The sequence below is a fragment of the Citrobacter sp. Igbk 16 genome, assembly GCF_028069755.1.
Classification (GTDB): Bacteria; Pseudomonadota; Gammaproteobacteria; order Enterobacterales; family Enterobacteriaceae; genus Citrobacter.
Window position 1 is genome coordinate 1 of the sequence record NZ_JANEWJ010000023.1, and the last position, 57671, is coordinate 57671.

Annotated in this window: 45 protein-coding genes and 1 pseudogene (1 of these 46 running past the window's edge); 15 read left to right on the forward strand and 31 right to left on the reverse strand. The window is 54.1% G+C overall.

From position 1 onward, the window contains the following. Together NNO03_RS15425 and ehaB are read right to left on the reverse strand one after the other, a co-directional pair. Window positions 1-103, reverse strand: a pseudogene (locus NNO03_RS15425) (transcriptional regulator); the annotation flags it as partial. Between the two features lie 87 nt (window positions 104-190). Beyond that, window positions 191-3112 carry an autotransporter adhesin EhaB gene (gene ehaB, locus NNO03_RS15430; protein WP_271449910.1) on the reverse strand — a complete coding sequence of 974 codons (2922 nt, stop codon included), beginning with the start codon at window positions 3110-3112 and terminating at the stop codon, window positions 191-193. A 498-nt stretch (window positions 3113-3610) separates the two neighbouring features. Here ehaB and hemB point away from each other — a divergent pair, with 498 nt between their 5' ends. Together hemB and NNO03_RS15440 are read left to right on the forward strand one after the other, a co-directional pair. Continuing rightward, window positions 3611-4585 (forward strand): porphobilinogen synthase, encoded by a 975-nt coding sequence (gene hemB / locus NNO03_RS15435; protein ID WP_137384668.1) that lies wholly within the window; start codon window positions 3611-3613, stop codon window positions 4583-4585. Window positions 4586-4697: 112 nt separating this feature from the next. Then, a complete protein-coding gene (locus tag NNO03_RS15440; protein ID WP_271449911.1) occupies window positions 4698-6413 on the forward strand; it encodes a lysophospholipid acyltransferase family protein in 1716 nt (571 codons plus the stop codon). Between the two features lie 58 nt (window positions 6414-6471). Here NNO03_RS15440 and tauD read toward each other — a convergent pair whose 3' ends face one another. Genes tauD through tauA form a run of 4 tightly spaced genes read right to left on the reverse strand, consistent with a single transcriptional unit; the run spans window position 6472 to window position 9886 of the window. Continuing rightward, a complete protein-coding gene (gene tauD, locus NNO03_RS15445) occupies window positions 6472-7323 on the reverse strand; it encodes a taurine dioxygenase (RefSeq protein ID WP_271449912.1) in 852 nt (283 codons plus the stop codon). After that, window positions 7320-8147, reverse strand: coding sequence for a taurine ABC transporter permease TauC (gene tauC, locus NNO03_RS15450; protein WP_271449913.1), 828 nt, complete (start codon window positions 8145-8147; stop codon window positions 7320-7322). The genes tauD and tauC overlap by 4 nt, the downstream gene beginning before the upstream one ends. Further along, complete coding sequence (gene tauB / locus NNO03_RS15455) at window positions 8144-8911, reverse strand: taurine ABC transporter ATP-binding subunit (RefSeq protein ID WP_271449914.1); 768 nt, start codon at window positions 8909-8911, stop codon at window positions 8144-8146. Before tauB ends, tauC begins: the two co-directional genes overlap by 4 nt. A 12-nt stretch (window positions 8912-8923) precedes the next feature. Continuing rightward, window positions 8924-9886, reverse strand: a complete 963-nt coding sequence (gene tauA, locus NNO03_RS15460; protein ID WP_271449915.1) for a taurine ABC transporter substrate-binding protein — start codon at window positions 9884-9886, stop codon at window positions 8924-8926. A 338-nt stretch (window positions 9887-10224) separates the two neighbouring features. Between tauA and NNO03_RS15465 the strand changes: the two genes are divergently transcribed. The 6 genes from NNO03_RS15465 to fbpC all read left to right on the forward strand — a co-directional run bounded on the left by NNO03_RS15465 (window position 10225) and on the right by fbpC (window position 18086). Continuing rightward, on the forward strand, window positions 10225-10854 hold the full coding sequence (locus tag NNO03_RS15465; RefSeq protein WP_271449953.1) for a response regulator transcription factor: 630 nt from the start codon (window positions 10225-10227) through the stop codon (window positions 10852-10854). Further along, window positions 10854-12395, forward strand: coding sequence for an MASE1 domain-containing protein (locus NNO03_RS15470; protein ID WP_271449916.1), 1542 nt, complete (start codon window positions 10854-10856; stop codon window positions 12393-12395). Before NNO03_RS15465 ends, NNO03_RS15470 begins: the two co-directional genes overlap by 1 nt. A gap of 85 nt (window positions 12396-12480) precedes the next feature. Beyond that, the gene (gene uhpC, locus NNO03_RS15475) at window positions 12481-13785 is read left to right on the forward strand and encodes an MFS transporter family glucose-6-phosphate receptor UhpC (RefSeq protein ID WP_271441119.1); all 1305 of its coding nucleotides are present in this window, start codon (window positions 12481-12483) and stop codon (window positions 13783-13785) included. Next, entirely contained in the window at window positions 13782-14813 is a 1032-nt protein-coding gene (locus tag NNO03_RS15480) for an ABC transporter substrate-binding protein (protein ID WP_271449917.1), read from the forward strand. The genes uhpC and NNO03_RS15480 overlap by 4 nt, the downstream gene beginning before the upstream one ends. A 136-nt stretch (window positions 14814-14949) precedes the next feature. Continuing rightward, window positions 14950-17028, forward strand: coding sequence for an iron ABC transporter permease (locus tag NNO03_RS15485; protein WP_271449918.1), 2079 nt, complete (start codon window positions 14950-14952; stop codon window positions 17026-17028). Window positions 17029-17039: 11 nt separating this feature from the next. Next, window positions 17040-18086, forward strand: coding sequence for a ferric ABC transporter ATP-binding protein (gene fbpC, locus NNO03_RS15490; protein WP_271441122.1), 1047 nt, complete (start codon window positions 17040-17042; stop codon window positions 18084-18086). Between the two features lie 89 nt (window positions 18087-18175). On the opposite strand, the gene mmuM is transcribed toward fbpC, so the two are convergent. The 9 genes from mmuM to NNO03_RS15535 form a co-directional block, all read right to left on the reverse strand. Beyond that, entirely contained in the window at window positions 18176-19108 is a 933-nt protein-coding gene (gene mmuM, locus NNO03_RS15495) for a homocysteine S-methyltransferase (RefSeq protein WP_271442659.1), read from the reverse strand. Further along, window positions 19095-20498, reverse strand: coding sequence for an S-methylmethionine permease (mmuP, locus tag NNO03_RS15500; RefSeq protein ID WP_271442662.1), 1404 nt, complete (start codon window positions 20496-20498; stop codon window positions 19095-19097). Before mmuP ends, mmuM begins: the two co-directional genes overlap by 14 nt. Window positions 20499-20771: 273 nt before the next feature. Further along, a complete protein-coding gene (gene mhpT, locus NNO03_RS15505) occupies window positions 20772-21986 on the reverse strand; it encodes a 3-(3-hydroxy-phenyl)propionate transporter MhpT (protein ID WP_271449919.1) in 1215 nt (404 codons plus the stop codon). A gap of 68 nt (window positions 21987-22054) precedes the next feature. Further along, window positions 22055-23068, reverse strand: coding sequence for a 4-hydroxy-2-oxovalerate aldolase (mhpE, locus tag NNO03_RS15510; RefSeq protein WP_271449920.1), 1014 nt, complete (start codon window positions 23066-23068; stop codon window positions 22055-22057). Beyond that, on the reverse strand, window positions 23065-24015 hold the full coding sequence (gene mhpF / locus NNO03_RS15515) for an acetaldehyde dehydrogenase (protein WP_271449921.1): 951 nt from the start codon (window positions 24013-24015) through the stop codon (window positions 23065-23067). Before mhpF ends, mhpE begins: the two co-directional genes overlap by 4 nt. After that, window positions 24012-24821, reverse strand: a complete 810-nt coding sequence (mhpD, locus tag NNO03_RS15520; protein WP_271449922.1) for a 2-keto-4-pentenoate hydratase — start codon at window positions 24819-24821, stop codon at window positions 24012-24014. The genes mhpF and mhpD overlap by 4 nt, the downstream gene beginning before the upstream one ends. A 9-nt stretch (window positions 24822-24830) precedes the next feature. Next, window positions 24831-25697: a 2-hydroxy-6-oxonona-2,4-dienedioate hydrolase gene (gene mhpC / locus NNO03_RS15525; RefSeq protein ID WP_271449954.1), complete on the reverse strand. Its 867-nt coding sequence runs from the start codon at window positions 25695-25697 to the stop codon at window positions 24831-24833. A 17-nt stretch (window positions 25698-25714) separates the two neighbouring features. Further along, on the reverse strand, window positions 25715-26659 hold the full coding sequence (gene mhpB / locus NNO03_RS15530) for a 2,3-dihydroxyphenylpropionate/2,3-dihydroxicinnamic acid 1,2-dioxygenase (protein ID WP_271449923.1): 945 nt from the start codon (window positions 26657-26659) through the stop codon (window positions 25715-25717). A gap of 1 nt (window position 26660) precedes the next feature. Continuing rightward, on the reverse strand, window positions 26661-28325 hold the full coding sequence (locus NNO03_RS15535) for a bifunctional 3-(3-hydroxy-phenyl)propionate/3-hydroxycinnamic acid hydroxylase (protein ID WP_271449924.1): 1665 nt from the start codon (window positions 28323-28325) through the stop codon (window positions 26661-26663). 191 nt (window positions 28326-28516) lie between these two features. On the opposite strand from NNO03_RS15535, the gene NNO03_RS15540 reads away from it, so the two are divergent. The 3 genes from NNO03_RS15540 (at window position 28517) to catA (ending at window position 30602) form a co-directional block, all read left to right on the forward strand. Then, on the forward strand, window positions 28517-29329 hold the full coding sequence (locus tag NNO03_RS15540) for a DNA-binding transcriptional regulator (RefSeq protein ID WP_271449925.1): 813 nt from the start codon (window positions 28517-28519) through the stop codon (window positions 29327-29329). Window positions 29330-29464: 135 nt separating this feature from the next. Then, window positions 29465-29776, forward strand: a complete 312-nt coding sequence (locus NNO03_RS15545; protein WP_271442651.1) for a putative quinol monooxygenase — start codon at window positions 29465-29467, stop codon at window positions 29774-29776. A gap of 148 nt (window positions 29777-29924) precedes the next feature. Next, window positions 29925-30602 (forward strand): type A chloramphenicol O-acetyltransferase, encoded by a 678-nt coding sequence (gene catA, locus NNO03_RS15550; protein WP_271449926.1) that lies wholly within the window; start codon window positions 29925-29927, stop codon window positions 30600-30602. Between the two features lie 125 nt (window positions 30603-30727). Here catA and NNO03_RS15555 read toward each other — a convergent pair whose 3' ends face one another. The 14 genes from NNO03_RS15555 to NNO03_RS15620 form a co-directional block, all read right to left on the reverse strand. After that, entirely contained in the window at window positions 30728-31180 is a 453-nt protein-coding gene (locus NNO03_RS15555) for an acyltransferase (RefSeq protein ID WP_271442649.1), read from the reverse strand. Between the two features lie 237 nt (window positions 31181-31417). Continuing rightward, the gene (locus NNO03_RS15560) at window positions 31418-32134 is read right to left on the reverse strand and encodes a YebC/PmpR family DNA-binding transcriptional regulator (protein ID WP_271441860.1); all 717 of its coding nucleotides are present in this window, start codon (window positions 32132-32134) and stop codon (window positions 31418-31420) included. A gap of 431 nt (window positions 32135-32565) precedes the next feature. Then, on the reverse strand, window positions 32566-33042 hold the full coding sequence (locus tag NNO03_RS15565; RefSeq protein ID WP_048212495.1) for a cold-shock protein: 477 nt from the start codon (window positions 33040-33042) through the stop codon (window positions 32566-32568). Window positions 33043-33128: 86 nt separating this feature from the next. Then, on the reverse strand, window positions 33129-33374 hold the full coding sequence (locus NNO03_RS15570; protein ID WP_271449927.1) for a YmjA family protein: 246 nt from the start codon (window positions 33372-33374) through the stop codon (window positions 33129-33131). Window positions 33375-33800: 426 nt separating this feature from the next. Further along, a complete protein-coding gene (locus NNO03_RS15575) occupies window positions 33801-33983 on the reverse strand; it encodes a hypothetical protein (protein ID WP_271449928.1) in 183 nt (60 codons plus the stop codon). Then, window positions 33967-34197, reverse strand: coding sequence for a VENN motif pre-toxin domain-containing protein (locus tag NNO03_RS15580; RefSeq protein ID WP_271449929.1), 231 nt, complete (start codon window positions 34195-34197; stop codon window positions 33967-33969). Before NNO03_RS15580 ends, NNO03_RS15575 begins: the two co-directional genes overlap by 17 nt. 301 nt (window positions 34198-34498) lie before the next feature. Beyond that, entirely contained in the window at window positions 34499-35068 is a 570-nt protein-coding gene (locus NNO03_RS15585) for an adhesin (RefSeq protein WP_271449930.1), read from the reverse strand. Beyond that, window positions 35017-35295 carry a VENN motif pre-toxin domain-containing protein gene (locus NNO03_RS15590; RefSeq protein ID WP_333908920.1) on the reverse strand — a complete coding sequence of 93 codons (279 nt, stop codon included), beginning with the start codon at window positions 35293-35295 and terminating at the stop codon, window positions 35017-35019. The genes NNO03_RS15585 and NNO03_RS15590 overlap by 52 nt, the downstream gene beginning before the upstream one ends. A gap of 237 nt (window positions 35296-35532) precedes the next feature. Then, window positions 35533-35772 (reverse strand): hypothetical protein, encoded by a 240-nt coding sequence (locus tag NNO03_RS15595; RefSeq protein ID WP_271449931.1) that lies wholly within the window; start codon window positions 35770-35772, stop codon window positions 35533-35535. Then, window positions 35762-36421, reverse strand: coding sequence for a hypothetical protein (locus NNO03_RS15600; RefSeq protein ID WP_271449932.1), 660 nt, complete (start codon window positions 36419-36421; stop codon window positions 35762-35764). Before NNO03_RS15600 ends, NNO03_RS15595 begins: the two co-directional genes overlap by 11 nt. 27 nt (window positions 36422-36448) lie before the next feature. After that, entirely contained in the window at window positions 36449-36691 is a 243-nt protein-coding gene (locus tag NNO03_RS15605; RefSeq protein ID WP_271449933.1) for a hypothetical protein, read from the reverse strand. Continuing rightward, on the reverse strand, window positions 36684-37304 hold the full coding sequence (locus NNO03_RS15610) for a hypothetical protein (protein ID WP_271449934.1): 621 nt from the start codon (window positions 37302-37304) through the stop codon (window positions 36684-36686). Before NNO03_RS15610 ends, NNO03_RS15605 begins: the two co-directional genes overlap by 8 nt. A 303-nt stretch (window positions 37305-37607) precedes the next feature. Continuing rightward, on the reverse strand, window positions 37608-47540 hold the full coding sequence (locus tag NNO03_RS15615; protein ID WP_271449956.1) for a hemagglutinin repeat-containing protein: 9933 nt from the start codon (window positions 47538-47540) through the stop codon (window positions 37608-37610). Window positions 47541-47552: 12 nt separating this feature from the next. Further along, window positions 47553-49211 (reverse strand): ShlB/FhaC/HecB family hemolysin secretion/activation protein, encoded by a 1659-nt coding sequence (locus NNO03_RS15620; protein WP_271449957.1) that lies wholly within the window; start codon window positions 49209-49211, stop codon window positions 47553-47555. Window positions 49212-49515: 304 nt separating this feature from the next. Here NNO03_RS15620 and NNO03_RS15625 point away from each other — a divergent pair, with 304 nt between their 5' ends. Together NNO03_RS15625 and NNO03_RS15630 are read left to right on the forward strand one after the other, a co-directional pair. Next, entirely contained in the window at window positions 49516-50292 is a 777-nt protein-coding gene (locus NNO03_RS15625; protein ID WP_271449935.1) for an MBL fold metallo-hydrolase, read from the forward strand. Window positions 50293-50310: 18 nt separating this feature from the next. After that, complete coding sequence (locus NNO03_RS15630; RefSeq protein WP_271449936.1) at window positions 50311-51261, forward strand: GlxA family transcriptional regulator; 951 nt, start codon at window positions 50311-50313, stop codon at window positions 51259-51261. On the opposite strand, the gene NNO03_RS15635 is transcribed toward NNO03_RS15630, so the two are convergent. Continuing rightward, window positions 51258-51908, reverse strand: a complete 651-nt coding sequence (locus NNO03_RS15635; RefSeq protein ID WP_271449937.1) for a class I SAM-dependent methyltransferase — start codon at window positions 51906-51908, stop codon at window positions 51258-51260. The genes NNO03_RS15630 and NNO03_RS15635 overlap by 4 nt on opposite strands. 125 nt (window positions 51909-52033) lie before the next feature. On the opposite strand from NNO03_RS15635, the gene NNO03_RS15640 reads away from it, so the two are divergent. Both NNO03_RS15640 and NNO03_RS15645 read left to right on the forward strand, forming a co-directional pair. Next, a complete protein-coding gene (locus NNO03_RS15640) occupies window positions 52034-53128 on the forward strand; it encodes a LacI family DNA-binding transcriptional regulator (protein ID WP_271441883.1) in 1095 nt (364 codons plus the stop codon). Window positions 53129-53234: 106 nt separating this feature from the next. Continuing rightward, on the forward strand, window positions 53235-56312 hold the full coding sequence (locus NNO03_RS15645) for a beta-galactosidase (RefSeq protein WP_271449938.1): 3078 nt from the start codon (window positions 53235-53237) through the stop codon (window positions 56310-56312). 100 nt (window positions 56313-56412) lie between these two features. Here NNO03_RS15645 and prpE read toward each other — a convergent pair whose 3' ends face one another. Further along, window positions 56413-57671, reverse strand: partial view of a propionate--CoA ligase gene (gene prpE / locus NNO03_RS15650; RefSeq protein WP_137384462.1) — the 3' portion only. It continues 628 nt past the right edge of the window; 1259 of the gene's 1887 nt are visible here — the last part of the coding sequence; its start codon lies beyond the right edge, outside the window — the gene reads right to left on this strand; the stop codon is at window positions 56413-56415.

Consider the following 57671-nt stretch of genomic DNA (forward strand, 5'->3'; position numbering starts at 1 on the left):
ATATAACTTGTTTTTTATTATCACATTCGAAATGTTCACCATACTTAGATAAACACTTATCCAACTTCCCAAACTCCACAAGCGGCTTATTTGTAGATAACATTTTCGCATTCCTTGCAATAAATGCCCGTCAAATCCGTGACGGGCATTATTACGAATAAATTACCTTATTTTATCTGCAATATAGTTCTTACCAGGTATATTTAACACCTACGTTTGCAGACCAGTCTTGATCAACATCGCCACCACCGAGGTAGTTAGCATCGGTGTACGCGCTGAAGTTTTTGGTAAAGCTGAACTGAGTACCCAGTCCAACACGTACCGCAGAACCTTCTACACCGTTGTCGATAGAGTCACCGTTTACGTCAGAATCGTTGTTAGAGTCGTCGTAAACGTAGGCCAGTTTGAAGTACGGAGTCAGCGCCTGGTCGTCGCTGTAGACGAAGGTATAGCCTGCATCTACACCCAGTTCGTAGCGCATGCTGTCATAAGACTGGCCGTCAACTTTCATGTCGTTGCTCAGCTTATAGTCATCACCAGACTGGAACAGACCGGATATGCTGCCGTAAGGCGTTACGTAACCTGCGTCACCCAGCTTCAGGTCATACCCCAGTTTCAAGCCAAAGCCCCAGGCATCAGAAGAGGTGCTGCCATCAACATACTGACCGTTGCTCATGTTGGCAGACAAATCGTTGTTGAAGTGAGAGTAGCTTAAGTTACCATCAACAAAGATGTTGTTGGCAAAGCGAGCAGAAGAGTAAATGTAGGCAGTCTGGCTGTCCTGATCCACCTGACCGGTACGGTCGCTCATATCACCTTTCGCGAAGCCTGCTGCAGCACCGACAATCCACTTAGCGTTGTTACCATCAATTTTGGAATCAACACCGACCATAATGCCGTTAACATCCTGATCGTAGTTAATGGTGCCGTTATCCGCATCGAAGCTACCACCGAAGTAGCTTACCCATGCACCACCGTTATCAACCAGACCATGACGTGCGTTAGTCAGACGAGTACCAACGGTATCTTGTTCCAGGTTCCAGATATTGGTGTTCGCAGACGGGATGCTCAGCGCCATGTTCGCGTAGTCTGTCAGTTCCATCTGCTGCAGAACAACGGTGTTACCTTGCTGCTGCGCCTGATAGGTGTAAGCACCCAGGTCAGCTTTGTTGGCTGCAGAGAAGGTCGCAGTGCTGTTCGTGTCGTTAACGTAGATCAGCTCGTTACCTTTGTAATCAGCAACAGAACCTGCGCCAGTAGCGTTATCGATGCGAACTTTATAGTTACCGGTTGCCGCCGCAACGTGGTCACCATAGTTATCAACTTCAGACTGATCGCCTGAGGTATCGGAATCGCCGTTACCGTTGATAGTCAGATGACCATCAGAGTTCATCGCGATCACGCCATAACCGTAGTTAGACTGAGATTTATCGTTAGTGCGATCGTTAGTCAGGTCAGCATTCAGCACATAGTCAGTACTGTTGATGTCGAAAACACCCGCGTTAACATGATTATAAGCGTCGGTGTAGCTGGTCAAATTCAGGGTATCAACCTGCAGCGCATTACCGGTACTGTTGCCCACATCCAGAACGCCGTTGTTAGTGACGTTAATGGTGTTTGCATAGAGCGCTGCATTACCCACGCTCCAGCCAGCAGATACGTCATCAGCAATCGTTACAGTACTGTTGTCGATAGACAGAGTATCCGTTGCAACATGACCATCTTCATTGATGTTCAGTGCAGAACCACCAGTCAAGCCAATAGTGTCGGAGATCAGGGTAGAATCACCAACATTGACAACCGAACCACTGTTAATGCTCAGAGTATCAATCAACGACGTTTTGGTGGTATCCCACTGTGAAGCACCGTTCAGCGTGACATTGAACAGACCGCTCTGATAAACCTCATTACCTACCACATGACCATTTTCGTCATAAGAGGTCGTGTCGTTATCGATGCCGTAGGTTGAATCCGGCCACAGGCTGTTAGCGGTGATGTCTATCAGACTAGCTGTAGCTTCAGTACCCGCAGCATAGCTGTCATAAACACCGTCACCATCGGAGTCAACCTGGTGCACGGACATTGCCGCCCCCACCCACTTACTGCCATTGTTCAGGGTCAAATCCAGGCGGTCAGTACCATCCCAGCCGTTGGTATCCAGGTCTGCATCGGTATCACGGTAAGTATCAGCACCGTTCGGGAAGAAGTTTTCATCGAAATTGCTGGAGAACAGCACGTCGCCCATCAGCGTGGAATTGTTCAACGTGGCCGTCGTCTGCATCGCGTTATCCGCATTTGGGTTTGCAATAGCCGCTAATGCAATATCGTCAGCGGTATAAGAGCCGCTGTAGTCGCTTGCATTGCTGGTATTACCAAACCAGCCGGAGGTTCCTTCATCAGACCATGAACCAGAGGTTACAGTAGAATCGCTGACAGAGAGGGTGTTGTTAAACACTTCACCGCTGTTTACGCCGGTGCTAACGGTATTATCGTCAATATCTGCCCAATCATAACCCTGAGTCAGGGTTATGCCAGCGACATGAGAGTTAGCGGAGATAGACAGATCAACTTCTTGATCCAGCGTGATAGCCGTACCCAGATTATAAACATCGACTACGTGCGTGTCAGCTGCGTCATTATATGTACCGTTGTAGGTATAATGTTCGTAGTTGTCATCAATCGTTGAATTAATAACGTTCATCGCCAGGCGATCGTAGTAATAGTCGGTAGCCGTACGATTAGTACAATCCGTGGCCATACATTCGGATGTCACCATACCATGAATGGTACTGTTTTTAATCGTCAGGCTGTTGTTATTGCTGTTAGTAGGCAGTCCATCATCCAGGTAATAAGTCGAAATAACGCCGTTGACTGTGGCGTTATTGATTACCGGATAAATATCACCATTATAAATACTATCAGTGCCGTAATTATTCCAACCAACATACCCATCATAATAAACGCCATCAGCATATGAGACATCATTATAATGAGTGAACGTTGTGTACGTATTTCCAGAAATATCAGTTGAAGCATTTGCCTGAGAAGTAATTGCCAAAGTGCAGGCTAATGCTAATTGTGAGACTACCAGCTTCTTTTTCCAAGTGTGCATTTGTCATCCCTCCTCAGGGACGTAATATTGTTGATCCATCAATTATCAATGCAAATAAAAACATTTTATGTTTCACAGAAGCGATTATGCGGTTTCACAAAGGAAAGGTTCAATTACTCTTTAACTTAAGTCCGATTACAGACAATAGATAAGATCACCCACTAAATAATGGAAAAATGAAAAAACCATTTATTTTAAATGGTTACGTAGAAAACAAAGGATAAAACCATACATTATTTTTATGATTAAATGAAAAATACAGAATTAAAAAATATATTTAAAAGCGAGCTAAGTTACTAATCTAAACATTAAACAAATTGCCTCACAACACAATTAATCATAATAAAAATAGTAGATATCACGAAAAATACACACGATAAATAATATAAAGCACACATAGCACCGCCATAACCCCGACATAAAGCCAATTTTCGTAACCCCCCCGCCATCAGGTTCGGGTATACTACGGCCTTCGATTTCACAAACATCAGGCATACCATGACAGACCTAATCCAACGCCCTCGCCGCCTGCGCAAATCCCCTGCGCTGCGCGCTATGTTTGAAGAGACAACACTGAGCTTAAATGACCTGGTGTTGCCGATCTTTGTTGAAGAAGAACTCGACGATTACAAAGCCATCGAGGCCATGCCAGGCGTGATGCGCATTCCGGAAAAACATCTGGCACGCGAGATTGAACGCATTGCCAACGCCGGAATTCGTTCGGTGATGACCTTCGGTATTTCCCACCACACCGATGACACTGGCAGCGACGCCTGGAAAGAAGACGGTCTGGTGGCGCGCATGTCGCGTATCTGTAAGCAGACCGTACCGGAAATGATCGTCATGTCCGACACCTGTTTCTGTGAATACACCTCTCACGGTCACTGCGGCGTATTATGCGAGCACGGCGTTGATAACGATTTAACCCTGGCCAATCTTGGCAAGCAGGCGGTGGTTGCCGCCGCAGCGGGTGCTGACTTCATCGCGCCTTCCGCCGCGATGGACGGCCAGGTGCAGGCGATTCGCCAGGCGCTGGACGCCGCAGGCTTCACCGATACCGCGATCATGTCCTATTCCACCAAGTTTGCCTCTTCGTTCTACGGCCCGTTCCGTGAAGCCGCCGGCACTGCGCTGAAGGGCGATCGTAAAACCTATCAGATGAACCCGATGAACCGCCGCGAGGCAATCCGTGAATCATTGCTGGATGAAGCTCAGGGTGCAGACTGCCTGATGGTCAAACCGGCGGGTGCCTATCTGGATATCCTGCGCGATATCCGCGAGCGCACCGAGCTGCCGATTGGCGCTTATCAGGTCAGCGGTGAGTACGCGATGATCAAATTCGCGGCCATGGCCGGTGCTATAGATGAAGAGAAAGTGGTGCTGGAAAGCTTAGGCTCGATCAAACGCGCTGGCGCAGATCTGATTTTCAGCTACTTCGCACGCGATCTGGCTGAGAAAAAAATCCTGCGTTAATTCCTTTCAACGCCCCGCAATGCGGGGCGTTTTATCATAAAACGTCACCAAACCGCCATCTAACCGACACATCGCCCTTCTACTGTCACAAAAGGACAGAGGAGGAGCCGCTATGTTTAGTCTCGACAATGTCATCGACGACCTGTGGCCAGAAGCGAGGCCCGCCCCGTGGCAAAAAAAAGTACTGAGAAAACTGTTACATGAAGAGGAATTCCAACAGTTTGCCGCTCGTCACCGCCATCTGAAAGGGTTAGATACCGTCGAACAGGTGCTGGAGCATCTCAACATTCACTGTCAAATTCCGGTCCGTAGTCTGGAACAAATTCCCGAACAAGGGCCGCTGGTTATCATCGCCAACCACCCTACCGGCACACTCGACGGTCTGGCCCTGCTGTACGCCGTCTCTCGCGTTCGCCGCGATGTTAAAGTCGTCACCAACCGCATGCTCACCCATCTCGAACCGCTCAGTTCGCTGTTTATTCCGGTGGATAATATCAATGGCCGCACCGCTAAAGCGGCGCTACAGCTGATGGACCGACAGTTGCAAAACGGCGGTGTGCTGATCTTCTTCCCGGCCGGTGAGGTTTCGCGCATAACCCGGCGCGGCATTCACGATAAAAAATGGCACTCCGGCTTTATTAAGCTCGCCGCCAAATACCGCGCACCGCTCTTGCCTGCATGGATTGAGGCACGCAACAGTACGCTGTTTTATGCCAGCACTCTGGTGTCGCAAAACCTGCCGATGCTGTTGTTAATGCAGCAGATGTTCCGCCGCCGTAACAGCAACCTGCCGGTGACCATTGGCGAGCAAATTGCGTGGCCGACATGGTGTACGCCGCAAACCACACCACGAGAAATGACAGACAAGTGCTACCGGCACGTTCAGCTACTGGGGAAAGGACAGCCGGGCGTCTTCAAAACTGAAAGCGCGATCGCTCGCCCGGAACCTCGTGCCCTGCTCAAGCGCGAGCTACACCAGGCCGAGTGCCTGGGACGTACAGCAGACGGTAAGGTTATCTATCTCTGGCAACGTAACGGTCAGGAAGAGGTTCCGTTGCTCCGTGAGCTGGGTCGTCTGCGGGAAATCGCCTTCCGTGCGGTAGGTGAAGGCAGCGGCAAACGCCGCGACATCGACAGTTATGACGATGACTATCTGCATCTGATCCTGTGGGATGAAGATGATCTGGAGATCGTCGGCGCCTACCGCTTTACGCCGACCGCACTGCAGATGGAAAAGCGCGGGCTGGACGGAATTTACAGCTATAGCCTGTTTCATTACGACGAACGGATGGACGATATCCTCCAGCACGGCATTGAGCTGGGGCGCAGCTTTATTCAGCCACGCTACTGGGGACGCCGCGGGCTGGACTATCTGTGGTCCGGTATCGGCGCGTATCTGGCGCGCCATCCACACTATCGCTACCTGTTTGGCCCGGTCTCTATTTCTGGTGGGCTACCGCCTTCGGCCCGCGATCTGCTGGTTGCCTTTTATCGCCTGTGGTTTCCGGCAACACATCCGCTGGCGGAGTCGCGTCGACCGTACCCGGCCTCGTTACCCGACGCACTGGCGCAGTTTGGCGGGGAAGATTACAGCGAAGACCTGACGCGACTGAAATCGCTGCTCGGCAACCTTGGTTGTGGTATTCCACCACTCTACAAGCAATATTCCGAAGTGTGTGAGCCAGGTGGCGTACAGTTTATCGACTTTGGCAGCGACCCGGACTTTAACAACTGCGTGGATGGTTTGGTACTGGTGGATTTAACGTATCTGAAGGCAAATCGCTACCAGCGGTATATCGGACCGCATTTGGTTTCGCAGCCAGAATAAGACGTTTGTGTCGCCATTCGGCACGGTGTCGCAGCGTGCCGAATGGTGTAATTCTCTGTCACGACGCACGATAGAACGGCTTATCCCCTAAAATCGTGGCCCGATGCATAATGCGCCGCTGCGGCAGATAATCCGCATTGGCGTAATGCTGCGTTACGCGGTTATCCCAAATTGCCACATCGTCAGGCTGCCAGCGCCAGCGCACCTGAAACTCTGGTTTAGTGACATGCGCAAACAGAAACCCGAGTAGCGCTTCGCTCTCTTTCTCCGTGACATCCACAATCCGCGTAGTAAATCCCTCGTTCACAAACAGCGCCTGTTTACCGCTTACCGGATGCGTTCTCACCACCGGATGCAGCAACGGGGGATGTTTGGCGACCGCTTCCAGCCAGCGCTGGTGCTCTTCTTCCGTCTTACGGTATTTATACTCCTGGAACGATTTGCGGAAATCATGCTCCGCCCGTAGGCCGCTCAGCAACTGACGAAACGGCTCAGAGAGCGCCTCATAAGCGGCAATTCCACTGGTCCACAGCGTATCACCTCCGGTCGAAGGCAGCGTTTTTGCTGCCAGAATTGCCCCGGCTGGCGGTGTGTCGATAAAGGTCACATCGGTGTGCCAGTTATCGTTATCTGGCGGATTATCGTTGTGAGTATCCAGCACGATAATCTCCTCCACGTCTTCGGCATGCGGGTAGACCGGATGAATATGCAGATCGCCAAAACGTAGCGCCAGCGCTCTCTGCTGCTGCGGCGTAATCACCTGCTCACGCAGGAACACCACCTGATGGCGCAGCACCGCATGATAAAGCTGCTCAAACTGGTTATCGCTTAGCGGACGCGTCAGGTCCGCACCGGAAATTTGTGCGCCAATATACGGCCCCAGCGGGGTAATGCTCAGACGTTCACTCATTGTACTTCTCCATGCCAGGGCGTCAGACGACGCTGAACCGCGCGCAGACCCAGTTCTAAAATAAAGGCGATAACGGCAATGACCGCGATCCCCGCCAGCACCACATCCGTTGCCAGAAATTCACCGGCGGACTGGACCATAAAACCCAAACCTCGCGTGGCAGCAATCAACTCTGCGGCCACCAGCGTTGACCAGCCGACACCCAGTCCGATGCGCAGCCCGGTCAGAATTTCAGGCAATGCACCGGGTAAGATAACAAACCACAACACTTGCACACGGCTGGCCCCCAATGATTGTGCGGCGCGTACTCTTACCTGCTGCGCGCTGCGGACACCAGCCAACGCCGACATCGCAACAGGCGCGAAAATCGCCAGGTAGATCAATAAGATCTTGGAGGTTTCACCAATACCAAACCAGATCACCATCAGCGGTAAATAGGCCAGCGGCGGAACCGGACGGTACAATTCAATGATCGGATCGAGAATGCCGCGAATTGTCGGGCTCAGGCCCATCGCGATCCCGACCGGAACGCCCAGCAGTACGGCGGCCAGCAGGGCGATGACAATTCGCGCCAGGCTCGCTGCCAAATGTTGCCACAGCGTGGCATCCATAAATCCTTGTGGCCCAGCGATGGTGATCAACTTTTGCAGTACCTGACCGGGCGCTGGCAAAAACAGTGGACTGATTAATTGCAGCGCTGCCACCGTCCACCACACCGCCAGAATGACGACCAGCGTACTAAGGCTTAACGTTATCTGACGTGAAAACGGCCAGCGCCAGTTCAGCGTGCGCTGTCGCGGCTTATCATTAATAACTACGCTCATGAGAACGCCTCCCGTTGCGCAAAGACGCGGCTTAACACGTACTCGCGCATGGCAATAAACTGCGGATCGGACTTTATACTGCGGCTCGCTTCCCCGGCCACAAAGCGCCGGGCAAAGTTAAGCGGCAGACGCTCCATCACCCGACCAGGGCCGGATGAGAGCAGCACCAGGTCGGTGGCCATAAATACCGCTTCTTCAATATCATGCGTAATTAGCAACACCTGTTTGCCGGTCTCATGCCAGAGTTTCAGCAGCAGGGTTTGCATCTGCTCGCGGGTAAACGCGTCGAGCGCACCAAACGGTTCATCGAGCAGCAGGAGCTGTGGATTAGCCGCCAGCGCCCGGGCCATGCCAACACGTTGACGCTGGCCACCAGAAAGCTGCCAGATAAAACGTTTTCCGGCACCGTCCAGCCCTACTTTCTGCAACATCTCCTGGGCGATACGCTGACGCTGCACTTTCTCTACCCCTGCCAGTTGCAGACCAAAGGCCACATTATCCTGCACGTTACGCCAGGGCAGCAGACCTTCATTCTGGAATACCACCCCGCGTTCCGCACCCGGACCTTCCACCTTCTGACCTGACAGCGTAATGCTGCCGTGCTGATACGGCACGAACCCGGCAATCAGATTCAGCAGCGTGGTTTTGCCGCAGCCGGAAGACCCGAGCACCACCAGCAGTTCACCGCTATCAAGCGTCAGGTTGATATCGTCCAGCACCGGTTTTCCACCGTAGCTGGCTGCGAGATGAGAGATTTGCAGCATCAGCGCCTCCTTTTATTGCACGAAGCGATCGGTAACGTACTGGCTGTAATCCGTCGCGACAGCAGGCACTTTGCCCTGCTCTTTGAGGAACTGCGCAGTATCGACAATCGCTTTGTTTACCGGTCCGGTAAACTCGGCGGTTTGCTGTTGCACAGTCAGGTAGGTATTCCCTTTCACCAGCCCCGGCACATCTGCCTCCGGCACGCCGCTTAAGCGCGACAGCTTGCTGATATTCTCCGGCTGTTTCAGCCATTCATCGGGGTTAGCAATATAGGGTTGCTGCGCATCAATCGCGCTTTTGGCAAAGGCTCTCACCACCTCGGGATGTTTCTCGGCAAAATCTTTGCGCACCACCCACACGTCCAGCGTCGGCGCACCCCACTCACCAACCTTTTCAGAATCAGTTAATACCTTGCCCTCTTTTTCCAGCGCATTGACGGCCGGTGCCCAGACGTAAGCACCATCAATGTCGCCACGCTGCCAGGCGGCAATAATTGCCGGTGGCTGCAGGTTCACAATCTCCACCTGACCGGGTTTGATACCCCAGTGTTTCAGTGCAGCCAGCAGGCTGTAATGGGTGGTGGAAATAAACGGCACGGCAATGCGTTTGCCGATCAAATCCTCCGGCTTACTGATATTTTTCTTCACTATCAGCGCTTCAGAGCTACCCAGTTTTGACGCCAGCAGGAAAACTTCAATAGGTACCTGCTGACTGGCAGCTACGGCCAGCGGGCTGGAGCCGAGATTGCCAATCTGCACATCGCCGGAAGCCAGTGCACGCACGATGCTCGCCCCGCTGTCGAATTTGCGCCAATCAACGGTGGCTCCGCTCTCTTTAGCAAAGGTGTTATCCGCCTGCGCCACTTTGGCCGGTTCGGCGGAAGTCTGATAGGCGACAGTGACGTTTACCGCCTGAGCCTGAAATGCGATGAATGCCAGTGCGGTAAGAAGTGTGTTACGCGATGAAATAACCATGATTGTCTGCTCCCCTGTCTTGTTATGGAGGCAGTATTTCGTTGCGGCACAATTTGATAAAGGAATTAAAAATTCTGGCTAAGAACAAAGCGTTTTTAGAAAAAAAGCGGCAATAGTTAGCTATTTCGCTCATTACAGAACGTAGGCCGGATAAGGCCCTCACGCCACCATCCGGCAATCAATGCCTGATGCGCTGCGCTTATCAGGCCTACACTCGCTACAACACCCGGCAAATTATTGCGATTTTGTTACATTCGTTACATAACTGCGCCTGGATGATTGCCAGCGTGGCGCTGGCAGGCATCATAGATATCCTTGTCAGGCAAGAGAGCAATATCATGATTCATGTTGTGCTGGTGGATGACCATGTGGTGGTGCGTTCCGGCTTTGCGCAATTACTCGGTCTTGAAGAGGATCTCGCCGTTATCGGCCAGTACAGCAGTGCGGCAGAGGCCTGGCCGGCATTACTGCGCGAGGACGTCAATGTCGCGGTCATGGATATCGCCATGCCGGATGAAAATGGTCTGAGTCTGCTAAAACGGCTGCGGGCGCAAAAACCCGGCTTTCGCGCCATTATTCTCAGTATTTATGACGCGCCGACGTTTGTACAAAGCGCGCTGGATGCCGGGGCCAGCGGTTATCTGACCAAACGCTGTGGACCGGAAGAGCTAGTACAGGCGGTGCGCTCAGTCGGTATGGGAGGCCATTACCTGTGCGCCGACGCGCTGCGGGCGTTACGCGGTGGTGAGCAACCTGCACAGGTGCTGGAGGTATTAACCCCACGCGAACGCGAAGTGTTTGATCTGCTGGTCAAAGGTGACAGCGTGAAAGAGATCGCCTTTAAGCTCGACCTCAGTCATAAAACGGTCCACGTCCACCGTGCGAATGTACTGGGCAAGCTGCAATGTCAAAGCACCATCGATCTGGTGCATTTTGCTCTCGACCACCAGTTGCTGACGGGGCATTAATGTCTCGCTCTGCTCGCCACTGGGTTATCTCTCTGTTTATTCTGCTGGCCTGGGGTTCGGGCTGGCTAATGCTGTGGACGTTAGGTTTTTACCTGACCCATAACGGTCAGCAGGCGGCATTATTTCTGCCGCACGGCGTGTATCTCGCGCTCTTGATCCTGCTGTCCCGCCGCTACTGGCCCGCGCTGGTATTGCCGCCAGTGTTGATCCTGTTCTGGCTGCACAACGAACAGTTACTCAATGGTTATCTTCTGCTGGCCGCACCGCTGATAAGCCTGATACCGGCCAGTATCGGTCAGTCATACTGGCACCGCTTCCCGCTCTACTGGCAGCGGCTCACCTTGTTGCTGGCTGCCGTGACGGTCACGTCGCTGCTCAATACCACGCTGCTGTCTCCCTTTATTCAAAGCCCGGCGATGTTGATTGGGCTGGCATCGTTTACCGGTGGCGTGCTGCTCACCCCGTTTGTTTATCTGATCTACGAATTTCTGCGCCAGCAACACCGCTATCATTTACTCGGTCTGGATACGACCAATCCGCCGCTGCGCACTTCACTTATCATCTGGTGCAGCCTGTTCTTTATTATTGGTATTGGCACGCAGATGGTGCTCTCGCCAGACATCGAACGCCTGCTGCTGATTGTTGTGTTCCTGCCCAACGTGGTGATGGCATGGAAATTCGGCTGGCAGGGCGGCGTTTTGTCCGGACTGCTCGGCAGTATGATGATCACCATCGCCCGCCAGATAGGCGTGGGGTTTAGCAACCTCGTCGAACTGGAGATTTTCCTCGCCACCCAGGCGCTGCTGGGCATAGGGCTGGGAATCGCCATCAGCCGCCAGCAGCATCTGGCGCAAAACCTGCACCATTATCGCCAGCGTCTGGAAAGCGAACTGGCGGCCCGCCGCGCGTTGACTGAACAACTGATCCGCACGGAAGAAAACACGCGCAAAAGCCTGGCGCGGGAACTGCATGATGAAATTGGCCAGAACATTACCGCCATTCAAATTCAGTCTCAGTTGGTTAAACGTTCGCAGGGTCCTGAGCAAGCGCTCGACGCGGCGAACCAGATCAACGATCTTGCCCGGCGTATCCACCACTCGACCCGCCAATTACTGCGCCAGCTACGCCCGCCCGCGCTTGACGAGCTGTCTTTTAAAGATGCGCTACACCATCTGGTCAATGAATTTGCCTTTGCCGAACGGGGTATTCACTGCCGGTTTGATTACCGACTGGCAAATACGCCTGAAAATGAAACGGTGCGCTTTACGCTGTACCGTCTGTTGCAGGAGTTACTCAATAATGTCTGTAAACATGCCGATGCCAGCGAGGTGTCGATTGCGCTGCGCCAACGGGATCGCTGCCTGTTGCTGGAAGTCACGGACAACGGCGTGGGCATTCTTCCTGAAAAAATTCCCGGCTTTGGTATCCAGGGGATGCGTGAACGGGTCAGCGCGCTCGGCGGCGAGCTGACCCTCGAGTCTCACCACGGCACGCGGGTAATTGTTAACCTGCCCACAAATTTGCAACAAACCGCCCCTTAACCAGGAAAAAGTCTTAGTCACTCCGGACTTTCTCTCATCCCCTTTTGCTTTCGCTTACCTATAGTCAGCACAAACGGAGACAGCTATGCATGCACGCTCAGCCAGCGAAACAGACCAACGCTATCGGGCACTACGTCCCCGGCTGCTGATGTGTATGGTGGTGGGATACGCCGCGTTTTACCTGACGCGCAAAAGCGTTAACTACGTGCTCCCGGCACTGCAAACGGATCTGGGACTGGATAAAAGTGATATCGGTCTGTTGGGATCGCTGTTTTACCTGACCTATGGTTTGTCGAAGTTTACCGCGGGACTCTGGCACGACAGCCACGGGCAGCGCGCATTTATGGGAATAGGCCTGTTCGCTACCGGCATCCTGAACGTGGTGTTCGCGTTTGGTGAATCGCTAACGCTGCTGCTGGCGGTCTGGACGCTCAACGGATTTTTTCAGGGCTGGGGCTGGCCGCCCTGCGCCCGCCTGCTGACCCATTGGTATTCGCGTAACGAACGCGGCTTCTGGTGGGGCTGCTGGAATATGTCAATCAACATCGGTGGGGCCATCATCCCACTGATTAGCGCCTTTGCCGCCCATTGGTGGGGATGGCAGGCAGCGATGCTGGCACCAGGGATCATCAGCATGGCATTAGGTATCTGGCTGACGCTGCAACTGAAAGGCACGCCCCGCGAAGAGGGACTCCCTACCGTTGGAGAATGGCGGCATGACCCGCTGGAACGTCGTCAGGAGCAGCAAAGCCCACCGATGGGGTTGTGGCAAATGTTACGCACCACCATGCTGAAGAATCCGATGATCTGGCTGCTGGGGGTGTCGTATGTGCTGGTGTATTTGATCCGCATCGCGCTCAACGACTGGGGCAACATTTGGCTGACGGAAAGCCACGGCGTGAATCTGCTCAGCGCTAATGCCACGGTGATGCTGTTTGAGGTCGGCGGCTTGCTCGGTGCGCTGTTTGCCGGCTGGGGATCGGATTTGCTGTTCAGCGGCCAGCGTGCGCCGATGATTTTGCTGTTCACGCTGGGGCTGATGGTTTCCGTCGCCGCGTTGTGGCTGGCGCCGGTTCACCACTACGCGCTGCTGGCTGTCTGTTTCTTTACCGTGGGCTTTTTCGTTTTTGGCCCACAGATGTTGATTGGTCTGGCGGCCGTCGAATGCGGACACAAGGCGGCAGCAGGTTCAATCACCGGTTTTCTCGGGCTCTTCGCCTATCTGGGGGCCGCGTTAGCGGGTTGGCCGCTGTCGTTGGTCATAGAACATTACGGCTGGTCGGGGATGTTCAGTTTGCTCTCGGTTGCCGCTGTCTTTATGGGTTTATTGCTGATGCCGCTGCTCATCGCGGGTATCGCCCCTTCTCTCAGTCAAAGGATAAAACAATGAAACTGACGCTTACCTCTACCCTGATTGCCTCTACTCTGACGCTGGCTGCCTTCAGCAGTGCGGCACAAGCACAAGGTCGTCTGGTGGTCTATTGCAGCGCCACGAACGAGATGTGTGAAACCGAAACCAAAGCCTTCGGCGACAAATATGACGTGAAGACGTCGTTCATTCGCAACGGCTCCGGCAGTACGCTGGCGAAAGTCGATGCCGAGAAGAAAAACCCACAGGCGGATGTGTGGTACGGCGGTACGCTGGACCCGCAGTCTCAGGCGGGCGAAATGGGTCTGCTGCAACCGTATAAATCACCAAACCTCACACAAATCATGGAGAAATTCCGCGATCCGGCAAAAGTAAAAGGCAACCTCTCCTCCGCGGTTTATGTCGGTATCCTGGGCTTTGGCGTCAATACTCAGCGTCTGAAAGAGAAAAACCTGCCGGTGCCAAAATGCTGGAAGGATCTGACCAAACCGGAATACAAAGGCGAAATCCAAATTGCCGACCCGCAAAGCTCCGGTACCGCCTACACCGCACTGGCGACCTTTGCCCAACTGTGGGGTGAAGATCAGGCCTTTGACTACCTGAAACAGCTCAACGCCAACGTCTCTCAATACACTAAATCAGGCATTGCCCCAGCGCGTAACGCCGCCCGTGGCGAAACGGCGATTGGCATTGGCTTCCTGCACGACTACTCGCTGGAAAAAGAACAAGGTGCCCCGCTGGAGCTCATCTCCCCATGCGAAGGTACCGGCTATGAAATTGGCGGTGTCAGCATTCTGAAAGGTGCGCGTAACCTCGACAACGCCAAACTGTTCGTTGACTGGGTACTGTCAAAAGAGGCTCAGGAGCTGGCGTGGAAGAAAGGCAAGTCCTATCAGATCCTGACCAACACCACCGCCGAGACCTCGCCAAACTCGCTGAAACTCGACGATCTGAAGCTTATCAATTACGACATGGATAAGTACGGTTCCACTGACGTGCGTAAAGCGTTGATCAATAAGTGGGTTAGCGAAGTGAAGATGGGTAAATAAAACATGATGACCTTCTTCGGATAAGGTTACGTAGGCCGGATAAGGCAACGCCGCATCCGGCAACGATTGTCACCCTGAATGCCGGATGGCGCATACGCTTATCCGGCCTACATCAGGATTGAACACCGGAAACGCTATGTCACAGACACTTGCACTCCATCCCGTGAAAAAACGGGATGCGATATTCCTTTGGGTTTTGCTCGGCTGGCTGGCATTTGCCTTGCTGCCAAGCTGGAGCCTGGACTATGGCCTGCTGGAGTCCACGCGCGACGAAATTCTCGACGCCTACAGTTGGTCACATTTCAACATTAGCTGGCTATGGTATCTGCTGCCGAGCCTGCTGCTGGTGCGTCCGTTTAATGAAGCCCGACGCGAACAGCGCAGCCGCCATTATCTTGACGCGGGCTGGGCATTCTTCTGCATGGCCTTTATCGTTGCCAGCGCCACCCTTGAAGGGCGCGGCTTAGGTTATGCCACCATCGTACTGTTTGTCGCCCTGGGCGCAATCATGACCCTGGCGCTTACCCGTCTGGAATGGCTAGGTGGTGACCGTTTCGTCATCGGTTCGCTCACCGCGATTGTCGCGCTGATCGGTATTTTTATCGTCTGGCCGAGCATCGCCATTTTCATTCCGATGTTCACCAACGACGCCGGGGAGTTTGCCCCGCTGGCGTTTATGAATGTGCTGTCCCAGGCGCATATTATTCAGGTGATCCTCAACTCGATTATGTTGTCGATTGCCGTTGGTATTGGCTGTACCTTCTTCGGTCTGGTGCTGGCGATCTACACCACCCGCATCGCCAAACGCAGCGCCATTATCGGACGTATTTTCTCGATTCTGCCGATCGTCACCCCGCCGTTTGTCGTTGGCCTGGGTGTCACCCTGATGATGGGACGCTCCGGCTACATCACCGAATTTATGGTCGAGTGGTTTGGCTTAACCAACACCAACTGGCTGTACGGCTTTACTGGCATTTGGCTGGCGCAGGTACTGGCCTTTACCCCGATGGCGTTTATGATCCTCGACGGCGCGATCAAAACCATTCATCCCTCGCTGGAAGAGGCGTCATACACCCTGCGTGCCAGCCGCTGGCAGACCTTTAACGGTGTATTTGTCCCGCTGCTGAAACCGGCGCTGGCGAACGCCTTTTTGATCGTGGTGGTGCAGTCGCTGGCCGACTTCAGTAACCCACTGGTGCTCGGCGGCAACTTCGACGTGCTGGCAACGCAAATTTACTTCTATATCACCGGCTCACAGCTCGACTACCAGGCCGCCAGTACGCTGGGCGCTTTCCTGCTGCTGTTCTCACTGCTGGTATTCTGCGTGCAGTACATGTGGATCGGTAAACGCTCGTACGTCACCGTTTCTGGTAAATCCTATCGTGGCGACGTGCAGCCGCTACCTGTCACGCTGGTGTGGAGCGTGGTTGCCCTGCTGGCGGTGTGGATTGCCTTTAACGCCCTGCTGTACGGCAGTATTTTCTACGGCAGCTTCACCGTCAACTGGGGCGTGGACTACACCCTGACGCTGGCGAACTTTACCAAATTGTTCGGCCAGGGAATGAGCGACGGTGCATGGCCTTCACTGCTCGATACCCTACTCTACGCCGGGATTGCCGCACCGATCACCGCCATCTTCGGTCTGCTTATCGCATGGATTGTGGTGCGTCAGCAGTTCAAAGGTAAGAAGACCATCGAGTTCACCACCATGCTGTGCTTTGCCGTACCGGGTACCGTCGCGGGTGTGTCCTATATTCTGGCCTTTAACAGCGCCCCGGTATACCTCACCGGTACCGCAGCCATCGTCATTATCTCGATGGTGATGCGTAACGTACCGGTCGGTATTCGTGCGGGTATCGCGGGCTTAGGCCAGATCGATAAATCACTGGATGAAGCCTCACTCAGCCTGCGTGCCGGTTCGCTGCGTACTATTACGCATATCCTGCTGCCGCTGCTGCGCCCGGCAATCCTCTCGGCGCTTATCTACAGCTTTGTCCGTGCTATTACCACCGTCAGCGCCATTGTGTTCCTCGTCACACCGGATACCCGTGTGGCAACGGCTTACATACTGAACCGCGTAGAAGACGGCGAATACGGCGTGGCAATTGCCTACGGTTCAATTCTGATCGTGGTGATGCTGGCGATTATTTTTATCTTTGACTGGCTGATCGGTGAATCACGTACTTCCCGTTCAAAAGCCAAAAACCAGGCGTAATGGAGCGCACTATGACTCAGAAAAATTTCGTTGAACTGCGCAACGTCACCAAACGATTTGGCAGCAACACGGTTATCGACAATATCAACCTCACCATCCCGCAGGGGCAAATGGTGACGCTGCTCGGCCCGTCCGGTTGTGGCAAAACCACCATTTTGCGCCTGGTTGCCGGACTGGAAAAACCGAGCGAAGGGCAGATTTTTATTGATGGCGAAGACGTCACCCACCGCTCTATTCAGCAGCGCGATATCTGTATGGTATTTCAGTCCTACGCCCTGTTTCCGCATATGTCGCTGGGGGAAAACGTCGGCTATGGTCTGAAAATGCTTGGCGTATCGCGCTCAGAGGTGAAGGCTCGCGTCAAAGAAGCGCTGGCGATGGTCGATCTGGAGGGTTTCGAAGACCGCTATGTCGATCAAATCTCCGGGGGGCAGCAGCAGCGCGTGGCACTGGCGCGCGCGCTGATCCTCAAACCAAAGGTACTGCTGTTTGATGAGCCGCTAAGTAACCTTGATGCCAACCTGCGCCGCAGCATGCGCGATAAGATCCGCGAGCTGCAAAAACAGTTTGATATCACCTCGCTGTACGTCACCCACGATCAGAGCGAAGCCTTTGCGGTGTCCGATACCGTACTGGTCATGAACAAGGGGCACATCATGCAGATTGGCTCACCGCAGGATCTCTATCGCCAGCCGGCCTCACGCTTTATGGCGAGCTTTATGGGCGATGCCAACCTGTTTCCGGCGACCTTCAGCGACAAATACGTGGATATCCACGGCTATCATCTGCCGCGCCCGCTGCACTTTGGCACGCAGGGGGAAGGCATGGTCGGCGTGCGCCCGGAGGCCATCACGCTTAGCGATCGCGGCGAAGAGAGTCAGCGCTGCGTGATCAGCCACGTGGCCTATATGGGGCCGCAGTATGAGGTCACGGTGGAGTGGCACGGGCAGGAGATTCTATTGCAGGTTAACGCCACGCGTCTGCAGCCGGACGTTGGCGAACAGTATTACCTCGAAATCCACCCGTACGGCATGTTTATCCTGGCGGATGCGGCATGATTTGTGCCTGATGCGCTGCGCTTATCAGGCCTACAATTCGTGCTATTTGTAGGCCCGATAAGGCGTAAGCCGCCATCGGGCAATAACGCTCAGCTTCGCGCTTTTAGCGCGGCGATATCCGCAGGCGTGGTGCGACAGCACCCGCCAATCAACCGTGCGCCAGCGGCCTGCCACTGCGGTAGATAATCCGCCAGCTGCGCGCAATGCTCACCGTGATGATGCCAGGTTTTGCTCACCGCATCGTACTGCTCGCCAGAATTGGGATACACCACCAGCGGCAGCGCCGTTAAGTCGTGTAAATGCTGCAACGCAGCGGTGGTCTTTTCCAGCGCAATGCAGTTAATGCCTAACGCCACCACCTGCGGATATTGCGCGAGGAAAGCGACCACGTCGCGCAGCGGTGTACCGTCGCTCAGATGTTCGCTGTCACGCAGGGTAAACGAGAACCATGCCCGCGCACGTGGATACGCGGTCAACAACTCAGCCAGTGCGCGAATTTCGGCAAAATTTGGCAGGGTTTCACAGGCCAGCAGATCGGCCCCGGCATCCAGCAACGCTTCAACACGCGAACGATGAAATGCCTGTAACGCTTCAATGCTTAACGCGTAATCGCCACGGTACTCGGAGCCATCGGCCAGAAAGGCACCGTAAGGTCCGACGGAACCCGCCACCAGTAACGTCCCAGCCTGCGGATTTTCCGCCAGATACGCCTCACGCGCTTTGCGCGCCAGCTCCACGCTTTTGCCAATCAGCGCTTTCGACTGCGCCTCATCCAGGCCGAGCGTGGCAAAACCCGCGGGAGTTGCCTGATAGCTGGCGGTGATTGCGCACTGTGCCCCTGCCCGGAAGTAATCCAGGTGAACTTCGCGGATAAGCGCCGGGTTTTCTACCAGCACCCTGGCAGACCACAGGCTGTCGGCTAAGTTACACCCTCGCGCTTCCAGCTCCGTCGCCAGAGCACCATCCAGCAACAGGAAATCCTGTTTATCGAGGAGGGCGCGTAACGGATTATTCTGCGACATGTTCTGGCTCCTGTTTTGCTTTACGGGGTTGAGTAAGGAAATAAGCACCATAACACAACGCGACAAACGGTAACCCGCACCACAACGCAATTCTCTGCGCCGGATCGAATGCCAGTCCCACACAGGCCACCAGGCACAGCACAAAACCCAGTACGGGTACCAGCGGATACCACGGGGCGCGATAATGCAATTCACTCAATGCGTTACCCTGCTGCAGATGGCGGCGGCGAAACACAAAATGCGAGGCGCAGATACTCAGCCATACCGCCACTACCGCAAATCCGGAGATCGCCGACAATGCGACAAACACCGTGTCCGGGGCCACGACGCTGGAAAACAGCGCCAGCACACCGCCAAGCATACTGACCGACAGCGCCGTCAACGGTACGCCATTTTTCGTGACCTGCGCAAAACAGGCTGGCAGCGTTCGTTCATTCGACAGCGACCACAGCATGCGCCCGGAAGCATACAGCCCGGAGTTCGCCGCAGAAAGAATGGCGGTCAGGATCACGAAGTTAAAAATATCAGCGGCATACGGAATGCCCACTTTCTCAAACACCAGCACAAACGGGCTCTTCTCCACGCCGGCCTGCTGCATTGGGATTAGTGCCGCCAGTACAAACACAGTGCCGATAAAGAAAATAATCAACCGGGCGATGGTGGTACGAATCGCCACCGGGATCACCTTGCGCGGATTTTCCGTTTCGCCGGCGGCAATACCGATAAGCTCAGTCCCCGAAAAGGCAAAGTTCACCGCGACCATGGTCATCAGGATCGGCAGGCCGCCGTGCGGGAACCAGCCTTCCGCCGTGATGTTACTCAGTCCCGGTGCGGGTGAACCATCCTGCATCGGGATAAAGCCGAAAATAGCCGCTCCGCCGAGGAGAATAAAAGCGATGATGGTGACCACTTTCACTAACGAAAACCAGAACTCCCCTTCGGCAAAAAAGCGTGTAGAGATAACGTTGAGGGCAAAAATAATCGCGCAGAACACCACACACCAGATCCATACCGGCACCTGAGGAAACCAGTACTGCATACAGAATCCGGCAGCAGTAAAGCTCGAACCCAGCGCCACAGTCCATGTCAGCCAGTAGAGCCAGGCGACGGTATACCCCGTCGCGGGTCCGAGGTAGCGCGCAGCATAGACGTGAAACGCCCCGGTTTCCGGCATCGCGACCGACAACTCGCCCAGGCACTGCATCACCAGCCAGACCACCAGCGCACCTATCAGATAAGCCAGCAGCGTTCCCGCCGCCCCCGTGGTCGAGATGATGTACCCGGTATTGAAGAATAACCCTGTGCCAATCACGCCGCCTAAGGAGAGCATAATCAGGTGACGCGTTTTCATCGTGCGCTTCAGTGGCGCATTTTGTTGTGTTGTTTGCATATAACCTTCTAAACGTATGGACATCTAAACATCCAAAGAAGGTTTGTTATACCGTGTTTGTTAAAAGAATGCAAAGTCAACCCTGCACCAGATGCAGATGCCCGCGTCGGGCGCTTAACACTGGATGAGGGTTAATAATGAGATATAAAAAGGGCCGCCAGCTCATAACGCCTCCGTTGCCAGACTGTATGTAAACTCTGGCAACAGAGCCGCCGACTTGCGTTCATCCGGAAGTAGGAAGCGAATGTTCCCGTTCATACAACCGGATGACCCTCAGGAACCGCTGGCCTGGACCGTCATCTGCGATTTACGGCTCATCAGGATAAAAACAGCCAGACCGGCCAGCAGAATGCCCGGCGCAGAAGCCGCCATCACCCCCACCGTTCCGGTGCCCAGCGCCAGCATTTTCCCCGCCAGCAGCGGGCCGCTCATCGCACCCAACCGCCCAACCGCCACCGCAGTGCCTACGCCGGTAGCGCGAATTGACGTGTTGTAAAACAGCGGTGCCAGCGCGTACAGCACGCTTTGTCCGCCGGTGGCAAACATGCCAGCAACAAAGCCGGCCATCAGCATGCCGCTCCATGACGAAACCGTCCCCAGCGCCAGCAACGAGACCAGCATCCCGGTGTAAATCAGTAACGACATCACCACCGGACGTAGCTTGTCCATCAACGCCCCGAGGATTAACGTGCCGCTGGCCGCACCGATTTGCAGAGCAAACATCACGCCTGCCGCCTGCGATGGGCGAAAGCCCTGCTCCACCAGCAGCATCGGCAGCCAGTTAATCAGCATGTACACCACCAGCAAGGTGAAGAAATAGCACAGCCACAGCAGCAGCGTAGCGGTCGCGGTAGCAGGTGCGAACAGCGCGCGCAGTGGCGCAGCGGCCACCTGTGTTTGCTGGGTATAAACCTGTGATTCCGGCAGCCAGCGCATCAACAGCGGCACCAGCAGCAGCGGGATCACGCCTCCCACCCAGAATACCGTTTGCCAGGCAGACGCCAGGCCGCTAAACCCGAGCGCCGCCGCCAACGCTGCACCAATTGGCACACCGCAGTACATCAGGCTCACCGCTGTACCACGAAAACGCGGGCCCGCTGCTTCGGAGGTTAACGCAATCAGGTTCGGCAGTGCGGCTCCCAGCCCGACGCCGGTCATCAGGCGGGCGATGACTAACGTTGAAAAGTCCCATGACAGCGCTGTTGCCAGAGAGAACAGGCCAAACAGCGCCACGGAGCCAATGAGAATGCGCTTGCGCCCATAGCGGTCGGCCAGCATGCCGCCCACCAACGCGCCGGGCAGTAATCCCAAAATCCCGGCGCTGAAGATCCAGCCCATTTGCATTTTATCCAACGCAAAGGCTTGAGCGATACCAACGGCAGCGATACCGGCGGCTTGTAAATCCAGCCCCTCCATCAGGGCGACTAAAAAGCAAAGCCCGACGGTCAGCGTCAGGCGCGAAGCGGAGGCGGGGGTACGGGTCGTCATAAGATGTCCCTCAGAGGTCACGATGCAGGTGAATCGCGGCTGATACATTGCCAGCCGCGTAATCATTTTTACTTGCTGTTGCGCAGATCCAGCGCCACATCAACGATCATATCTTCCTGGCCGCCGACCATTCGGCGTTTGCCCAGTTCAACCAAAATATCGACCGCGCTCAGACCGTAACGCGCTGCCGCCACTTCGCAATGGCGCAGGAAGCTGGAGTACACTCCGGCATAGCCCAGCGCCAGTGTTTCACGATCCACCCGCACCGGGCGATCCTGCAGCGGGCGCGCCAGATCGTCGGCGGCGTCCATCAACGCATACAGATCGGTGCCGTGCTGCCAGCCGAGCTTATCCGCTGCGGCGATAAACACCTCCAGCGGCGCATTACCTGCACCTGCGCCCATCCCCGCCAGGCTTGCATCGATACGATCGCAGCCCTCTTCCACCGCGGCAATTGAGTTCGCCACACCGAGGCTCAGGTTATGGTGGGCGTGCATCCCGGTTTCCGTTTCCGGTTTCAGTACAGCTTTCAGCGCGCGGAAGCGGTCGCGGATATCGCTCATATTCATTGCGCCGCCGGAATCAACCACATAGATACAGGTGGCACCGTAGTTTTCCATCAACTTCGCCTGCTGCGCCAGGTTCGCTGGCGTGGTCATGTGGCTCATCATCAGAAAACCGACCGTATCCATACCCAGCTCGCGCGCATACTGTATATGCTGGGCCGACACATCTGCTTCGGTACAGTGGGTCGCCACGCGCACGACCCGCGCACCGGCCTGATACGCATTTTTCAGATCGTGAATGGTGCCGATACCCGGCAGTAATAACGTGGCGATTTTGGCGTGTTTCACCACCTCCGCTGCGGCTTCAATCCACTCCAGATCGCTGTGTGCACCAAAGCCATAGTTAAAGCTGGAGCCCTGTAAACCGTCACCGTGTGCCACTTCAATGGAATCGACTCGCGCGTCGTCCAGCGCTTTGGCAATCTGGCGCACGTTATCCAGTGAATACTGGTGACGAATGGCATGCATGCCATCGCGCAGGGTCACGTCAGAGATATAAAGTTTCTTACCGTTCATGCTGCTTCTCCTGCCTGACGGGTGAGTGACTGCGCCATCTTCTCTGCGGTCGCCAGCGCACTGGAGGTCATAATATCGAGGTTGCCGGCGTAGGCTGGCAGGTAATGCGCCGCACCTTCCACTTCCAGATAGACCGCAGTTTTCAGCCCGGAGAACTGGCCGATACCCGGCAGATTCACTGGTTTATCCTCAGGGATGACGTCAAACTGCACACGTTGCTTCAGGCGATAGCCCGGCACATACGCCTGTACCGCCGCAGCCATTTCATTAATCGACGCCTCAATTTCCGCCTGCGAGGCCGCTTCACTCAGTACATACACCGTATCGCGCATCATCAGCGGCGGCTCGGCAGGGTTAAGCACAATAATGGCTTTACCTTTTTCCGCGCCACCCACCACTTCAATCGCCTTCGACGTGGTTTCAGTAAACTCATCGATATTGGCGCGGGTGCCCGGCCCCGCCGATTTACTGGCAATTGAGGCAATAATCTCGGCGTAATGGACACGTGCCACACGAGAAACCGCCGCGACCATTGGGATCGTCGCCTGCCCGCCGCAAGTCACCATATTGACGTTCTGCCGATCAGCGTTGGCTTCCAGATTCACCACGGGTACGCAGTATGGGCCAATGGCCGCGGGTGTGAGATCGATCAGGCGAATGCCTGGTTTCACCGCCCGTAAGGCGGCATCGTTTTTCACGTGCGCCCCCGCGCTGGTGGCATCAAAGACGATGTCAATATCGGCAAACTCCGGCATCGCTATCAGCCCCATCACCCCTTCGTGAGTGGTGGCAACGCCCATGCGCCGGGCGCGTGCCAGACCATCGGACTCCGGATCAATACCGACCATCACCGCCATGTCCAGATGCGTGCCGTGACGCAGAATTTTAATCATCAAATCGGTGCCGATGTTGCCGGAGCCGATAATGGCGACTTTACGCTTACTCATGACTGACTTCCTTTTGTAACCGCCGCAGAAAAGGTGGCGGCGACTGAACCAATACCGTCGATATGGGCTTCAAAACGATCGCCCGCATTCACCGCCACCATCGGACCTAACGCCCCGGTGAGAATGATGTCTCCCGCACGCAGCGGCTCGCCGAGGCTGGCCATTTTGCGCGCCAGCCAGACGGCGGCGTTGATCGGATGCCCCAGACATTCGCTGCCGCGTCCGCTGGAGACCTCTTCGTTATTGCGCGTCATTGTCATCGCACAGTTTTTCAGATCTAATCCCGCCGGACGTTGCGCCGGACCACCGACCACATACACGCCGCAGGAGGCGTTATCCGCCACGGTATCGACAAACTGAATTGACCAGTCGCGGATACGGCTACCGACCACTTCCAGCGCCGGTAATACCCACTCAATGGCGTTGACCAGCTCATCAAAGGTGGTGTCGGCATCAGGCAAATCGCGGTTCAGTACCAGCGCAATTTCGGCTTCAATACGCGGTTGCAGCACGCGGGAAAACGGGATGGTTTCGTTGTCGCCGTAGCACATGTCGGCAAACAGTGTGCCGAAGTCCGGTTGATCGACACCCAGCTGTTGCTGCACTTTCGGGTGCGTCAATCCCACTTTGCGCCCAACCACGCGACGCCCGCGCGCCACATCGTACTGCACGTTGATGCGCTGAATAGCGTAAGCCGCCTCGGCGTTGTCCATGCCAATCAACTCACGCAATGGCCCTATCGCTTCGCCCTTTTCCTCCGCCTGACGTAAATCGGCGGCTAACTGCTCAAGATTTTGCTTCGTCATGTCCGTTCCTTAAGGGCGTGCGAGGAAGTTCAGCACCAGTTGATTAAAGGCTTCCGCATGTTCCCACTGCGCCCAGTGCCCGCAATCGCGGTAAATGTGCAGCTCAGAGCCAGCAATACCGGAAAGCAGACGCAGCCCCGCATCCATCGGCACAAAGCGGTCGTTGCGCCCCCAGACGATCAGGGTCTGAGCTTTGATTTCCGCCAGACGTGGACCGAAATCCGGGAATTGTTTCGGGTTAGCTTCCAGACTCTGAACAAAATTTTCCAGGTGGTCGCGGCGCGACAGCATGTTGTTCAGACGCGCCTCAAACAGCGCTTCGGTCAAATCACTGGTATCGAAAACGAAGATTTCCATCATCAGTTTCAGGTTTTCGATGGTCGGTTCGCGATACAGCTGATTCAGGCGCTTGATTCCTTCGGTCGGCATCGGGGTAAACAGGCTCATGCCGCCCGTCCCACCGCCCATCAGCACCAGTTTGCCCACGCGTTCAGGCCAGCTCAGGGTAAATGCCACAGAGCTGTGGCCCCCCATCGAGTTACCCAGCAGATGAATTTTCTGAATATCCAGTTGATCAACCACACTTTTCAGGATGCGGGCATTGAGATCGGATCGCGACCCACGGTTAACGATCCCATCGCTTTTTCCCCAGCCAGGACAATCCAGCAGGATCACCCGATAACCCGCCTCCACCAGCGGATCGATATTACGGCTGAAGTTCGCCCAGCCCGTCGCCCCCGGTCCTGAACCATGTAACAGCACGACGGTTTCTTCGCCCTGCCCACAGTCATTAAAATGCACACGCAGGGTTTCACCTGCTTCCTGCACCTCCAGAAAACGGCTGGTGGCGGCTTCGGTTTGCGGTTGGTAAGTCATCATGTTCTCCTGCATATTCAGTTCTGTGTAGTGGCACTCAGGGAGCCAAACCCGGCGATCCACTCCGGGATCGGGCGGTAATAACGGCCTTCACTGCGCCAGTTGCCAAAGGCAGAAATGGCGGCGAAGGCGGCAACCCAGGTTTTAACTTCGTGTGTTGATTTGCCCGCCATCGCGGACAACTCTTCATTACTGACCGTATCCAGCTCCTGCAAACGTCCCTGCTCAAGCAGGGTCATAAAGCGGTTATCCCAGACGGGGTTAAGCGGGTGCAGCGTGTTTTGATCGGTCACGAACTTCTCGGCGGCGCTGATTACCCGCTGCTGGCGCAGTTCTCGCTCGTTTTCGGGTAGCTGTTTGCCGCTGCCGAGCAGACGGTCACGCATATGCGCGTCAGCCTTTGCCAGTTCCGGTACCGGCGGCTGATGCGACAGCCCACCGGAACCTAAAAACAACACACGCTTATTCAGCGAACTGGCGAAACGACCAATCGCTTCGCCGAGCATACGAGTACGCTGGAAGCCCGGTAGCGGCGTGGCGACACCGTTAATAAACACGGGTAACACCGGCACCTTATCCAGGCCGCCGAGCAGAAACTCCAGCGGCTGCGCAAAGCCGTGATCGACCTGCATGTTGTAGGAAACGGCGAGATCAATGCCGCTTTTCATCACCGCATGGGCACAAGCTTCAGCGAGATCTGTCGGCACCGGCAGTTCCCCCGCCGCGCTGCCGAAATCGCCAATTGCCGTGGCACCTACGCCTAAACAGAACGGCGGCATCACGTCATAGAAAAAACCGTTGTAATGATCGGGGGCAAACAACACCACCAGTTCAGGATCGAACGCCGCAATGCGTGCACGCGCGCTGGCGATCACGCCGTTGACTTCATCGAGCACAGCCTGCGCCGGGTCGACATAGCCCACCAGCGGTGAGTGGGAAAGACAGTGAAGATAAGCGTGCATATCAGGCTACCTTTTCAACAAGAAGATCGGCATTGACGCGAGTCAGCGTCATCACCGACGCCAGTTTATTCAGGGTATTGCCCAGGGTTTGCGGAATGGCAACGGCAGCAACAAAGCGATCCGGGCGCATCACCACCAGCGCGGCGTTATGCTGAGCAAACCAGGCACGCAAACGGTTCTGCGTATCACCAATGCGGATAACGCCGTCATGGTTATCCTGATCGGTGGCAATCTGCGTATCCGGCACCACCTGAATAAACCGGGTGCCCAGCGCCTGCCACTGCAGGATCTGCGCCTCGCTCATGCCCCACAACGGATTACAGCCCCAGCCAATGACCGCAAAATTCGCCCTGATAACGTTGTCGAGCAGCGTCACCTCGCCCGTTTCCCGCGTCACCCTCGGCTGGATAAACATTTTGCCGACCGGTGACGTTTTCGCCTCGCCTTCACGTACCAGCGCCCCGACGTGATACTGCGGCATCGGTTTAAAGCGCATTTCCAGGAAGTAGCGTTTGACCGGCGGAAGGTAGTTCAACAACCAGGAGACTCCGTCGCGCACCGCACCGTGCCAGCGTTTCGGCGGAGCCAGCACGTTGCCTGCGGTAACGGACAAATCAATCATCGCTTTGGCGTGGTCACGGCGTTCCTGCTGGTAGGTATCCAGCAGCGCATCACCGGCTTTGCCCTCGATCACCAACGCCAGTTTCCACGCCAGGTTGAAGGCATCGCGCATGCCGCTGTTGTACCCCTGCCCCTGCCAGACCGGCATAATGTGCGCCGCGTCGCCCGCCAGCAGCACGCGGTCAATGCGAAAACGTTCGGCCAGACGGGCGTTATGGGTATACACGCGTTGGCGGATCAGTTCGACGTTGTCCGGGTTCGGCAGCACTTTGCTCAACAGCTGGCGCATATTCTGCGGCTCACTCAGTTGCGCTTCGGTTTCCCCCGGCATCACCATAAATTCAAAACGGCGCACCGCATGCGGCAGTGCGGCAGAGACATACGGACGCACCGGATCGCAGCACAGATAGACATGCGGCGTGCTGAGCGGATCGTTGGCGATATCCACCACAATCCACTGATTCGGCGCGGTTTTGCCTTCAAACGGTACATTCAACGAACGTCTGACATTGCTGCCGCCGCCGTCACAGGCCACCAGCCACTGCGCCTTCACTGTTTCGCGCTGACCGTCTGGCGTTTTCAGGTTCAGCGTCACTTCGCCGTTTTGTTGGCTGAAGGCTTCCAGTTCGCGGGAGAACAGGCAGCGCACATTGGGAAAACGCGACAGCCCTTCCAACATCACCGCGTCCACTTGTGGCTGAATGAACGCGTTGCGGCGCGACCAGCCAAATTCGTCGGTCATCGGCTGGATATCGGCAAAGCAGCGGCCTTTCGGCGTAAGAAAGCGCATCGCGTGCCACGGCGTGGTATGCGGCAGAACGTTTTCGACCAGGCCAACGGACTGCATGGTGCGCAGCGCTTCATCGTCAATGCCGATGGCACGGGGATAGTCGATCAGTTTGTCGAGTTTCTCCACCACCAGTACCTCAATGCCCATCTGACCAAGGTAGTTGGCCATCATCAGCCCTACCGGGCCGGCACCAGCAATCGCCACCTGCACGGTGTGCTGTACAGCAGGCTGGATATCCGGGTTTATCGTTGTCATTTCAGAACCTCACTACTCGGACAAAACGCAATTGCAGACCCTGGCGAGGCGCAACTCATTTTGTTAAAAAGATGTGAATAATTTTTTATTGTGCGGTCAGTATAGGAGTGAGTTTTTGCGCTACAATCAAAACATGCCTGGATGTGCACTAAGTGCACAACGTTGTTTTACCTGTAGATTTGTCAATAAATATGAAAAATGACGACGCTGCCGAATACAAAACCGTACGCGGATTAACGCGCGGATTAATGTTATTAAATATGTTAAACCGGCTCGATGGTGGAGCCAGCGTTGGCCTGCTGGCTGAGCTGAGCGGCCTGCACCGCACCACGGTCAGGCGACTACTGGAAACGTTGCAGGATGAGGGTTACGTCCGGCGCAGCCTTTCCGATGACAGCTTTCGTTTAACCATTAAAGTCCGCCAGCTCAGTGAGGGATTTCGTGACGAGCAGTGGATTTCTGCCCTGGCTGCCCCGCTGCTGGGCGATTTGCTGCGCGAGGTCATCTGGCCGACCGATGTTTCCACCCTGGATGTGGATGCAATGGTGGTGCGCGAAACCACCCACCGCTTCAGCCGCTTATCGTTTCACCGCGCGATGGTTGGACGTCGCTTACCGCTCTTGAAAACCGCCTCCGGCCTGACCTGGCTGGCATTTTGCCCGGAGAATGAGCGTCAGGAACTGATTGAAATGCTGGCCTCGCGACCCGGAGAAGAATACCAGTTGGCGCGTGAGCCACTGAAGCTCAATGCCATCCTGACCCGCGCACGGAAAGACGGCTTTGGCCAGAACTATCGCGGCTGGGATCAGGAGGAAAAAATCGCCTCCATCGCCGTCCCCATTCGCAGCGAACAGCGGGTGATCGGCTGCCTGAACCTGGTGTATATGGCCAGCGCGATGACCATCGAACAGGCTGCGGAAAAACATCTTCCGGCCTTACAAAAGGTGGCAAAACAGATAGAAGATGGCGTCGAATCGCAGGAGATTTTGGTTGCCGGGAGGTGAGGTGGATCACAGTTATACGCATCATCTGATTGATAGCTGGAATGATTCACTCATCAGCCGATATCACGCGGTGTCATCTTGCTTAAATGATATCTTCATTGCAGAGTGTGCATTCATTTTCTGCCAGGAGGCTACATGTTAAAGGTCATTGCTGAAGATTTTATAAAACCTGAATATATTGAAACCGTTCTCCCTTTGTATCGTGAACTCATATCCGCCACGAAGAAAGAACCGCTCTGTCTTGCTTATGACCTCTATATTGATGAAAAAGATCCCGGCCATTTTATTTTTATAGAAGAATGGCCAAACCACGCGGCGCTTGATGAACATTGTGCGAGCGAGCATTTCAGACGACTTGTGCCGTTAATCGATCAATACACGCGCAAAGAAGCACGTTACATATTGATGAATAACATCGTAAATCCAGGGGCGCAAAGTCTCTTGTGAAGAAGCTTTAATCTTTCCTCCTGTATAAGGTTACGCTACTCTCACAAATGCGTTCGCTGGTAACATGCTTCGGGACATGTAGCTTGATTAAGTCACGGAAAGACTTAGGCTAAAATATGGTACTTGATTGCAAATCAAAGGATAAAAAATGAAAAAAACGACTCCAGAATATACGACTGTTGACTTATCTCGTTGGGCAAGAAAAGAGCATTTTGAGGTATTTCAGTCTTTTGCTCAAAGTACCATTAACCAAACTGTTCTGTTAGACATTACCGCGGTACTAAAACATATAAAAGAGGTTGGCTGGAAATTTTACCCTACTATGATTTCCCTCCTTGCTAACGTTGTCAACAAGCATACTGAATTCCGTATGGCCATAAAAAACAATGAGCTTGTCATATGGAATGAAATTCATCCAAGTTATACCATTTTCCATAATGAAACTGAGACTTTTTCATCATTATGGAGCCGCTACGATGGCAATATTCATCACTTCCAAAACACTTATTCAGAAGACGTTGCACGCTATTGTAATAATCTTTCTTATTGGCCGAAGGGAGAGTCTCCGGAAAATGTATTTTTCGTATCGGCTATTCCTTGGGTAAGTTTTACCAGTTTTAATATCAACATTGCGAACATGCAGAACTTTTTTGCCCCCATGTTCACACTTGGAAAATACTATGAACAAGATGGGAAAGTAGTGTTACCTCTCGCCGTTCAGGTACATCACTCCGTGTGCGATGGTTTTCATTTAGCAAGACTAATCAATGAACTACAGGAAATGAGTCATGACCTACGGCACCATTCAGAGGAACGCAACGTCTGATGCAGCAGACGTTTCTTTATATAGCGTGAACAGCAAGAATAATCGCCATGTCTGCGAACAAGCGGGGTCGACATGAACGGTCTGGGAAGAACATAAATTTAGGTTCACGATGGCAAAGGTAATACCTAAAGCTTTCGCAAAAGTCTGGCCGGATTACCAGCATACACGCCTTTTACCAGCACGGGCTTTGTCACCACACTACCGGCACCAATCACCGCACCACTGCAAATTTCCGTTGTTAAAATTGTGGCTCCACTCCCCACCGTTACTGCATTGCCTAATACAATATTAATCCAGCTTTTTGCAGAAGCGTCAGGACTTCCGCTCTTGAAAAGATCGTTAGCAAAGGTCACGCCATGCCCTATAAAGCAGTCCTCGCCTAAGGTAACGTTCTCACAGATGAAAGTATGGGACTGCACTTTAGTTCTATCGCCTATGACGCATCCCTTTTGTATCTCAACAAATGGTCCGACAAACACATCATGGCCCAGGTCGCATTCATAAAGATTCACAGGCATGACTATTGTGACATTTTTACCTTGTTTTACGTCACGAATACCACTTTCAATAATATTCATATCAGCACTGTCCTTACTCAAGATAATACGTCTCAGCATTGAAAACCTGAATTTCCAGGAACTCCTTCGCTATCTATCATCAGATAGCCAAGGCCAGAAATTTCAACTAATGCGTTTCTTTTAGCGATAGTACTTTATCTATTTTTTTACAATCAACACATCTTATCAGACATGTTGATTATAACAAACTTACAATTTATAAAATCTGCCATAATGACAGATTTCTTTAATTTATAATTAGAGATTTGCAACGTTATGATATACTTTTTGAACATCATCATCATCTTCAAGGGCATCAACAAGTCCTTCAAAGATTTCTAAATCTTCTGGTGAAAGTTCAATTTCTGATTGAGCTATCATTTCTAATTCTGTGGTTGAGAATTCAGTAATCCCCGCTGCTTTAAGGGCTGCAATTCCTTTATGGAGGTCTGTAGATTCAGTGTAAATAATGATGTTGCCTTCTTCTTCGGTGACATCACGAACATCAACTTCAGCTTCAAGCAAAATTTCAAAAATATGGTCAGGGTCAGTGCCTTTAAATACGATCACACCTGTATTATCAAACATGTAGCTGACAGAACCTGCCGCCCCGATATTCCCGCCTTTTTTATTGAAAATTGAGCGAATATTAGCAATCGTGCGGTTAACGTTTGAAGTCAGGGTTTCAGCGATAATCATGGAACCACTTGGACCAAAGCCTTCATAACGTCCTTGCAAGAACGTTTCGCCGCCGCCACCTTTGGCTTTATCAATAGCTTTATCAATAACATGCTTTGGAACCTGGGCTTGTTTCGCACGTTCAATAACGAATTTTAAAGCTGTGTTTAATTCTGGGTCTGGTTCACCTTGTTTAGCCGCAGCATAGATTTCCACACCGAATTTTGAATATACTTTAGACGTTGCACCGTCTTTAGCCGTTTTTTTACCAACAATATTGGCCCATTTACGTCCCACTGGAATAGTCTCCTCGAAAATTTATTTACATAACAGGCAGGTTAATAACCTGCCTGTTTTTCCCGCCATATTATATCACCATATGTAAATTCTCGTCTATGAGAAATAAAAACATCCAAACCTTACGGAGTGTTACTTTAATTTCATCAATAATTAACATTATGGATAAGTTATTCCAAAATTTTATTCTGGTGCTTCTGTTTTTATTTTTAATAATGGAGTCGCAGCAATAATAGATAAGACAAGAGAATCAAAAGTAATAACCCCGGCATAGTCCCGCGTTCACTTTTTATATAAAACGCTCACATTTTCTTCTGACACAAAGCCACTTTTGCGTCCACATACCTGCCCAGTCTGACTGAATGCAAAAAAAACCGAAACACTGCTTTTGAAAAGCGCAGCGTTTCGGCATTCATTCACTCTGAAGGACGTCAGACTTTCAGCAGTTTCACCGTCTCGTCGATGTCAATTTCATCTTCCGAGAAGATCAGCGTCGTGCCCTGGAAGGTTGTGATCGCCAGCTTTTTCAGTGTGCGCATTTCGCCTGGCTTCACATCTGATTTCGGTCGGATGCTGTTCATCAGCACGCCGACAGACAGCACCGCGTTTTCTTTATCGATACGGGTTTCAACCGGTACTTCTTCGCTGTACACCAGGTAAGACTTGATCGCTGTGAGCTTCAGGCGCTCGCCCGCGATATAGATGTACTTGCTGTCGGGTATGACTTTTACCGCATAGGCAGACAGGCCTTTGTTGTTGGTGGTGGGTTCAAAAGTCACCGCCGCGTCTTTCTTGATCAGCTCAGGATTAGCAACCTTAATCACATGAAAATAGCGGTTGTCGCCGTTTTCATCTTTGATAAATCCAAAGCCTTTATCTTTAAACCACGTTGTGATTGTTCCGTTCATTGCTGTTTCCGCCTGATTAAACCGAATACTCGTAGAGTATACCTACTCAATTTGCGCGCAGTGTAAAACACAGGCCCCGTCTTTGGCTACTCGTTACCCCAGCGATTGAGGAACTCCGCGATATCATCAATACGCTGTGCGTCGACGCCGGCCACAGTTGCCATCTCCTGCTGCGCGTCTTCGCTGATCTCTTCGTTGTTCATCAAACGGGTGATCAGTTGCTGGAAGTAGTGCGCCAGCGCATCGCGTTCGTCATCGCTCACCGGCTTTGCGGCCTCGGTCGCGTACTCATCGGCGATATCATAATATTTTAGCGGAATGTCGTTGTTCATCAGGTGCTCCGGGGTAAATGCGTGTGCCAGCAGTTGCCTGCCGCGTCTGGGGTGAATGATAGCATTGTTATTTCATGGTTCGCGATCTGTTTTATTGGTTGCAATATGTTGCATTTAACCAATATATTTCTGAAGCCGCTTCGCATTTATTTTATTCAGTTCGGTATAATAATTTTAGTGAAATAAAAGTGTAATGAAGAAAGTTTTTATTTTAACCGCAGTACGAAGATGCCTTAATAAACATAAAGTGACCCTATAGTTAAAAACCTTTCCTGGTGTGCTACATGATTTAGCGATTTACCGCTAATTTAACGCAAGCAAATAAAGATTCACCCCGTAGGCCTGATAAGCGCAGCGCATCAGGCAGTGACTCGCCACCGTCCCCTTTCGAATAGAGGCTAACCAAACTCCCCGCTGCATTCCAGCCTACCGTTCATGCACTAAGCCAACAATGACTACGTTTGCCCCCGCGCCCAGTCCCCACATCACCTGGGTACTGCCAGGAAGCAGAGCCACTGTACCTGTTGCCAGCGCCAGCCCTACCGCATCACGTTCATTCATTGCTTTCTGACAGACGGCTCCACCAGGGTTATCAGAACAACTCGCCATATCTATCCCATGCTGCCTGCGCATCCTCACTCCCGCCCATCAGGTTATTCTCCGCCGCATTCTTCCCCGCCTGCGCACCCGCTGCTGCGGATGATGAGCTGTCTCCCGCCAGAGCGCCTGCCATTCCCGCGGAGAGACTTGCCAGCATGCTGATGGTCTGCTTTTCCGCTTCGCTCAGCTCACTGACCCGCTTATCCGGATACATCGCCTCCATTGTTGTTCCTGGTTTTACCACATTGGCTGCAGCCAGAACGCTGGAAAGGCTATTATTCTCCGCAACTAAATTTAATTGTTACGCCAATGTAAAAACCAACTTACTGCATTACATAAGAATGAGCAATATCCACCAATTTTCAAAGCATTCAATACATCACTATAAGAGAATAAAAAATGACCTCCAATCAAATAATAGGAAATCACTCTCAAGAGAAAAAATATTGATATTGTTGTAATAAATACACAAATAAACCATAACAGAAAAGACATAAAAAATCGCAATAGAGGATGGAATAACTTCATTTTTTCTGCTCCTGTTGATTTTTAATTTGCTCCTGAAGAATAACACCTGCGCTTTCAGAACCAACAGAAGAACCAATATTCCCAGAAATTTCTGGAGCTGGGTTTAGTGGTAAAGGTTTGCTAATACCTTTACCTATATCGACCCATTCCCAGTTTTTCCAACCCGGGTTAATTATATTCTCTAATGGCCGTTGGATAATTTTTCCTACGCCATACCCTATTGCGGAGCCACCGCCATTAATAATCGCCCCAGACAGCGGGTCTTTGTCATCTATCCAGTTACCAAATGCACCACCTGCCGCATTCCAGTCAACAGTACCCACCAGGCCATTCCCCATACTGAACACGTTCACCCAGCCCGCAATTACCGCGCTGGAAGGGTCTACCGAGCCATCCGCCAGATAGTTGATACCGGCATTTGCGCCTGTGCCAAGCGCCCACATCGCCTGCGCGCTTCCCGGAAGCAGAGCCACACTACCTGATGCCAGCGCAAGTCCTACCGCATCACGCTCATTTATCGCTTTCTGACATGCCGCCCCGCCAGGATTATCAGAACAGCTCGCCATATCGACACCATGCTGACGTATCCATGCTGCCTGCGCATCCTCACTCCCGTCATCAGGTTATTCTCCGCCGCATTCTTCCCGGCCTGCGCACCCGCTGCCGCGGATGATGAGCAGTCTCCCGCCAGAGCGCCTGCCATTCCCGCTGAGAGACTTGCCAGCATGCTGATGGTCTGCTTTTCCGCTTCGCTCAGCTCACTGACCCGCTTACCCGGATACATCGCCTCCATTATCGCTTTTGCCGCCAGCTCGCCTGAGACAGCCCCTGCCGCTACCGCCGCCTGCGTCGTCCCGTCCGCATGACCGCTGTTGCCCCCGACCGTGCTGAAGCTCTCGCTCTGGATGGTGCCCTGCTCGTGCAGTTCCTGGGGCGTTTACTAACCATTTCGCCCTATATGTCTTTAATATCTGTAGGCGTTGGCTAAAAAGAAGATCCCGGCTTACCTAGCCGAGTTATTTCAACAAATTCAAAAACCTTTTACATTAAAAATCCTAAACAGGATTATTCCACCACCACCAATCACTCCACCATAAAAACCAATTTTCATGTACTGTTTTATGTCTTGTATTGTCATGGAAAAGTCACCACCAACAACCCAAAGCAAGGAAGCAAAAAATAACTTCCCCAATAAAGAAACAATAACCATTCCAATTATTGTCAATATCAAAAACATAAAACACCACACTATTTTTGGGCTAATTTGCATTATTTTTCCTTATTTTATCTACAACGGCCTCTGCTCCTTTCCCACTCCCTTCGGCAATAACTGATGCACCAATGTCACCTTGCGAGCTAGGTATTTTACTCGGGGTTATTTCTTTTGAAATTCCAAAATCACCTTTTATTTCAGTAAACTGCCTTAACTCAGGGTTAAATTTCGGATCCCAGCCACCTTTCCACCAGTTTGCTCCGGCATTTGCTCCCCAGGAAATGCCCTTACCTATACCGTAACCCAAACCTGAACCGACACCATTTGTAACAGCCCCAGACAGCGGATCTTTGTCATCTATCCAGTTACCAAATGCACCACCTGCCGCATTCCAGCCAACAGTACCCACCAGACCATTCCCCATACTGAACACATTCACCCAGCCCGCAATAGCTACGTTTGCCGGGTCTATAGTGCCATCCGCCAGGTAGCCAATTCCTGCATTTGCCCCCGCGCCCAGTCCCCACATCGCCTGAGCACTGCCAGGAAGCAGAGCCACTGTACCTGTTGCCAGCGCCAGCCCTACCGCATCACGCTCATTCATTGCTTTCTGACAGGCGGCTCCACCAGGGTTATCCGAACAACTCGCCATATCTATCCCATGCTGACGTATCCATGCTGCCTGCGCATCCTCACTCCCGCCCATCAGGTTATTCTTGGCAACAAACAGCTATTAAAACCCTTTTAATCCTAAACACCGGGCTATAACACATCCAACACCGATAAATGAGCCAATCACACACCCCATGAATAAAACACGGCTTACACTATTCCATGTAATGTTCAGCTTTCCTGTAACTATCCACTCAAAAATAGAGAAAAGGATATCTATACAAAGAAAAGAAAGGATAATTGATAAAAATGCGATCAAAAAAATAACCGATAAATCAGTTAAACTTGTCTGCCGATTACTCATTTTTTTCTCCCTGAATATGGGATTCAATTCTTTTACTCTCATATTCCGATGCGAAAGAAGCGGCTACATCACCAGCAATGCCGGGAATTTGGCTTGGTGTAATTTCCTTAGAAATCCCAAAATCACCTTTTACTTCAGTATACTTCTGAAGTGTCGGGTTAAATTTCGGATCCCAGCCACCTTTCCACCAGTTTGCTCCGGAATTAACACCCCATGAAAGTCCTTTACCAATGCCATAACCGATACCAGAACCGGCACCATTAATAATCGCCCCAGACAGCGGATCTTTGTCATCTATCCAGTTACCAAATGCACCACCTGCCGCATTCCAGCCTACAGTTCCCACCAGGCCATTCCCCATACTGAACACATTCACCCAGCCCGCAATAGCTACGTTTGCCGGGTCTATAGTGCCATCCGCCAGGTAGCCAATTCCTGCATTTGCCCCCGCGCCCAGTCCCCACATCGCCTGAGCACTGCCAGGAAGCAGAGCCACTGTACCTGTTGCCAGCGCCAGCCCTACCGCATCACGTTCATTCATTGCTTTCTGACAGGCGGCTCCACCAGGGTTATCCGAACAACTCGCCATATCTATCCCATGCTGCCTGCGCATCCTCACTCCCGCCCATCAGGTTATTCTCCGCAATAAGCCCAGCGGAGGTTTGCTGAATTTATTGTATTTCTACTTAAAATCCTTTCAGTTTAAATAGCCTCGCAGCCCACATAACTATCCCTACAAAGCCACCAACATAGGCGCTAATTTTGCATATGAGTAGAAAATTATATGTGGTAAAAGATATTGGGATTTGTTTGTAAAAAAGAAAGAAAAACTCCCCAAAAACATATAAAGCTAGCCCAGTAATGAAAATAGACAACATGCTAATCAGAACAAAGAAAACAAGAAGCGCTATTGACCTCATTTCTTTTCCCCTTGTTTCATTTTTTGCTCTGTATACTTCCCTCCTAATTCTGAAGTTATACTTCCCCCAATATCACCAATCGAACTGGGGAAATTACTTGGCGTCATTTCCTTCGAAATACCAAAATCACCTTTTACTTCAGTATACTTCTGAAGTGTCGGGTTAAATTTCGGATTCCAGCCACCTTTCCACCAGTTTGCTCCGGCATTTGCTCCCCAGGAAATGCCTTTGCCTATACCGTAACCAATGCCTGCACCAATACCATTTGTTATTGCTCCAGTTATAGGATCTTTATCGTCTATCCAGTTTCCTAATGCACCACCCGCAGCATTCCAGCCAATGGTACCCGCCAAGCCGTTACCCATACTGATAACGTTTACCCAGCCAGCAATAGCCGCATTTGCCGGATCTATCGTGCCATCCGCCAGATAACTGACGCCTGCATTCGCACCGGCTCCAAGACCCCACATAGCCTGAGCGCCACCCGGTAACAGAGCAACACTACCTGTAGCAAGCGCCAACCCTACCGCATCACGCTCATTTATCGCTTTCTGACAGGCGGCCCCGCCAGGGTTATCAGAACAACTCGCCATATCTATCCCATGCTGACGTATCCATGCTGCCTGCGCATCCTCGCTCCCGCCCATCAGGTTATTCTCCGCCGCATTCTTCCCCGCCTGCGCACCCGCTGCTGCGGATGATGAGCTGTCTCCCGCCAGAGCGCCTGCCATTCCCGCGGAGAGACTTGCCAGCATGCTGATGGTCTGCTTTTCCGCTTCGCTCAGCTCACTGACCCGCTTACCCGGATACATCGCCTCCATTATCGCTTTCGCAGCCAGCTCGCCCGAGACAGCCCCTGCCGCTCCCGCCGCCGCGCTGTTTCCCTGCATCGCCGCTGCCGCGCCACACAGTATCGCATGCGCTATCAGCGCCGCTTCATCGCTTAATCCCAAATCATGACCAATAATATTCGCCAGGTACGGGGCCGATGTCCCCGCCAGCGCCGCGCCGGCATCTCCGCCCGCCAGCCCCTGAAGCGCTGCCGTCGCTGCCTGAATTCCACGCTGGAAATCACTCCCCGTACCATATTCCGCCTGTGCATCACGCCAGGTCTGCGTCTCTTTCAGCTCTTCCACCGTTTTATCCGGGTAAACCTTCCGCGCTTCCTCCAGCGCATTCAGCTCCCCCTGCGTCCGCGCGATATCCGCCGCCTGGCTGCCGATATCCCCGATGAGGCTCACTTCCTGCAGCCGCTTCTGCTCTTTCTCTTTGTCAAAAATCGGGCTGATGCTGTCGTTCGCATGCTCTGTGTCACGGCTCAGACCCGCCACATCCTGCTGCTGATTCGCCGCGTCGCGAACCGTTATTGTCCCGTCCGCTACCGCCGCCTGCGTCGTCCCGTCCGCATGACCGCTGTTGCCCCCGACCGTGACCATCCCGACCGGCATGTTGCCTTTGAACCCGCCGCCCGTGTCTCCGGTGCCAGCGCTCATGCCGGCTCCCGCATGACTGACCGTAAAGTCCGCTTCGTTATGAATATCCCTGAAACCCAGCGTTCCGGTGTCCAGGCTGTTTTTATCCGCCGTCGCCGTTGAGGCAATTACCGCGCCGTCCAGCTGCGTGTGCCCGCCCACTGTTACGTCAAATCCGCCGTCGCCGGCAAACAGACCCGTCTGCTCCTGCACCGAGGCGTAGTCGCTCTTCATCTGGTCCTGGCTGGCGCTGATATAACCTGAGCCGGACATGCTGCCGTAGGTAAAGCTGCCCCCGGCCGCTGCGCTGCTCTGCTTCGACCGGTAGTCATTGCTGTCCTGGGCACTGCTCATCCACAGGTCGCCACCGATATCCGCCACCACGCGGTCACCGCTGACCTGCGCCCCGTTCAGGATGGCGTCACGCCCGCTGACCAGCGAAACCGTACCGCCGCTGTCCAGCGTGGTCTCCGTCCACGCCGTGCCGTTGCCCTTTTCACTGCCTTTTGCGCCGTTGACGTTGGCGAAGACGCTGATGCCGTAACTGTCAGCGTTGACGCCGATACCGACGCCCACCCCGCCCCCGCTGCTGCTGTTTGTGCCTGTCGTCTGTTGGGTGTTTGCCGCACCGCTCAGCACAATATCGTTCGCCGCCACCAGCGTGGTGTCACCACCCGCCTTTATCTGGCTGCCACCGATCAGGATATCGCCGCTGTTGCCGCTCTGGCCGCTGCCCGTCGCAGCGATAATCAGATTATTACCGGCACTCAGGGTACTGCCCGTCACGGTATCCGTCTGAACATGTTGTTCAGATTTGGCGCTCTGCGACGTCAGCGAGACGCTGATACCCAGCCCGCTGTCCGCTTTGTCGCTGGCCCGGGCAACCGCTGCCGCCTGTACCGCCTGTGCGCCAGAAAGCACCGTTTTGGTGGCCTGCAGTGTCGCCAGACGATCATCGCTCTCCCCCTTCGCATCCTGCGAAGTCTGCACTGCGCTGTTTACTGCGCTGCCTGCTGCCCCCGACAGCGCCACCGTCAGGCCGCTGCTCTTCTGCTCAAACGTCTCATCGCGGGTACGTTTGTCATGGCCTGGCTCAATCACCACGCTGTCGCCGAGCATAGCAATATCTTTCTGCGCGATGATATCCGCACCGCCAATATGCACCTGCTGACCGGCGGAAATGCTGACGTTGCCGCCGGTTGACCCGACAGTGCTGAAGCTCTCGCTCTGGGTGGTGCCCTGCTCGCGCAAATCATGCGTGGTTTTACTGCTGCCGATGGAAAAACCGATCCCGCCCGTTCCCATCACGCCGCTTTTTTTCGTTTCTTTAAACCGCCAAGAGGTATCGGTATTGGTTGCGGCAATAATGTCGACGTTGTTTCCGGCACCGAGCGCCACATCACCATCACCGACGACGGCAGAGCCCTGAACCAGAATGTTGTTCCCGGCAGCTACAGTCACATTGTCACCGCTCAGCAACGCGCCTTTTTCACGCGTGGCGCTGTCCTCCTCAATCGTGTGGGTGGTCTTTTTATTGAGGAATCCTTTTTTGGTTTTGGTGGTTTCTTCGTAGTGGTAGTCACTTTCCGTCGCCGTGATGAGATTCACATCCCGGCCCGCCGCTACGCCGATATCTCCCTGAGCAATCACATCGGTTGCCTGCGCATTCACATCGCGCCCGGCGATAATGACCGTGTCGCCACCGCTGGCAACTTCCGTACCCTGCTGGCGCACGGACTCATTGATGATGGTTTTTTTCTTCGCGTGGTAACTGTCGCCTTCAGCCGTGGCCTCGGCCAGCAAATTGACATCACGTCCGGCCTGCAGACCCACATCATTTTCCGCCGCCAGGCCCGCCGCGTGGGCGTTAATATCCTGACCCGCGATCAGGACCAGGTTATCGCCCGCAGAAATAGTGGTGCGATCCAGCCCGGAACGGTGTGATTCGCTGCCCCCGTCGCGGCTGTTCTCACGCGTGCTGGCCGCATTCAGGTTGAGATCGTTACCCGCAGTCAGCACCGCACTACCGCCAGCGTTCACGTCGCTTGCCGTCAGGTTGAGATTATTCCCGGCATTGATGCCAAGGTCCCCTCCCGCGCTGATGCTGCTTCCCTGCCAGCCCTGTGATGAACGGCTGGTCTCGTCAGTCCAGCGTCCGGCATGGCTCTGCGCATCGTTAATGTGATTCGCATTCACCGCAATATCTCCCGCAGCATTCATCTGCAGTGAATCGCCCGCCGAAAGCGTTGCGCCCGTGACGGTGATATTTGTGCCTGCCGATAGCGACAGCCCATCCTGTGCGGTAATCGACGCCGTCGTGCCCAGCAGCGTGTCTTTAAAACTCACATTGCCGTATTTATCCCACGCATTGATGTCAATCTGCTCCACCTGCGTCAGGTTATTGATGCTGCCGTCGAGACTTGTCAACTGAACCGTTTTTCCGCTAATAGCGGCGCTGATGTTATTGATATCACCAATAGCGCTCAGGTCGAGGTTGCCCCCGGCCTGCATCAGGCCATTGTTGAGATTGTTAATGCTGTTCTGGCTGTCGAGGGTCAGTGTGTTATTCGCCAGCAACGTACTACCGGCGTTAGTGATAGTACCGCCTGCCAACTGGACGTTATTCCCGGAGATGACACTCCCGTTATTGACGGTGATATCCTTCGGCGACAGATAGAGCTTCGGTATCATCACCGTTTCACCGTTGACGGTCGCCGCTTCCCACCACAGCATGCTCTGCTCAAGAGAGGCAATTTGCTCCGCCGTCAGGGCCACGCCAAATTTCAGCCCCAGCGACTGCTGTGCGCCGGCGGCACTGTCCATCAGATAACGCATTTGATCCAGATCGGAACCTATACCGTTGATATAACGGCTTCCTGTCTGATTCAGCATCGCATTACTGACGTAGCGGGTGTCGAACGCTGCATCACCAAGAAAACGGTAATCGAATTCCGGGTTCAGGTTGAGACGGTCCAGCATATACGCCGATCCCAGAAACTGGTTTTGATCGGTATAGGCGCTGTTGGTTTCACGTGGGGCATCGCCAGGCATAATCCCCAGCAGTGCGTTCAACTCGGCAAACAGAGCCGGGTCCAACTGACCCAAACCATCGAGCTTGGGGTTAATGTTGATCAGGTACGGGCTTTGCGGATCGTCAGAGACAACAAAGTAGCCGTGTTGACCAGAAGGCAATGGATACGCGCTGGTATCCACCATTTTCCCCTGATTAATCTGGCTGTTCTTATCGGTAGAGACCGTGTCCAGCGTGGTATCCGCGACATTCCCGGCATCCAGCGTACCGCCGTTAATCTGCTGCAGGGCATCTTGCAGTTGATCGTTCCACTGCGGCGAATTAACGCTAACCGCTTCACTATCTGCCAGTGTCTGCTTTTGCACCCCAGCGTCGATGGTCTGGTTACTGAGTGCGTTCAGGGTAGGGGTAACGAGGGTGTTTATCGCCCCACCCGCACTGGGAGTGGTAGTGGTATTACTGATATCTTGCGAAAAATTAGCCAGAACAGTTCCACCAGACTGAATAACCGCGCGGTATGCCGTTCCTCCAGAGGTTTCCTCCCTGTCATTACCCTGAGCGATATAGTGAATCGGGCCGCTATTATATCTATCCGCGTCTACCGAAGCGGCAGGAGTCTCCCAGCGGTTGCCCTGCTGATCAGCAACATACGTCCGATAACGGGTGATCGTCCCGTCAGTCCAGGACTGATTTTGCAGGGTTGAACCGGAAAGGGACATATCCCCGCCCGCAAGCAACGTGCTGGCATTATTTTCCAGATGATCTGCCTGGATTACCATCCCGCGCGCGGCACTGATGCGCCCGGCACCGCCGTTTGCGGAGACTGAAAGAGTAGAACGTGAAATAGCGATCTCTTTCGCAGGGCTGTTTTTCATCGCCCGGGGTGTTGCGATATCGCGACAGCTGGGGGCAGCTCCGTGCCCTGGGCTACCGCCTCCGCTGCAGGATTCGCTAACAACATAGCCATAGTCGATTCCCAGAGTAAGCTCTGACAGAGGAATGTCGGCATATCCCTCATTCAGCCATGCATACTGTTGTGTCAGATCTTCAGTGTTACCCTTGCTTACCACCAGCCCATCTCGCTGATTCAGCAGATACCCAGTTTTAATCGTGATATCGCCGCTCTGCGTCTCGATGGTGCCGGAGGTGTTGATGACCTCGCGGTTGGCATTTCCCGCCGCATCCTTCTGCATCCACAGGCTGTTGCCCGCAAGAATATCGCCGCGCTGATTGGTAATAGAGTCGGCATACAGCGCCATGTTATTTGCCGCATACAGCAGCGCCGTGTTGATGATCGCCCCCGGCGTATTGAGCGTGAGCGTTCCGCGCGTGCCGGTAAAACCGTCTACGGTAATATTGCCGTGACTGGTGACCATGATGTCACCCCCACCCTGTACCGTTCCGGCGGCATTAAGCGCCACGTTGCTGCCGCTGAGGCTGCTCGTACCGCTGCCGGTGGTGATTTGCCCATTGTTGCTCAACTGCCAGCCAGCCGTCAGGTTTACCGTCTGTCCCTGCATAACGTTGCGGTTGTCGATGGCACCCTCGCTGTTAATCGTGAGGATGTTGCCCGCAGCAAGCGTGCTGTTGGCGGTGAACGCATTCACCAGTTTCAGCGTCAGATTACCCAGCGCAACCACCTGCCCGAGCGCTTCCAGAGACTGGCTAGTGAGAGTCAAATCGCCACCGCTGAACAGTTTGCCAGCCGCATTCTGGTTCACGCGTTCGGCATTAACCGTCAGTTGAGACGTTCCTAACACCGTACCGTTATTGGTCAACTGCTGGTAATTGAGTGTTAGTTGTCCCGCCTGCGTCGTCCCCTGGTTAGTGAACTGACTCCCCGTCAGCGTTGCGCTGTCGGCAAGCCAGTTTCCGTCGTTGGTGGCCGTTGCCGCATTCAGAATGAGATTTGTCGCCTGTAACCAGCCTGCGCCGGAATACTGCGGCGTGGCGAGTCTCAACTCGGCGCCGGAAAGCAGCTTCCCCTCGTTCAGCGCGCGGGTTGTGGCGTTAATACGTGTGTTGCCGCCGCTCTGAATGAAGCCGTAGTTAAACATTACGGGCGTGGCGATCGCCAGTCCCTGACGGCTTACAATTTCCCCCCCTGCCAGGTTCGTCAGTTCACCGTTCAGCGCCAGCGTGGCGTCATTATCCCCCTGCAGTCGTCCGCTATTGGTTAACACACCGGACGTTATGCTTAGCGTCGTCCCCTGAATGCTGCCTGCGTTAGCCACCGATGCCGCATTGAGATCCAATGCGCCGCCGGTGAGCATGCTACCCGACACCTGTTGGTTGACCTCACCATTCATGGCTAACGTCAGGCCATTGACCCCGCTGATCGCCCCGGCGTTATCCAGCGTGGTGCCGTTTAACGTCAAATGACTCGCCGCCCATTGCCCGTTATTCGTCAGGGATAGCGCCTGGAGCGTGGCATTACCGAGTGCGGTGACTTTGCTGCCCTCTGCAGACGTGAAATTTTTGACGAGCATAAGCTGTAACGCATCCGCACTTTGGATTGCTCCGCTGTTAGTCAGCGACTGCGCATTGAGCAGAATCGATTGCCCCTGCCACGTTCCTGCGTTGGTCACATCGCCGGACGTCACTTTCAGCATTCCCTGGGTCAGTAGCGACCCACCCGCCGCATTCATCAGCTCCTGCTGCGGGGCTGCCACCGTCAGGTTTTGTAGGCCAATCAATACGCCCTGGTTATGAATACGATCCTGGCTTAGCGTCAGGGTATTTCCCTGTACCACCCCACTGTTTGTAAATTGCTGACCATTGAGCGTAATGTCACTTTCACTGAGGATGTTTCCGTCGTTCTTCAACTGCTGTGCAGCTAACGACAGAGCTCCCTGACTCATCAATTCGCCCGGCAGGGTAAATCGGTTACTGATGTCAGCCGTCAGTGCGCCAAGGCTGACCAACGCCCCCTCGTGCCGCCAGTCATCAGACGTCACCGCGACCTGTTGTCCCTGCAACGTGCCCTGCGTGATCAGAGTATCCACATCAACGGTCAGCGCGCCGCCGCTCAGCGTCAGTGACGTTGTGTCCGTGCTGAGCGTATCGCTGCGTAAAGTCAGTCCGTTAGCCCCCTGCCACAAGCCATTGTTACGTAGCGTCGTTGCCGCAAGCGTGAGCGAATCCCCCACGATACGCCCGGCGCTGATCAGGTTGTTTGCGGTGAGCGAGAGCCCACCGCCGCTTTGAATTTGCCCGACGTTGGTCAGTTGCCCGGTCAGTGTCCCTTTCAGGCCACGTAAGCCGTTAAGCACACCGCTGTTATTGAGCGCATCGGCTGTCAATGTAAGGGTATCACCCTGCATCACCCCGGCGTGTTCTACCGTACCCGCGTTCACCGTCAGCGCATTACCGGTTAACCATTGCCCCGTCGTCTCCGTCGTCAGAGTACCCGCAGAAATCAAGGCGCTGTCATTACCCTGAACCAGGCCACCGTTATGAATAGTGTTTCCGTCGAGAGTGAGAGTATTCGCCACCAGCATGCCGTTATTTTCCAGCGCTTGCGCCGTGAGTTGTGCGCTCTGATGTGCGAGCAGACGCCCGGAATTATTTATCGCGTCGCGCAGTTGCAGCTCAAGCGTGTCAGCCTGAATGTCGCCTGCGTTAATCAACTGAAGACCACCAAGGCGCAGATCGCCATCGGTAGCAATAATCCCGTCGTTAGTCAGGTAAGGAATATCCAGCGCCAGAGCGGCAAGGCTGTAGATAGTACCGCCGCTCAGGTTTTGCAGATTATCGGTCTGCAGATTCAACGCTGCGTTACCCTGCAGCAGACCGCTGTTGGCGATATGCAGGCTGTCGAGTTTGAGGCTATCTGCCACCAGCGTACCGTTTTGAGTGGTAGTTTGCGCCACGTTCAGGTTCATTTGCGTGGCGCTCGATTTACCGTTATGGGTGAGTGTGTTTGCCGTCACGGTCAGGTTATTTTTCGCCGCATGGGTGCCATTCAGACTTACCGTCCCGGCTTGCAGGGCAATATTCTTCCCGCTTTGCATCTGAGCATCCGTGGCTGTAGAGATATGCTGGCCTTTAATCGTCAGCGTATCTGCCGCATTGAGCTGGCCACTAAGATTAACATCACGCGTGGCGGCAATATCCAGCGATGTCCCCTGCATCACACCGCTGTTGGTTACGCTGCCGCCCTGAATACGGGCGGCGTCACCCGCGCTCCACTGGCCGCCGTTACTCAGCGAATCGCCGTTAACATTAAGCTGTTTTCCGGCAGTGACCGTTCCCTGCGTGGCAACATGATTGCGCCCGGTCAGCGAAACATTTCCGGCGGCATCCATTTGCGCCGCACGCTGCTGGGCTATATCGCCGGCTGTCAGCACAATATCCTGACCCGCAGTAAGCGCGCCGCCCTTCTGCTCCAGCTTTCCTTGCGCAGTCAGCAGCAGGGTTTTATCACTGACCAGTGCGCTTTCATTCAGGGCGATGTCACTCTGGCTGGCGACGGATACATTCCCCCCTGCTTTATGATCGCCAGAAAGCGCAATATCTTGCCCTTTCATGGAGATAGCCCCACTGGCCAGGCTGGACTTAACGGTTAGTTTTCCATTCGCATCAAGCGTGATATCACCCTGACGGGCATTCAGATTCCCGAGGTTGACCCCCAATCCTTTCTCACTGGAAACCAGACGAATTCGATTGGCGTACATGCCGCCAAGCGCCCCGGTATCCACCGCCACCTTTGGCGCTTCTCCTTCGCCTTGTAGTTGGCTCACCTGTCCCTTCGCCGTTACGCGGTTGGTTCCAGCGATCACACTGAGATCTTTTGCATGCAGCGCCGCGTTGATTTCCGTGGCGCGGGCAATAATCGACACCGCATCGCCCTGACTACCATCCAGCCCTTTGCCTTCAATGGTAATGCTGCCTTTACTTACATCCAGCGACTGCAGATTCCCGTTAGCATCCAGCACCGGTTTACCGGTAGTCAGGGTGACGTTAGGCGTGTTGATAAATCCGCACCCGTTACAGGTAATGCCATAAGGGTTGGCGATCATGACGTTGGCAGCTTTCCCCGCCACTTCGGTATAGCCCTGGAGTTGTGAACGGCTACTCCCGGTAACTTCGTTGATGATCCCTGTCGCTTCTTTTCCTGAACGCAGGTTCGGGTTGTTCTGGATAATGCCGCCAAGCTGGGTCTGATTTAATTGCCCGGTGGCGTTGTTAAGAATCAGCCCCTCTTTTCCCACGTTGTAGTCGTTATATTTGTTGTGTGAAATTCCGGACGCGTTCGGCGTAGCGATGTTCACTACCGGAACACCGTTGGCGGCTTTATCCATTTGCGTATTGCCGGCAGGGGTGATGGTGGCAGCTATGGCCGGAAACAGCGGCTGCGTGGCTAACAGAGCGCTCAATACCCCACTAAGTACACGCTGAGAGAAACGAATCTGATCCTTTTTCATCATCCTGCTTCCTTAAAATGCCACGGCCATACGGTAATACAAATTGAGATGATCCGGTGCCAGCCAGTCCGGATAATTCACTGGCATTCCTACGGTAAACTGACTGGAGAACCAGCGCCCTGAACTGGTTAATCCCAGCGCGGCCCCCCACAACGTGCCGGAGGCATAACGATCAAAGCCATCCTGTTTCAGCCAGCCGCCGTCAAATGCCGCCATCGCGCCAATCTGTCCGAATACCGGCAGCGTAAACAGCGAATAATTCACTTCGTTACGCCAGTAGCCGCCGTTATCTCCTGAAATGTATTGTTCTTTATAGCCACGTACTGATGTTTCACCGCCCAGCGTCAGGCGTTCGCTGCCGTAAAGCCGGTCCGGTGACCACTGAAAATAGACGCTGCTCAGCCACCACAGATTCTCTGTCAGCGGTCGCTGAAAGCTGCCGCTGACGCTCCACTTGCGAAATTCTGCCTTCGGAACATCACCCTGTTTATTCTTGTCATTCTCTGCGCCAAACCACGGCACCCCCTGGGTAAAAGTGGGGTTGAACGTGGCAACACCGGAGGCGATTTTTTGCGTATGGTTGATACCCAGTGAAATACTGGAAAGTTTGCGGCTGCTGGTCTCCAGCAATACCTCGTTCAATTTATTGCGGTTTATTCGATGGGTCAGGCCCAGCGCAGCCACGGTTTTGATATCGCCATTGCGAAACAGCCCCCAGGAGCCGGTCAGACGATGGGTTTCACTGTCGCCAGTCGAACGCCAGGCATAGCCATTGTTATCAATAGTGCTGAGGTAGTTACTCCAGCTGTAGCTGTAATCCAGCAATCCGTAGCCGTAAGGAACACTCACGCCAGCAGCAACGTTCTGCGCATCTTTACTGCTGGAAAAATCGCTGCTACGCCCGCCGCTGATAAACCATTTATCCGCCAGCCCAAGCATATTATTGAAAAATAATGCCCCGCCCAGTTGTCCGGTACCGGTACTCTTTTGTCCGCTGTTATCAAAACTGACGGAGCCGTTAACGGGGAATTCAGGGGCAGCCGTCAGGTTAACTATCGAGAAACCTTGCTGGCTGCCGGGTAAAATTTCTATTTCCACTGGCGTCTGACGAACCCGGTTCAACTGCTCCATGCCCTGTTCAAGATCGCGCAAATTAAGGATTTTTCCTTCCAGTCCCGGGAAGGTCATTTTCAGCGTGCGTGACGGGACACCTTCGAGACGAATCTCCTGCAATTTTCCCTCAAGTACCGCAATGTGCAGCACACCGGAGGAGAGATCCTGCTCGTTTAAAAAAGCACGGCTGGTGATAAAACCGCGGCTGATGTACCAGTCAGAAATCGCGTTCGTCAGCGCCGTCAGACGAGCGATGTCCAGACACTGATTCACCCACGGCGCGGTTAATTTTCTGGCGGCTTTGGGTGATAACTGGTTTGCCCCCTCAATATCGATACGAGAGGTCGTAAAACAGGCACCAGAGGGCGTGGCAGGAAGCGTTGACCTTTCTGATTCAGGGAGGATCACGCTACGGCCTAACTCTTCGCGCTGGCGCTGATTCTCATCAAGCAATTGCTGCTGCTGTTGTTGAACGGAACTGCGATCGGCAGGAGATAAAGGCGCGGCGTGCCCCGTGGTGGTCAATAACAGAGCCCACCCTGACAGTAAAAAAGTAATCCCGACGTCCCTGATCTTCACCCGCAGCCCCATTTTCCATAATCCATCATGGCTGTTAAAAAATGAGCAAACTAGGTTAAAAGGCACAAAATGTAAATAAATGACACGGTGATATTCAATTTGTAACCGCTTTCCTATTGCTTTTTAGGAAAATTGCCCGGTCCACAATTAAATACGTTCTCCTGTTACGTTCAATGACCCGCCTATTGGCCCAATCCCATCGTTAGTCGCCCATTTGCCCACATTCATCTTCTGGACAACACTCTACGATGACACCACTAACCCAACACGTAGAGCGCACACCATGAACATCACGCAAATCCGTAATGCCACACAGCACATCACCTTTGGTGGAATGACTTTTCTGGTCGATCCTATGCTGGCCGCGAAAGGCGCATATCCGGGTTTTGCCGGAACCGCACGTGCCGAAATTCGCAACCCAACCGTCGACCTGCCCATCGACATCGATACCCTGCTAAATGTCGATGCGCTGATCGTGACCCATCTGCATGAAGATCACTGGGACGAGGTTGCCGCTCGAGTCGTGCCGAAAGACAAACCAATCTATGTGCAAAATGACCATGATGCACACGTACTGCGGGAGCAGGGTTTCACACAACTCACCGTGCTGACGCACAATACCGTGGTCGGCGCTATCACTCTGCGTAAAACCGGCGGCCAGCACGGCTCAGATCGCGCCTATGCCATTCCACAAATGGCAGAGCGCCTGGGTGATGCCTGTGGCGTTATCTTTATGCATCCGGCGGAAAAAACATTGTATCTGGTCGGGGACACCGTCTGGCGCGACGAGGTGGAAGCCAACATGCATACCTTCCAGCCAGGCGTGGTGGTTCTGAACGCGGGTTTTGCCCACGTCATCGGGTTTGGCCCAATTATCATGGGCGCGGAAGATGTGCTGAAAACCCACTTCACTTTACCCGAAGCGCAAATTGTGGCGACCCATATGGAGGCGATTAACCACTGTCTGCTGACCCGCGCGGCTCTGAAAGAATACGCCCGCGACAACCAGATTGCGCAATGTGTCCACGTACCGGAAGATGGGGAAACCCTGACATTTTAATCTCTACAAAGGAATCGTATGCAACCGCTTACCGTCGCTATTGTCGCCGTGGAAGATTTCAGCCCGTTTCACTTCTCGGTGCCGTGCATCATTTTCAGTGACAAAATGGCGGCGAAAAAGCGCTTTGAGGTACAGATGTGCGCCGAAACTCCGGGCATCATCTCCTCGCAGGATGGTTTCTCCGTTACCGCAACCCATGGCTATGACGCGGTGGAGGCTGCGGATATCGTGGTGATCCCCTGGTGGGGCACCACCGCGCATCGCCCACCACAAAGCCTGCTTGATGCGCTCAACCGTACACGACAAAACGGCGCACAGATTGTTGGGCTGTGCCTGGGGGCGTTTGTCCTCGGCTATGCGGGGTTACTGGATGGTAAACGGGCAGCTACACACTGGGAGTTCGAGCAGGATTTTCAGGCGCGCTTTCCTGCGGCCCAGCTGGATATCAACGCACTGTACGTGGATGACGACGGCATTATTACCTCAGCAGGCACCGCCGCCGCGCTGGATTGCTGTTTGTACGTGATCCGCCAGCGTTTTGGCAGCACGGTGGCGAATCAGATTGCCCGACGGATGATTGTGCCACCGCATCGTGAGGGCGGTCAGGCCCAGTTTATCGAACAACCGGTCGCGAAAAATACCCGGGATCAACGCATCAACGCCCTGCTCGACTATTTGCGCCAACATCTCCACGAGCCGCATAATCTCGACGTTCTGGCGCAGCGGGTAATGATGAGTCGTCGCACGCTGACCCGTCATTTTATGAAGGCCACCGGGTCAAGCGTGGCGGAATGGCTGATTACCGAGCGTCTGCGCCGCAGCCAGATTTTGCTGGAATCCAGTCAGCTACCCGTTGAACGCATTGCCGAACAGGTAGGTTTTCTCTCCCCTGTCACCTGGCGGCAGCATTTTAAATCCCGCTTCGGCGTCAGTCCGGCTGAATGGCGTAAAACCTTTCGCGGCGATTAACCTCTTTTTTGCGCCAGCCAGATGGTGTGCCCGGTACAGTGCGGATCTTCCATCACCCTCTCTATCACCGTAAAGCCGTGTGCCGACAGCAATGCATGGTACTCATCAGGCGCGAGGCTGGCGTGAAACAGCGGTTCGCCCTCAAATTGTCCCATGACGATGCCGTTGCCCGTGCCGCTGGTAAACATCAGCGCGCTGCCGGGATGGCTGAGGCGGTCAAAAATGGGGAACATCTTTTGCTGGTCCAACTGGGTTAAATGGAAAAAGCTGTCCCAGGCGATCAGACCGTCAAAGGTTTCATCAAGCGTTAGCTCGCGCATATCCTGCTCCAGCCAGCGCTGCCCGGGAAAGGCGAGCCGGGCACGCGCCAGCATCGCCGCCGAGCCGTCAATCCCCGTTAGCTGCAAACCTTGCTGGATAAAATAACCGGCAATCGGCTGACCGTTTCCGCAGCCAATGTCCACAATATGGCCCTGCCCGCCCATCACCGCGATGAACTTATCCAGCCAGTTTTTTTCAAACAGCGCGCGCGAACGCTGGCGGGCAAAAGCCTCCGCATGACGCCGGTAGATAGAAAGAATGTTGTTTGCCGCAGCATCGCTCACGATGTCCTCACTTTTCTGCTGTTCTATCATTATGTTAAGCATAAAGGCTGTTGACCTGTCATCGCCCAATTCATGTCCCTGGAATGCAACTCGCAGAACCCGGCCACAAATAGCCAAAAATAGTCTGCGCTGTGGCATGATAGCGCGTGGATAATGTCATGATCAGGGTGAACAATGTGAAACCGGTAACGCTATACGATGTCGCAGACCATGCTGGCGTCTCTTACCAGACCGTCTCACGCGTCGTAAATCAGGCCAGCCACGTTTCCACAAAAACCCGGCAAAAAGTTGAGGCCGCGATGGCGGAGCTCAATTACATTCCTAACCGCGTCGCACAGCAACTGGCAGGCAAACAGACGCCGTTGATTGGTGTAGCCACATCGAATCTTGCTCTGCATGCCCCCTCGCAAATTGTGGCCGCCATAAAATCCCGCGCCGACCAGTCCGGCGCCAGCGTGGTGATCGCCATGGTTGAGCGTAGTGGCGTTGAGGCGTGTAAAGCCGCGATACACAACCTGCTTTCTCAACGCGTAACCGGGCTTATCATCAACTATCCGCTGGATGAAGAAGACGCCATGATGGTCGCCGCCACCTGCGGCACGGTGCCCGTATTGTTTCTCGATGTCTCTGACCAGGTGCCGATTAATAGCGTCGTTTTCTCCCATGATGACGGCGCGCGACTCGGCGTTGAACATCTGATTCAACACGGACATCAGCGCATTGCCCTGCTGGCCGGGCCGCACTCATCGGTCTCCGCCAGGTTAAGGCATAGCGGGTGGCATAAATACCTGGCTCACCATCAGCTACGTCCCATTGCGGAACGTGAAGGTGACTGGAGCGCCCTGTCCGGCTTTCATCAAACCATGCACATGCTTAACGACGGTATCGTTCCAACCGCTATGCTGGTCGCCAATGATCAAATGGCGCTGGGCGCAATGCGGGCAATCAGCGAATCTGGCCTGCGAGTTGCAGCGGATATCTCCGTGATCGGCTACGACGACACCGAAGACAGTGCCTGCTACATCCCGCCGCTGACCACCATCAGGCAGGATTTCCCCACTCTCGGGCAGACCAGCGTTGACAGGCTGTTGCAGCTTACGCAGGGCATGTCCGCCCCCGGCAATCTGCTGCTGCCGGTCACGCTGGTCGAACGGAAAACCGTACTGCCGCCTGACACACAAACCGCCACGCCACAGATGCTGGCGGAGTCGTTGATGCAACTGGCGCGTCAGGTCTCTCTGCTGCCATCCGGCGAACGCTAATTACTGTGAGTCAGTTCACCCATTAAACCCGCCCGGCTTTACAGCGTCTCATCGCACGCCTTATGTTTATTGAATTGTGAGCGAATAACAAACATGAGATACCGCTATGACTCTGAGCTCGGACTCACTCGCCGCCGTACTGGCGCGCCGTGACTGGGAAAACCCCGGCGTCACACAGATAAACCGTCTGGAGGCACACCCACCATTTTGTAGCTGGCGCTGCGTGGATGATGCCCATAACAACCGGCCTTCTTCCCAACGGATTTCGTTAAATGGCGAGTGGCAGTTCGCCTGGTTTGCCGCACCAGAGGCCGTGCCAGAAAGCTGGCTTGAGCATGATTTACCGCAGGCCGATACCCTCTGCGTACCGTCTAACTGGCAGATGAGCGGTTATGATGCGCCAATCTACTCCAATATCACCTATCCATTCCCGGTCAATCCGCCCGCTGTTCCGACGCAGAACCCTACCGGGTGTTACTCGCTCACATTTAGTATCGAAGATGCGTGGTTAGATGAGGGTCAGACGCGCATTATTTTTGACGGCGTGAACTCCGCGTTTCATCTGTGGTGCAACGGCCGTTGGGTCGGCTACGGTCAGGACAGCCGCCTGCCGTCTGAATTTGATCTTCGCGATTATCTGCTGCACGGCGAAAACCGCCTGGCCGTCATGGTGCTGCGCTGGAGCGATGGCAGCTATCTGGAAGATCAGGACATGTGGCGCATGAGCGGCATCTTTCGCGACGTTTCTTTGCTGCATAAACCCACAACACAGATCCGTGACCTACGTATCAACACCCGCTTTAATGATGATTTCAGCCGCGCGGTGCTGGAAGCGGAAGTCCGGATAGCAGGCGACGAGCGTGAAGATGTACGCGTAACCCTGCAATTGTGGAACGGCGAAACGTTGGTTGGCGAACTCACCTCACCGCCCGGCAGCGAGATTGTTGATGAACGCGGCGCTTATCACGATCGCACTACGCTGCGCCTCAACGTTGAACACCCGGCGTTGTGGAGTGCCGAAACGCCTAATCTGTACCGTGCCGTTGTGCAGCTTCATACTGCTGACGGTACGCTGATTGAAGCCGAGGCCTGTGACGTCGGCTTCCGCGAGGTCCGCATCGAAAACGGCCTGCTGTTGCTGAATGGTCAACCGCTGCTGATTCGTGGTGCTAACCGCCACGAACATCACCCGCAAAACGGTCAGGTGATGGACGAAGCGACGATGGTGCAGGACATCATCCTGATGAAACAGAACAACTTTAACGCCGTGCGTTGCTCGCATTACCCAAACCACCCGCTATGGTACACCCTGTGCGACCGCTACGGCCTGTATGTGGTAGATGAGGCCAATATCGAAACCCACGGTATGGTGCCCATGAATCGCCTGAGCGACGACCCTACATGGCTTCCTGCCATGAGCCAGCGCGTCACGCGCATGGTACAGCGTGACCGCAATCACCCAAGTATCATCATCTGGTCGCTGGGCAATGAGTCCGGTCACGGCGCGAACCACGACGCGCTGTATCGTTGGCTGAAATCGGAAGATCCCTCTCGTCCGGTACAGTACGAAGGCGGCGGCGCGGATACCGTAGCCACCGACATTATTTGCCCGATGTACGCCCGCGTAGACCAGGATCAGCCCTTCCCGGCGGTCCCCAAATGGTCAATCAAAAAATGGCTGTCGATGCCCGGCGAACTGCGCCCGCTGATCCTCTGCGAATATGCTCATGCGATGGGTAACAGCCTCGGCGGCTACGCCAAATACTGGCAGGCATTCCGCCAGTATCCGCGTCTGCAAGGAGGATTCGTCTGGGACTGGGTCGATCAGTCGCTCATTAAATATGACGACAACGGTAATCCGTGGTCAGCCTACGGCGGGGATTTTGGCGACACACCGAACGACCGCCAGTTCTGCATGAACGGACTGGTATTTGCCGACCGCACGCCGCATCCGTCGCTGTATGAGGCCAAACACGCGCAGCAGTTTTTCCAGTTTACGCTGTTACCGGGTGACGAGCGCCAGATTGAAGTTCGCAGCGAATACCTGTTCCGCCGCAGCGATAACGAAATCCTGCATTGGTCCATCGCCCTGGACGGCAACCGGCTGGCCGCCGGAGAAATCGCTCTTAATATCGCCCCACAGGGCCGCCAGCTGATCACCCTGCCGGCTATCCCGATGCCGGAAACCGCAGGCCAGCTGTGGCTGACGGTTCGCGTGGAACAACCCGAGGCGACTGCGTGGTCAGACGCCGGGCATATCAGCGCCTGGCAGCAGTGGAAGCTGGAAGAAAAGCTCAGTCTGGCGATTAAACCTCGCGCCAGCACAGCGCCACAGCTGACGACCCGCGATGACACGTTTACGGTAATCGTCAGCGATAAACGCTGGGAATTCTGCCGCCGGACAGGTTTACTGACACAATACTGGCTGGCCGAAGAAGCACAGCTGTTAGCACCGTTAATCGATCAGTTTACCCGCGCACCGCTGGATAACGACATCGGCATCAGCGAAGTCACGCGCATCGATCCTAATGCCTGGGTCGAACGCTGGAAGGCCGCGGGCCATTACCGTGCTGAGCCACGACTAGTGCAATGCGAGGCCGAAGCGCTGTCGAGCAGCATCCTTATCACCACCGCGCATGCCTGGCAGTATCAGGGCGAAACGCTGTTTGTCAGCCGTAAGTCATATCATTTCGACGGCCACGGCGAGATGCAGATTACCGTGGATGTCGATGTAGCCAACGGCACGCCGCACCCGGCGCGTATCGGCCTGAGCTGCCAGCTGGCGCAGGTGGCTGAACGGGTAAACTGGTTAGGCCTTGGGCCGCATGAGAACTACCCGGATCGCCTGAGCGCTGCCTGTTTTGATCGTTGGGAACTGACGCTGGATGAGATGTATACGCCGTACGTCTTCCCGAGTGAAAACGGCCTGCGCTGCGGGACACGCGAATTACGCTACGGGGCGCACCTGTGGCATGGTGACTTCCAGTTCAACATCAGCCGTTACAGCCAGAAGCAACTGATGGAAACCAGCCATCGTCACCTGCTGCAGCCTGAAGCCGGAACATGGCTCAACATTGACGGTTTCCATATGGGCGTCGGCGGGGATGATTCGTGGAGCCCTTCAGTGTCGCCGGAATTTCAGTTGAGCGCAGGGCGTTATCATTATCAGCTGAGTTGGCGCTAATCACGTTGTTTTTTCCGGATGGCGCCGCTTCGCGCCTTATCCGGCCTACGGTACGCGGTTTCGTAGGCCGGATAAGGCGAAGCCACCATCCGGAAACGCCTTACTCCTCGATCGCCTGGCGGATTTGCTGCAACGATGTCGGATCGTCAATGGTGGTCAGATCGCCAGGATCGCGGCCTTCGCAGATCGCCTGGATCGTACGCCTGAGCATTTTTCCGGAGCGTGTTTTCGGCAGTTGTGACACAAACCAGACGTGTGCCGGGCGGCCAAAGTTACCAATCTGACTGTCCACCAGCGCCATAATCGCCTTCTCTTCAGAATGCGCAATGTCGCGGTCTTCCAGACTGTCACTCTGCTTTGGAATGACAAACGCGACGGCCACCTGCCCTTTTAGCGCATCTTTCACCCCCACTACCGCTACCTCAGCTACGTTCGGATAGCTGGAGATACTCTCTTCTATCTCGCGCGTGCCCAGCCGGTGCCCGGCGACGTTGATCACGTCATCCGTACGCCCCAGAATGAAGTAGTAACCGTCGTCGTCACGAATGCCCCAGTCAAAGGTGGCGTACACCTGGCGGGAGAACAGCGACCAGTAGGTATTCACAAAGCGTTCGTCATCGCCCCAGATGGTCTGAATGCAACCCGGCGGCAGCGGCCCTTCAATCACCAGCATCCCCTTCTCATTTGCAGCACAAGGTTCGCCAGTCACTTCATTGAGGAGTTGCACGTTGTAGCCGTACATCGGCACGCCAGGACTGCCCAGGCGCGACGGTCGATCGTCCAGGCCGCGGGCAATCGCCATAATCGGCCAGCCAGATTCGGTCTGCCAGTAGTTGTCGATAACCGGAACACCCAGCGTTTGGGTTACCCAGCTTGCCGTCGGTTCATCCAGCGGCTCACCGGCCAGATACAGCACTTCCAGCGAGGAGAGATCGTGATTACGGATCTGCGCGGTCGGGAATTTCTTCAGCACGCGGATGGCGGTCGGCGCCGAAAACATCCGACTGACCTGGTATTTTTCAACGATTTTCCACCACACGCCGCAGTCCGGCCAGGTTGGCAACCCTTCGTACACCACTGTCGCCATCCCCGCCAGCAACGGGGCATAGACGATGTACGAGTGTCCCACCACCCAGCCGATATCCGACGCGCAGAAGAAAACGCCGCCCGCTTTGCCACCAAAAATGGTGTCCATCGAGGTGGCCAGCGCTACCGCATAACCGCCTACATCACGCTGCACGCCTTTTGGTTTACCGGTTGTACCGGACGTGTAGAGAATGCAGGAAGTTTCATTCGATTCCAGCCAGACCACCGGCACGCGTGCGCCGAGATGCTGTTGGCGCAGCGCGGCAAAGTCGA

Excerpts from the sequence above, each read along its gene's own strand:
- NNO03_RS15615 (WP_271449956.1), bottom strand. The coding sequence starts at position 47,540 with ATGAAAAAGGATCAGATTCGTTTCTCTCAGCGTGTACTTAGTGGGGTA.
- tauA (WP_271449915.1), bottom strand. The coding sequence starts at position 9,886 with ATGGTTATTTCATCGCGTAACACACTTCTTACCGCACTGGCATTCATC.
- NNO03_RS15630 (WP_271449936.1), top strand. The coding sequence starts at position 50,311 with ATGCAACCGCTTACCGTCGCTATTGTCGCCGTGGAAGATTTCAGCCCG.
- NNO03_RS15440 (WP_271449911.1), top strand. The coding sequence starts at position 4,698 with ATGTTTAGTCTCGACAATGTCATCGACGACCTGTGGCCAGAAGCGAGG.
- tauC (WP_271449913.1), bottom strand. The coding sequence starts at position 8,147 with ATGAGCGTAGTTATTAATGATAAGCCGCGACAGCGCACGCTGAACTGG.
- NNO03_RS15585 (WP_271449930.1), bottom strand. The coding sequence starts at position 35,068 with ATGGCGAGCTGTTCTGATAATCCTGGCGGGGCGGCATGTCAGAAAGCG.
- NNO03_RS15485 (WP_271449918.1), top strand. The coding sequence starts at position 14,950 with ATGTCACAGACACTTGCACTCCATCCCGTGAAAAAACGGGATGCGATA.
- fbpC (WP_271441122.1), top strand. The coding sequence starts at position 17,040 with ATGACTCAGAAAAATTTCGTTGAACTGCGCAACGTCACCAAACGATTT.
- NNO03_RS15465 (WP_271449953.1), top strand. The coding sequence starts at position 10,225 with ATGATTCATGTTGTGCTGGTGGATGACCATGTGGTGGTGCGTTCCGGC.
- NNO03_RS15535 (WP_271449924.1), bottom strand. The coding sequence starts at position 28,325 with ATGACAACGATAAACCCGGATATCCAGCCTGCTGTACAGCACACCGTG.
- mmuM (WP_271442659.1), bottom strand. The coding sequence starts at position 19,108 with ATGTCGCAGAATAATCCGTTACGCGCCCTCCTCGATAAACAGGATTTC.
- mhpB (WP_271449923.1), bottom strand. The coding sequence starts at position 26,659 with ATGCACGCTTATCTTCACTGTCTTTCCCACTCACCGCTGGTGGGCTAT.
- NNO03_RS15625 (WP_271449935.1), top strand. The coding sequence starts at position 49,516 with ATGAACATCACGCAAATCCGTAATGCCACACAGCACATCACCTTTGGT.
- hemB (WP_137384668.1), top strand. The coding sequence starts at position 3,611 with ATGACAGACCTAATCCAACGCCCTCGCCGCCTGCGCAAATCCCCTGCG.
- NNO03_RS15600 (WP_271449932.1), bottom strand. The coding sequence starts at position 36,421 with ATGGGCGGGAGTGAGGATGCGCAGGCAGCATGGATACGTCAGCATGGG.
- ehaB (WP_271449910.1), bottom strand. The coding sequence starts at position 3,112 with ATGCACACTTGGAAAAAGAAGCTGGTAGTCTCACAATTAGCATTAGCC.
- NNO03_RS15635 (WP_271449937.1), bottom strand. The coding sequence starts at position 51,908 with ATGCTTAACATAATGATAGAACAGCAGAAAAGTGAGGACATCGTGAGC.
- uhpC (WP_271441119.1), top strand. The coding sequence starts at position 12,481 with ATGCATGCACGCTCAGCCAGCGAAACAGACCAACGCTATCGGGCACTA.
- mhpE (WP_271449920.1), bottom strand. The coding sequence starts at position 23,068 with ATGAACGGTAAGAAACTTTATATCTCTGACGTGACCCTGCGCGATGGC.
- NNO03_RS15545 (WP_271442651.1), top strand. The coding sequence starts at position 29,465 with ATGTTAAAGGTCATTGCTGAAGATTTTATAAAACCTGAATATATTGAA.
- NNO03_RS15570 (WP_271449927.1), bottom strand. The coding sequence starts at position 33,374 with ATGAACAACGACATTCCGCTAAAATATTATGATATCGCCGATGAGTAC.
- NNO03_RS15605 (WP_271449933.1), bottom strand. The coding sequence starts at position 36,691 with ATGAGTAATCGGCAGACAAGTTTAACTGATTTATCGGTTATTTTTTTG.
- NNO03_RS15645 (WP_271449938.1), top strand. The coding sequence starts at position 53,235 with ATGACTCTGAGCTCGGACTCACTCGCCGCCGTACTGGCGCGCCGTGAC.
- NNO03_RS15565 (WP_048212495.1), bottom strand. The coding sequence starts at position 33,042 with ATGAACGGAACAATCACAACGTGGTTTAAAGATAAAGGCTTTGGATTT.
- mhpT (WP_271449919.1), bottom strand. The coding sequence starts at position 21,986 with ATGACGACCCGTACCCCCGCCTCCGCTTCGCGCCTGACGCTGACCGTC.
- NNO03_RS15580 (WP_271449929.1), bottom strand. The coding sequence starts at position 34,197 with ATGGAGGCGATGTATCCGGATAAGCGGGTCAGTGAGCTGAGCGAAGCG.
- mhpC (WP_271449954.1), bottom strand. The coding sequence starts at position 25,697 with ATGACTTACCAACCGCAAACCGAAGCCGCCACCAGCCGTTTTCTGGAG.
- mhpF (WP_271449921.1), bottom strand. The coding sequence starts at position 24,015 with ATGAGTAAGCGTAAAGTCGCCATTATCGGCTCCGGCAACATCGGCACC.
- NNO03_RS15540 (WP_271449925.1), top strand. The coding sequence starts at position 28,517 with ATGAAAAATGACGACGCTGCCGAATACAAAACCGTACGCGGATTAACG.
- NNO03_RS15555 (WP_271442649.1), bottom strand. The coding sequence starts at position 31,180 with ATGAATATTATTGAAAGTGGTATTCGTGACGTAAAACAAGGTAAAAAT.
- catA (WP_271449926.1), top strand. The coding sequence starts at position 29,925 with ATGAAAAAAACGACTCCAGAATATACGACTGTTGACTTATCTCGTTGG.
- NNO03_RS15595 (WP_271449931.1), bottom strand. The coding sequence starts at position 35,772 with ATGCAAATTAGCCCAAAAATAGTGTGGTGTTTTATGTTTTTGATATTG.
- tauB (WP_271449914.1), bottom strand. The coding sequence starts at position 8,911 with ATGCTGCAAATCTCTCATCTCGCAGCCAGCTACGGTGGAAAACCGGTG.
- NNO03_RS15590 (WP_333908920.1), bottom strand. The coding sequence starts at position 35,295 with ATGGAGGCGATGTATCCGGGTAAGCGGGTCAGTGAGCTGAGCGAAGCG.
- mhpD (WP_271449922.1), bottom strand. The coding sequence starts at position 24,821 with ATGACGAAGCAAAATCTTGAGCAGTTAGCCGCCGATTTACGTCAGGCG.
- NNO03_RS15610 (WP_271449934.1), bottom strand. The coding sequence starts at position 37,304 with ATGCGCAGGCAGCATGGGATAGATATGGCGAGTTGTTCGGATAACCCT.
- NNO03_RS15575 (WP_271449928.1), bottom strand. The coding sequence starts at position 33,983 with ATGGCGAGTTGTTCTGATAACCCTGGTGGAGCCGTCTGTCAGAAAGCA.
- NNO03_RS15470 (WP_271449916.1), top strand. The coding sequence starts at position 10,854 with ATGTCTCGCTCTGCTCGCCACTGGGTTATCTCTCTGTTTATTCTGCTG.
- NNO03_RS15480 (WP_271449917.1), top strand. The coding sequence starts at position 13,782 with ATGAAACTGACGCTTACCTCTACCCTGATTGCCTCTACTCTGACGCTG.
- mmuP (WP_271442662.1), bottom strand. The coding sequence starts at position 20,498 with ATGCAAACAACACAACAAAATGCGCCACTGAAGCGCACGATGAAAACG.
- tauD (WP_271449912.1), bottom strand. The coding sequence starts at position 7,323 with ATGAGTGAACGTCTGAGCATTACCCCGCTGGGGCCGTATATTGGCGCA.